Raw genomic sequence first — 56,532 nt, forward strand, 5'->3', positions numbered from 1 at the left:
TTCTTGCCTTCCCGTCCCCTCCCTTCTTTTCCTCTCCCCCCCCCCCCCCCCCCCCACCCGCCCAACCCCCCCCCCCCACCCCCCCCCTCCCCCCCCCCCCCCCCCCCCCCCCCCCCCCCTTCGCTTGTCCTAGAGTGCATGGCATGCCGGTAGGCCCCGGGTCCAGACCCGACCTCTGTCTCCGGCCCCGCGGAGTCCTCCGTGGGGCCGCTTTGACGTTGCTCTTCGCCGGAGTGCTCGCCACCGCCGCGGCCACCGGAGCCCTTCCCCGGCAGGAGCCGGAGGCCAAGGCCGCACAGGCGACTCCCGCCCGCACCACCGTCGACCCCGCCGACCTCTCCCGCGCCGCCGCCGAGGCGATGGCCGACGGCAAGTCCGGCAAGCAGGCCGCCGAGGAGTTCGTCAGCCGCAGCGGCGACCGCTGGGGCGCGGTCTACGACCCGGCGGAGTACGAGGAGTTCGCGCAGGCCCTCGACGGCTCGTACACCGGCGTCGGACTCTCCGCGCGCAAGGCGGGCGCGGGCCGCATCGAGATCAGCCGCGTCCAGGCCGGCGGACCGGCCGCCCGCGCCGGACTGCGCGCCGGCGACCGTCTCGTCACCGTCGACGGGCGCGAGGTCGGCGCCCTCTCCGTCTCCGAGGTCGTCTCGCTGCTGCGCGGCGACGGCGCCGCCCAGGCCGGCTCCACCGTGGCCCTCGGCGTCGAGCGCGGCCGCTCGGCCTGGACCCAGACCCTGACCCGGGCCCGGCTCGCCACCGACGACGTCACCGTGCGACGGCTCGACGACGGAACGGTACTGATCAAGGTGACCGCGTTCACCAAGGGCGCGGGCGAGCGGGTACGGGACGCGGTACGGCACGCGCCGGCCGGCGCCGGGGTCCTCCTGGACCTGCGGGGCAACGCAGGCGGCCTGGTCGCCGAGGCCACGGTCGCCGCCTCCGCCTTCCTCGACGGCGGTCTGGTCGCCACGTACGACGTCGACGGCGAGCAGCGGGCCCTGTACGCGCAGAACGGCGGGGACACCGAGCGGCCCGTGGTGGCGCTGGTCGACGGGGGCACGATGAGCGCCGCCGAGCTGCTCACCGGCGCCCTGCAGGACCGTGGCCGGGCGGTCACCGTCGGCTCACGCACCTTCGGCAAGGGCTCGGTGCAGATGCCGAGCACGCTGCCCGACGGCTCAGTCGCCGAGCTGACCGTCGGCCACTACCGCACTCCCGCCGGGCACGGCGTCGACGGCCTGGGCATCACACCCGACCTCGTCGTCAGCGATACCACGGGCGAGCGGGCCGAGGAGCGGGCGAGAACGGTATTGAGTGGCCTCGGAGGGGGCTCGTAGTGCGAAAATGGCCGCACTATGGCAAAGGGACTCGTGAACGTGCAGGGCAAGCCTGCGAAGAAGAAGGACCAGGACAAGGGTCCTGAGCGCAAGATCATCGCGCAGAACAAGAAGGCGCGCCACGACTACCACATCATCGACACCTACGAGTGCGGTGTGGTGCTCATGGGCACCGAGGTGAAGTCGCTCCGGATGGGCCGGGCGTCGCTGGTCGACGGCTTCGTGCAGATCGACGGGCACGAGGCGTGGCTGCACAACATCCACGTCCCGGAGTACGCCCAGGGCAGCTGGACCAACCACTCGGCGAAGCGGAAGCGCAAGCTGCTGCTGCACCGGGAGGAGATCGACAAGCTGGAGGCGAAGTCCCAGGAGACGGGTCACACGATCGTGCCCCTCTCGCTGTACTTCCTGAAGGGCCGGGTCAAGGTCGAGATCGCGCTGGCCAAGGGCAAGAAGGAGTACGACAAGCGGCAGACGCTGCGGGAGAAGCAGGACACGCGGGAGACGAACCGCGCCATCGCGGCGGCCAAGCGGCGCCAGCGGGCCGCCTAGCCCCGAGCGGGCGGGAATACGCTGGCGACCGCAGGCGTTGGTCACGTAGGATGGGGCATGCACCCCACGGCGGGTGCGATTTTTGAAAAATCAACATGGGGATGATCGGTTTCGACAGCGGATGTCGAAGCAGGGGAAGCGTGTCGAGGAAGCGGCAATGATCTCGTAAACCATATGTCGCAACCAATAATCGCCAACTCCAAGAGCGATAACTCCCGCTTCGCCCTCGCTGCCTAATTTCTAGGTAACGAGTAGAAGCCTCTGTGAGGAGCGTCAGCCCGGGGATGGTCCCGACCCGGATCCTGGCGTCATTCAGGGATCTAAACCTCTAGCCCCGGTCACGGGGGCCTGAGGGAAATCAAACAGTGACTGAGCCCGTCGGAGACTTGTCCGCGTGATCTCCGGGGCTGAGAAACTCGTAGCGGACTGCACACGGAGAAGCCCTGGTTCTGCACCGTTGGACGCGGGTTCGATTCCCGCCATCTCCACCGAGCGTCCGAGGGGGGGTATGCCCCGCCCGGACACCTCATCCCATGTGGGCACAGGCCCGGCAGTCGTCACGACGACCGCCGGGCCTTTGTCATGCCGGGAGCTCAGACGTTGGCCTTGAAGACCTCGATCGTGCAGTGCGGCTTCTGTACGCCGCGCTTGATCCGTGCGTCAGCCGTGATCAGCGGCACTCCCAGCACTTCGGCCAGGGCCACGTAGGTGGCGTCATAGGCCGAGAGGTTGTCGGCGAGCCTGCAAACGCGGGCGGTCAGGGGCCGGGCATCGTGGCGCTCGATGCCGAGGGGTTCGTACGCCTTGAGGTGCCTGTCCAGGTTGCTTCTGCTGAGCTTGGGGGTGCCGCCCCGAGTGCCCTTGGCCAGGCCGAGGAGCGCGCTGAGGAACTCGGTGTCGAGGAGGTTGGGGGCGGCCAGGGAGTCTTCCTGGGCGACGCGATCGCGGATCTTGTGACCGGCCTCGCCGGTGTCGGTGAAGAAGGTCACCAGGGCGGAGCAGTCGATGACGATCAACGGCGACGCTCCCGGCCTGCGTCGATGATGTCGAGGAGTTCGTCATTGTCCAGTTCGACGCTGGCGTAGCGCTCGGCGCGGGCGGCCATCTCGGCGAGCGTCGGCTTTTCGGCTTCGCGGTTTATGAGGCTGAGGAGGTACGCCTGGAGTGACTGACCAGCCTGCGCGGCGCGGACCTTGAGGCGCTTGACCTGGTCTTCAGGTACGTCCCGGATGGTGAGTGCAGTCATGTCTGCACAGTATCAGCAATGCAGTCATTATGCAGATGTCGAACGGCCTGTCCCGGTCGCCGCGCACAGGGCGAGCGCCAGGGCGGCGGCGGCCGTCGGGATCAGGAAGGCGTACGTCGTCGTCGGGGCGTGTTCGGCCGACCAGCCGCCGGCGGCCGAGCCGGCCGCGATGCCGCCGAGGAGGGCGGTCACCGCGAGCGTCATGCCCTCGTTGAGCCGTCCGGCCGGGGTCAGGCGCTGGATCAGGCTCATGCCCGTGATCATCGTCGGGGCGGTCGCCATGCCCGCCACGAGCAGGCCGCCCGCGAGGGCGAGCAGCGAACCGGTCGACGCCCCGAGGAGCGGCAGCGTCATCAGCACGGTCATCGCCGCGAGACAGGTACGCAGCCGGGCCGTGCGCCCCGCGCGGCCGTAGAGGAGACCGGCCGCGCAGGAGCCCGCGGCCTGCAGAGCGAGGACCGGACCGGCGAGGGGGCCGTCGACATGGGCGAGGGTGACGACCTCCATCGCGCCGAAGACGGCGCCCGTGGCCAGGAAGACCCCGAGCAGTGGCGTCATGCCGGGGGCGCGCAGCAGGGAGCCGGGCGCGGTGGCGGAGCGGGGCGCCGCCGGGGGTTCGGTGGAGCGCTGGGCCGCGAAGATCAGGACGCCGGCGAGCAGCAGAACCGCGCCGATCAGGGTGCCGGCCTCCGGGAACAGCGCCGCACAGAGGACGGCAGCGAGCACCGGGCCGATCACGAAACAGAGCTCGTCGACGGCCTGCTCGAAGGCGTTGGCCGTGTGCAGGGCCACGGGGTCGCCCCGGTGGAGGTAGGCCCAGCGGGCGCGGGACATGCCTCCGGTGTTGGGCGTGGTGGCCGTCGCCGCGTACGCCGCGAAGAGGGTCCAGGCCGGTGCCTCGTGGTGGACGCACAGCAGCAGGGCGAGCGAGCCGAGCACGGCCGCGGCGGTCGCGGGGACCGCGATCCGGGCCTGCCCGTACCGGTCGACGAGCCGCGCCGTCCACGGTGCGACGAGGGCCGTGGCCGCGAGCCCGGTGGCGGTCACCGCGCCCGCCAGGGCGTACGAGCCGTACGATCCCGCGATCATGATCACCGCGCTGACGCTGAACATCCCCATGGGCAGCCGCGCGACGAGGTTCCCGAGGGTGAAGGCCCGGGTGCCCGGGGTGGCGAAGAGGCGGACGTAGGGGCCGGAGGGCTTGGTGGTGCGCGGTTCGCGGTAGCGGGGGGCGAGCGTCGGGCCCACGGGGGTCATCACGAGGTCGTGTTGCGGCATGGCAGAAGCCTCGTGGGGGTGGTGGCGAGCGGTCCAACACCTGCTCCATGGCCATTCACGCGCCCGCGTTGTTAAATGCGGGGTGGCCACTTCGTACGACATCGAACCGCGGCTCCTGCGGGCCTTCACCGCCGTCGCCGACGAACTGCACTTCACCCGCGCGGCCGCCCGCCTCTACCTCGCCCAGCAGGCGCTCAGCCGCGACATCCGGCGACTGGAGCGCGAGCTGGGCACGGAGCTGTTCGTACGGACCACCCGGCAGGTCTCCCTCACGGCGGACGGCGAGCGGCTCCTGCCGTACGCGCGACGCGTGCTGGTCGCCTGCGACGAACTCGCCGACGCCTTCCGCGCGTCCACCCGGCCGCTGCTCGTCGACCTCAACGGCGTGGGCTTCGCGCACGGCCGGGTCCTGGAGCGGGCGCGCGAGCTCGCCCCGGAACAGGAGCTGATGGCCCGCTACGAGAGCGGTCTCACCGGGGCCGCGGCGCAGATCCTCGCCGGCCGGCTCGATGTCTCCTTCGGGCGGTACGGGGGACTGGAACCGGCCACGCGGGCGCGGCTCGCCTCGCAGTTCGTACGGTACGAGCCGATGGCGGTGCTGCTGCCCGCGGACCACCCGCTGGCGGATCTGGACGCCGTCCCGCTGGCCGCGCTCGCCGGCGAGAGCGTCTACGCGGGCGCGGGCAACGACCGCACCCTCGAGTGGACCGGCCTGGCCGCCCGCCTCTTCGCGGGGCGGGGCATCGCGGTCGCGCCGCCGGCGCCGATGGTGGTCGGGAAGGAGGAGTTCCGCCGGATCATGGCCAAGCTCCGCATTCCGGCCCTCGGGGTCGTCGACTTCCCGCCGATACCGGGCAGCGTGCTGCGGCCCCTCGTCGACCCCGTGCCGCTCTCCCCGGTGAGCATGGTGTGGCGCAAGGGGCTCCGCCACCCCGGCCTGGACGCGCTGCGCGCGGCGGCGACGGAGATCGGCGAGCGGGAGGGCTGGCTGGAGCGCCCTGAGGGAGCCTGGCTCCCGGAGGGCGAGCCAGGTGTCCCGGCGGGCTGAGCCGGGGCCTGGCGGCCGGCTGAGCCCGGCTCCCTCGCCCCGGCGCTCACACCGGCCCCCCGCGCCGGGTGAGAGCAAGGTTCCGTACGTGTCACTTCCCGCCACCGGCCTGAAACGCCGCCCCCTTAGCGTCTCCGGCAGAGGTCCAGAGCATCTGGACGCTCAGGACCCGACACCGTGGAGGTACGTGATGGGCGGCCGATGGATCGAACGGTGGGAGCCGGAGGACGAGACCTTCTGGCGTGAGACAGGAGAGAAGATCGCCCGGCGCAATCTGCTCTTCTCCGTGCTCTCCGAGCACATCGGCTTCTCCATCTGGAGCCTGTGGTCGGTCATGGTCCTGTTCATGGGACCGCAGTACGGCATCGATCCGGCCGGGAAGTTCTTCCTGATCGCGACCGCCACCTTCGTCGGCGCGCTCATCCGGATCCCCTACACCTTCGCCGTCGCCCGGTTCGGCGGCCGGAACTGGACGATCTTCAGCGCGCTGCTGCTCCTCCTGCCGACCGGCGTCGCCTACGCGGTGATGGAGCCGGGCACCTCGTACAACACGTTCCTGCTGGTGGCCGTGCTCACCGGCGTCGGCGGCGGCAACTTCGCCTCCTCCATGACCAACATCAACGCCTTCTTCCCGCTCCGGAAGAAGGGCTGGGCGCTCGGCCTCAACGCGGGCGGCGGCAACATCGGCGTCCCCGTCGTCCAGCTCATCGGCCTGCTGGTCATCGGCACCGCAGGCGCCCTGCACCCGCGGATCGTCCTCGGCGTCTACATCCCGCTCATCATCGTCGCCGCCGTGTGCTCCGCGCTCTTCATGGACAACCTCGCCCCGGTGAAGAACGACACCGGCGCGGTCAAGGAAGCCGTGGCGGCCAAGCACACCTGGATCATGGCCTTCCTCTACATCGGCACCTTCGGCTCGTTCATCGGCTACAGCTTCGCCTTCGGGCTCGTCCTCCAGACCCAGTTCGGGCGCACCCCGCTCCAGGCCGCCTCGCTCACCTTCATCGGCCCGCTGCTCGGCTCGCTGATCCGGCCCGTCGGCGGCTCGCTCGCCGACAAGTACGGCGGCGCCCGCATCACCCTGTGGAACTTCGCCGGGATGGCCGTCGCGACCGGTGTCGTGATCTACGCCTCGGTCATCGAGTCGCTCGCCGTCTTCCTCGTCGGCTTCATCGCGCTCTTCGTCCTCACGGGGCTCGGCAACGGCTCCACGTACAAGATGATCCCGGCGATCTTCCTCTCCCAGGGCCACCGCAAGGGCCTGTCGGGCGAGGAGGCGGAGTCGTACGGCCGCAGGCTCTCCGGGGCCTCCATGGGCCTGATCGGGGCTGTGGGCGCGCTCGGCGGCCTCGGTATCAACCTGGCCTTCCGGCAGTCCTTCCAGACCGCGGGCACCGGCACCTCGGCCTTCGTCTCCTTCCTGCTCTTCTACGCGGCCTGCATGCTGGTGACCTGGGCGGTATACCTTCGCCGGCCGGCCGTCGTACCGGACACGGCCGAGGGCGCGGAGGGCGCGGAGGTCGCGGGGGAGAAGAAGCCTCAGCTCGGTTACGCCGAGGTGTGACCGGAAATGGTCCGTAACGGCCAGGAAATACCGGCGATCCGAGCCTGTCACGCTTCGGCGTCAGGCTCGGTCGTCATGAACGAGCAAGAGCAGGGGCCCCTCGCCGGGTTCACCGTCGGCGTCACCGCAGCACGGCGCGCGGACGAGCTGGGCGCGCTGCTGCGCCGCCGGGGCGCGGCCGTGGTCCACGGCCCGGCGCTGCGGATCGTGCCGCTCGCGGACGACACGGAGCTGCTCGCCGCGACGAAGGAACTCATCGACCACGCCCCGGACGTCGTCATCGCCACCACGGCGATCGGCTTCCGGGGCTGGGTCGAAGCGGCCGACGGCTGGGGCCACGGGGAGGCCCTCCTCGACTGCCTGCGGGGCGTGGAGCTCCTCGCCCGCGGTCCCAAGGTGAAGGGAGCGGTACGGGCGGCGGGGCTCACCGAGTCGTGGTCGCCGTCCTCGGAGTCCATGGCCGAGGTGCTCGACCGGCTGCTCGCCGAGGGGGTGAACGGGCGCCGGATCGCGCTCCAGCTGCACGGGGAGCCGCTGCCGGGGTTCGTGGAGGCGCTCAAGGCGGCGGGCGCGGAGGTCGTCGGCGTACCGGTCTACCGGTGGATGCCGCCCGAGGACATCGGCCCGCTCGACCGCCTCCTGGACGGGGCCCTGTCCGGCTCGCTCGACGCGGTGACGTTCACCAGCGCCCCGGCCGCCGCGTCCCTGCTGACCCGGGCGGAGGACCGGGGAGTCCTGACCGAACTGCTCGACGCGCTGCGGCACCGCGTGCTCGCGGTGTGCGTGGGGCCGGTGACGGCGCTGCCGCTCCAAGCGCACGGCATCGACACGCTCCAGCCGGAGCGGTTCCGGCTCGGGCCCCTGGTGCAGCTGCTCTGCCAGGAGCTGCCCTCCCGGGCCCGCGCCCTTCCGGTGGCCGGCCACCGCATCGAGATCCGCGGCCACGCGGTCCTGGTGGACGGCTCCCTGCGGCCGGTCCCGCCGGCCGGGATGGCGCTGCTCGCCACGCTGGCCCGGCGCCCGGGCTGGGTCGTCTCCCGGGCCGACCTGCTGCGCGCGCTGCCGGGCGCGGGCCGGGACGAGCACGCGGTGGAGACGGCGATGGCCCGTCTGCGGACGGCACTCGGCACGCCGAAGCTGATCCAGACGGTGGTCAAGCGGGGCTACCGGCTGGCGCTCGACCCGGTGGCCGACACGAAGTACGCGGACGCGTAGGGGGGCGGGTAGAGGCGCGGGACCGCTCCAGGCGCCTCCGGGGCGGGCCCTCGGGGAGCGGGTCCGCTCCCGGTCCCTCGCGGGCGGGGCCCTCGGGGGACGGGACCTCTCCCGTTCCCTCGCGAGGGCAGGCGCGGGGCCGCTCCAGGTCCCTCGCGGGTCGGGCCCCTCCCGGGTTGCCCACGCGGGCGTCTACCGTGGCGGCATGATCCGTATTCGGCCCGCCACCGCCGCCGACGCCGCCGCCCTCGCCGACGCGCTCCTGCGCAACCGGGAGCACATGCGGCCCTGGGAGCCGTACCGGAGTGAGGCGTACTACACGGCCGCGGGGCAGGCCGTGCGGCTCGGGGACGGGGGGCGGCGCTGGGTCGCCGTGGACGGTGAGGCGGTCGTCGCCATGGCCACGCTCTCCGGAATCGCCCTCGGGCCCTTCCGCAGCGCCTCCCTCGGCTACTGGGTCGACGCCCGGTACACCGGGCAGGGCCTCGCCACCCGGCTCGTCGAGGAGGTCTGCCGGGCCGCCCGCGAGGAGCTCGGGCTGCACCGGATCGAGACCGGCACCGTCCTCACCAACCACGCCTCCCAACGCGTCCTCGCCAAGTGCGGGTTCGAGCGGATCGGCACCGCGCCCCGCTACCTGCACATCGACGGCGAATGGCGCGACCACGACCTCTTCCAGCGGATCCTGCACGACGACCCGCCGCCGCACACCCCCTAGCCGGAGCGGGCGTTCGGGAGCACTCTGATGGCATGACCGTACGGTTCGACTCCGGGCGGATCTGCCTGGACCTGGCCGCCCAGCCGCTCGACCACGCCCAAGCGCTGGACTGCTTCCTGCGCAGCACCGGACTCGTCCCGGCCGTCACGCCGCTCCGCGCGCTCGACGCCGCCTGGGTCGTACGCTTCCGCGAACTGCGCGACTGCGTGGGCGAACTGGTGCACGCTCAGCTCGACGGCCGGCGCGCCGGACCCGCCCTGGAGCGGCTCAACGCCCTCGCCGCCGCATCCGCGCCACCCGCGCCCCGCGCCGTACGCACGGAGACGGGCGGGCTCGTACGGGCGTTGGGCGACGAGCCCGACTGCCGCGCGCTGCTCGCCGCCGTCGCCCGGGACGCCGTCGACCTGCTCACCGATCCCACCGCCCGCGCCCTGCTGCGCCGTTGCGAGGGCGACGACTGCCGCCGCTGCTACCTCGACACCTCGCGCGGGCGCCGCCGCCGCTGGTGCTCCAGCGAGGCGTGCGGAAACCGGGAGCGCGTTGCCCGGCATCGGGCAGCCCGGCGCGCGCGGGCCGCCGTCTGAGGAATCCCGGAAAAACCTCGCGCGCCGTTGAGTCGGACGCGCCCCCGCTCCGTACCTCTCCACGTCAACAGGGTCTCGACCGGGAGGTTCAGGGTGCGCAAGGATGCGGCCGTGGCCGATGAACGTCCGCACCGGGCCCGGCATCGCAGCGAGGTGTCCCGCCATCGACCCGACGTCCCCGACGAGGAGTTGATGCGTGCTCTCTACCGCGAACATGCCGGGCCCCTGCTGGCGTACGTACTGCGCCTCGTCGCCGGCGACCGCCAGCGGGCCGAGGACGTCGTGCAGGAGACGCTCATCCGTGCCTGGAAGAACGCCGGTCAGCTCAACCGGGCGACCGGCTCCGTCCGACCTTGGCTGGTGACGGTCGCCCGGCGCATCGTCATCGACGGCCACCGAAGCCGGCAGGCCCGGCCGCAGGAGGTCGATCCGGCACCGCTCGAGGTCCTGCCCGCGGAGGACGAGATCGACAAGGCGCTGTGGCTGATGACGCTCTCTGACGCGCTCGACGATTTGACCCCCGCCCACCGGGAAGTGTTGGTCGAGACCTACTTCAAGGGGCGTACGGTCAACGAGGCGGCCGAGACCCTCGGCATACCCGCCGGGACCGTGCGTTCCCGGGTGTTTTACGCACTGCGTTCCATGAAACTCGCGCTGGAGGAGAGGGGGGTATCGGCATGACACCGCCGCACGACGCTGCGGGTGCGTATGTACTCGGCATCCTGGACGACGTCGACGCCGCCGCCTTCGAGGCGCACCTCGTGGACTGTGACCTCTGCGCCGCGCACGTGGAGGAGTTCGCCGGGATGGAGCCGATGCTCGCCATGCTGGCGGACGCCGACGCCCCGGCCGCTCCCCGCCCGGCCGGGCTCGATCCGTACGCCACCGATCCGTCCGCCACCGATCCGTCCGCCACCGATCCGTACGCCACCGGTCCGTCCGCCACCGATCCGTACGCGGACGAGGCCTTCGACGCCTTCGCGCCGCGGCCGCCCGCCCCGCCCGGCCCGCGCCGCGCCCCGGGCGATTCCGTCGCCCTCCGCGCCGTGGGCAGCGCGCCCGGGCCGGAGCTGCTCGACCGGCTCATCGACGAGGTGGGCGCCAAGCGCGCCGCCCGGCGCCGCCGCACGTTCGCCCTCGTCGCGGCCGCCGCCGTCCTCGTCATCGGCGGTCCCGCCGTCGCCGTCGTCGCCACCTCCGGCGGCGAGAAGGAGAACCGGGCGGTCGAACCCCACCCCACCAGCCCGGCCGAGGACGCCTTCTTCCACCACATGGACGAGAAGATCCAGGCCACCGACCCGACGACCAAGATCAGCGCCACGGTCGGCATGGAGAAGAAGGGCTGGGGCACCCACACCGTCCTGGAGCTCAAGAACGTCAAGGGCCCCCTCAAGTGCCGGCTCGTCGCCGTCTCCAAGAGCGGCGAGGAGGAGACCGTGACCTCCTGGGCCGTGCCGCAGTGGGGGTACGGCATCCCCGGCGCCACGACGGAGAACGCCAAGAACCCGCTGTACGTCCACGGCGGCGCGGCCATGGACCGGGCCGACATCGACCACTTCGAGGTCCGGACCTTCGACGGCGAACGCCTCGTGGAGGTCGAGGCCTGACATTTTGCCCCCTTGTGGCGTACGCTCGACGGCTGCCCAGTGCACGTCAGAAGGGGGCCTCAGTGGCCGCGCAGGAAGCCGTGGAGGCCATGGTCGCCATGGACGCCACCGACACGGTCCGGGACCGTGAGATCGGTGTCGAGCAGGAACATCTGGACCGGGTCTACCACCGCCTCGAGGAGAAGATCCACGAGGCGGAGTTCCTGATGAACGACGCCGCCAAACGCGGCCAGGTCGGCACCCCCGGCGCGCTCGCGGAGCGGGACGCCCAGGTGTTCCGGGCCGGTGTGCACCTCAACCGGCTCAACAACGAGTTCGAGGACTTCCTCTTCGGCCGCATCGACCTGCTGTACGGCAAGGACGGCAAGAAGGGCCCCGACGGCGCGTACACCTCCGTCGAGCCCGCCGAGGACGCCGTACGGCCGGACAACACGGCCGAGATCGGCGAGACCCTCCACATCGGCCGGATCGGCGTCCTCGACTCCGACTACGCGCCGCTCGTCATCGACTGGCGCGCGCCCGCCGCCGCGCCCTTCTACCGCTCCACGCCGGTCGACCCCGGCCGCGTGGTGCGCCGCCGGGTCATCCGCTCCAAGGGCCGCAAGGTCCTCGGCGTCGAGGACGACCTGATGCGCCCCGAGCTGACGGCGACCCTCGACGGGCGCGAGCTGCCGGTGATCGGCGACGGCGCCCTGATGGCCGCGCTCGGCCAGGCTCGCAGCCACACCATGCGCGACATCGTGTCCAGCATCCAGGCCGAGCAGGACCTGGTCATCCGCGCGCCCGCCGCCTCCATCACGTACGTCGAGGGCGGCCCGGGCACCGGAAAGACGGCGGTCGCCCTGCACCGGGCGGCCTACCTGCTCTACCAGGACCGGCGCCGGTACGCGGGCGGCATCCTGATCGTCTCCCCGACGCCGCTGCTCGTCTCGTACACCGAGGGCGTGCTGCCCTCGCTGGGCGAGGAGGGACAGGTCGCCATCCGCGCCCTCGGCTCGCTCGTGGACGGCGTGGAGGCCACCACGTACGACGAACCGGCCGTCGCCCGGATCAAGGGCTCCTCCCGCATGCTCGCCGTCCTGCGCAAGGCGGCCCGGGGGGCCCTGGAGACGCCGGCGCCGGGCGGCTCCGGCCGCAGTGGGCGTGGGCGCGGGAACGCCGACGGGGCGCAGCTCGCCTTCGGCGACGCCGACGCGCACGAGCCCGGCACGGCCCGAGCCGACGGCTCGCCCGCCCCCGTCGGCACCCCCACCCGCCTCCGGGTCGTCGCCTTCGGGCGCCGCCTCGAACTGGAGGCGGAGGAGCTCCAGCGCATCCGGCACAACGTCCTCGGCGGCTCCGCGCCCGTCAACCTGCTGCGCCCGCGCGCCCGCAGGCTGCTGCTCGACGCCCTCTACGCCAAGTCGGGCGCCGCCGGCCGGCACAGCGACCCCGAGCTCGCCGCCGAGCTGCGCTCCTCCTTCGACGAGGACGTCTCCACCGAGGACTCGTTCCTCGCCTTCCTCGACGCCTGGTGGCCCGAGCTCACCCCGCGCCAGGTCCTCGAGGCGATGGCCGACGAGAGGCGCCTCGGCCGCTGGGCCCGGCGCGTCCTCAACCCGGGCGAGGTCCGGCGGCTCGCGCGCTCGCTGCGCCGCGACGGCCTCTCCGTCCACGACGTGGCCCTCCTCGACGAGCTGAACACCCTCCTGGGCGCCCCGGTCAGGCCGCGCAAGAAGCGGGAGTACGACCCGCTGGACCAGCTGACGGGCCTGGAGGAGCTGATGCCCGTACGGGAGGAGACGCAGCGCGAGCGGGCCGAACGGCTCGCGGCGGAGCGCACCGAGTACGCGCACGTCATCGTCGACGAGGCCCAGGACCTGACGCCGATGCAGTGGCGGATGGTCGGGCGGCGCGGCCGGACCGCGACCTGGACGGTCGTCGGCGACCCGGCGCAGTCCTCCTGGTCGACCCCGGACGAGGCCGCCGAGGCCCGCGACGAGGCGCTCGGCAGCCGCCCGCGCCGCCGCTTCGAGCTGACCGTGAACTACCGCAACCCCGCCGAGATCGCCGAGCTGGCCGCCAAGGTGCTCGCCCTCGCCATGCCCGGCAAGGAGTCGCCGCGCGCCGTCCGGTCGACCGGTGTGGAGCCCCGGTTCGTGGCGGTGCCCGGCAAGGCCGATCTGGCCGGAACCGTACGGGCGGAGGCGCTCCGGCTGCTCGAACGGGTGGACGGCACGGTGGGTGTCGTGGTCGCCATGAACCGCCGCGAGCAGGCCGCCGAGTGGCTGGCCGGTCTCGGCGACCGGGTGGTGGCGCTGGGCTCCCTGGAGGCCAAGGGCCTGGAGTACGACGCCACGGTGGTCGTCTCGCCCGCGGAGATCGCGGACGAGTCACCGGCGGGCCTGCGGGTGCTGTACGTGGCGCTGACCCGGGCCACCCAGCAGCTGACGGTGATCTCGGGCGCCCGTGACGTACCGGACGAGGCGGGGGTCCCGGACCTGCTCAGGGACTGACTGCCCGGGGCCGCCCGGGGCCGCTCCCGGGGCTGATTTCCGGTCAACATGCGTCGCAGGAATCACTTACCAGGGTGGTTTGTTAGCCTGTCTATGGCACCGGCTCGATCCAAGCCCCCGGGCCCAACCTTCGTCCCTTAGAGGGACCACTTGCCGCGAGGCGAGCATGGCGGGTCGGTGCCGCCTTGTACGTACATACAGAAGAGGTCCGTGTCACCCCCGGGTGATCACGGGCCTCTTCTGTTTCCCCAGGGCCTCTCGTATGGTGGAAACTACTTTCCGAAAACAAAATGACCGCATTACCTGCTACCCGCTGGTAGGTGCGACGATCGGAGGGCGCCGCCGGGCAACCAGCCGGGCCGGCGTAGCAAAGAAGCCAGGGAAAGCAGAGGAACTCGGTCATGGCAACGGCGCCCAGCGTCTCGTACTCGATGACGGTCCGGCTGGAGGTTCCCGCAAGCGGAACCGCGGTCTCCCAGCTCACCACGGCGGTGGAGTCCCACGGCGGTTCCGTCACCGGCCTCGACGTGACCGCCTCCGGCCACGAGAAGCTCCGGATCGACGTCACCATCGCCGCGAGCTCGACCGCGCACGCCGACGAGATCGTCGAGCAGCTGCGCACCATCGAGGGTGTCGTCCTCGGCAAGGTCTCCGACCGTACGTTCCTGATGCACCTCGGCGGCAAGATCGAGATGGCGTCCAAGCACCCCATCCGCAACCGTGACGACCTCTCCATGATCTACACCCCGGGCGTGGCCCGGGTGTGCATGGCGATCGCCGAGAACCCCGAGGACGCCCGCCGCCTCACCATCAAGCGCAACACCGTCGCAGTCGTGACGGACGGCTCCGCCGTCCTCGGCCTCGGCAACATCGGCCCGATGGCCGCGATGCCGGTCATGGAGGGCAAGGCGGCCCTCTTCAAGCGCTTCGCCGACATCGATGCCTGGCCGATCTGCCTGGACACCCAGGACACCGACGAGATCGTCGCGATCGTCAAGGCGATCGCCCCCGGCTTCGCGGGCATCAACCTCGAGGACATCTCCGCCCCCCGCTGCTTCGAGATCGAGGCCCGGCTGCGCGAGGCCCTCGACATCCCCGTCTTCCACGACGACCAGCACGGCACCGCGATCGTCGTCCTCGCGGCCCTCACCAACGCCCTGCGCGTGGTGGGCAAGGGCATCGGGGACGTACGGGTCGTCATGTCCGGCGCGGGCGCGGCCGGTACGGCGATCCTGAAGCTGCTCATCGCGGCCGGCGTCAAGCACGCCGTCGTCGCCGACATCCACGGTGTGGTGCACGCGGGCCGCGAGGACCTGGTCGAGGCCGCGCCGGGGACCCCGCTGCGCTGGATCGCCGACAACACCAACCCCGAGGGCGTCACCGGCACCCTCAAGCAGGCCGTCGTCGGCGCGGACGTGTTCATCGGCGTCTCGGCCCCCAACCTGCTCGGCGCGGACGACGTCGCCGCCATGGCGAAGGACTCCATCGTGTTCGCGCTCGCGAATCCGGACCCCGAGGTCGACCCGGCGATCGCCCGTCAGACGGCGGCCGTCGTGGCCACCGGCCGCTCGGACTTCCCCAACCAGATCAACAACGTGCTGGTCTTCCCGGGCGTCTTCCGCGGCCTGCTGGACGCTCAGTCCCGCACCGTCAACACGGAGATGATGCTGGCGGCCGCCACGGCGCTCGCCGACGTGGTCACCGACGACGAGCTGAACCCGAACTACATCATCCCGTCGGTCTTCAACGACAAGGTCGCGGGCGCGGTGGCCGGCGCCGTCCGCACGGCGGCGAAGGCGGCCGGCGCGGGTGTCGACAACGGGACGAACGGGCTCTGACGGAGCCTCGGAGGGGCGGCGTGGGGCTCTGAGCGACCCCACGCCCGCCGCACGTCCGGCCCCATGCCCGCCGCACGTCCGCCGCACGAACGGCGCGTCGCGGGTCGCCGTGCCGTAAACCCGCCTTTAGGGTGGCGCTTCGGCTCCAAAGAGTTTCGGCGGAGTCGACGGAACGTCACCACGCCAGTGCCTGTGGCGCTTTTCGTGTGACCCCAGAGGGTGCCGGATTGGCGTTCCCGCCGCTGGTGGGGGCAGGATGCCTATTCGGGCGCGAGGGTCTGTCAGCAGACCCGGGTCCGGGGACTGTCCGAGGGCCCTGGCAGCATCGGCTTCGATCTCACGCCTCACAGGCAAGAAGAACACGGGAGTAACAACATGAACCGCAGTGAGCTGGTGGCCGCCCTGGCCGACCGCGCCGAGGTGACCCGCAAGGACGCCGACGCCGTGCTGGCCGCTCTCGCCGAGACGGTCGGCGAGGTCGTCGCCAAGGGCGACGAGAAGGTCACCATCCCCGGCTTCCTGACCTTCGAGCGCACCCACCGTGCCGCTCGCACCGCTCGTAACCCGCAGACCGGCGACCCGATCAACATCCCGGCCGGTTACAGCGTGAAGGTCTCCGCGGGCTCGAAGCTCAAGGAAGCCGCCAAGGGCAAGTAAGGCGCCGAGGGCCTGGAAACGGGCCTGAAGCGACGAAAGGGCGGCCACCCTGTCAGGGGGTGGCCGCCCTTCTGTTTGCCCGTGTGCGCGCGCTACACGAGCGCGCGCCGCCGGTGCGGGGCTACACGAGCGCGCTGCCCGGGAGCTCGACCTTCGCGCCCAGCTCGACGAGCTTCTCCATGAAGTTCTCGTAGCCGCGGTTGATCAGGTCGATGCCGTGGACCCGGGACGTGCCCTGGGCCGCGAGCGCCGCGATCAGGTACGAGAAGCCGCCGCGGAGGTCCGGGATGACCAGGTCGGCGCCCTGGAGCTTCGTCGGGCCCGACACGACCGCCGAGTGCAGGAAGTTGCGCTGGCCGAAGCGGCAGTCCGAGCCGCCCAGGCACTCGCGGTACAGCTGGATGTGCGCGCCCATCTGGTTCAGCGCGGAGGTGAAGCCGAGCCGCGACTCGTACACCGTCTCGTGGACGATGGAGAGCCCCGCGGCCTGCGTCAGGGCCACCACCAGCGGCTGCTGCCAGTCGGTCTGGAAACCGGGGTGCACGTCCGTCTCCAGGTGGATCGCGTTGAGCGCGCCGCCCGGGTGCCAGAAGCGGATGCCCTCGTCGTCGATCTCGAAGGCGCCACCCACCTTCCGGTACGTGTTGAGGAAGGTCATCATCGACCGCTGCTGCGCGCCGCGTACGTAGATGTTGCCCTCGGTCGCCAGCGCCGCGGACGCCCAGGAGGCCGCCTCCAGACGGTCCGGGAGCGCGCGGTGCGTGTAGCCGTCGAGCTTGTCGACACCGGTGATCCGGATGGTCCGGTCGGTGTCCATGGAGATGATCGCGCCCATCTTCTGCAGTACGCAGATCAGGTCCTCGATCTCCGGCTCCACGGCCGCGTTGGACAGCTCGGTGACACCCTCCGCCAGGACGGCGGTCAGCAGCACCTGCTCGGTCGAGCCGACCGAGGGGTACGGCAGCCGGATCTTCGTACCGCGCAGCCGCTGCGGGGCCTCCAGGTACTGGCCGTCGTCCCGCTTCTCGATCGTCGCGCCGAACTGCCGCAGCACGTCGAAGTGGAAGTCGATCGGCCGGCCGCCGATGTCGCAGCCGCCCAGGCCCGGGATGAAGGCGTGGCCGAGGCGGTGCAGCAGCGGGCCGCAGAAGAGGATCGGGATGCGCGAGGAACCGGCGTGGGCATCGATGTCGGCCACGTTGGCGGACTCGACGTGCGTCGGGTCGAGGACCAGCTCGCCCGGCTCCTCGCCCGGGCGGACCGTCACCCCGTGCAGCTGGAGGAGTCCGCGGACCACACGGACGTCACGGATGTCGGGCACATTGCGCAGCCGGCTCGGCCCGCTGCCGAGGAGAGCGGCGACCATCGCCTTGGGCACGAGGTTCTTCGCGCCGCGGACACGGATCTCGCCCTCCAGCGGGGTTCCGCCGTGGACAAGCAGTACATCGTCTGTGCCGGTCATGAATCTCGCGTTCCGGAGAGGGTCGGGCAGGGGCCAGGGAAAAGGGTAAGGGTCGTTGGCCCCCCGCTTGGAAGCCCGAGGGGCCTTCACAGATGTAATGAATTCGGCACAACACCCTCTGTTCATACGATCTTGCGGAGCGTCACCGTCCGTTTGTGACCGTGAGGGGCTGCCGCGGCCGCTCTGAACTGCGCCGCTCGCCCGTCCGTGCCGACTCCGCTTCTTCGGCCCCCGCGAAGGGCGAAGATGCGGGATCATGTGTCGCATGACCGAGGTGTCCTCGCTCACAGGACGGCTGCTCGTTGCCACCCCCGCCCTGGCCGACCCCAACTTCGACCGCGCGGTGGTGCTCCTCCTCGACCACGACGACGAGGGCTCCCTCGGCGTGGTCCTCAACCGGCCCACGCCCGTCACGGTCGGTGACATCCTCGAGCCCTGGGCCGATCTCGCGGGCGAGCCCGGGGTGGTCTTCCAGGGCGGCCCGGTCTCCCTGGACGCGGCGCTCGGCGTGGCGGTGATCCCCGGCGACGAGGGCCCGCTGGGCTGGCGGCGGGTGTACGGCGCGATCGGCCTGGTCGACCTGGAGACCCCGCCCGAGCTGCTCGGCCCCGCGCTCGGCTCGCTCCGGATCTTCGCCGGCTACGCGGGCTGGGGCCCGGGCCAGCTGGAGTCGGAGCTCGGCGACGGCGCCTGGTACGTGGTCGAGTCCGAACCCGGAGACGTGTCCTCTCCCCGCCCAGAGACCCTGTGGCGCGAGGTCCTGCGCCGCCAGCGGAGCGACCTCGCGATGGTCGCGACGTACCCGGACGACCCTTCGCTCAACTGACCCCTCCGGTCTTCGTTACCCTTGGGTCCCATGAGCACTCTCGAGCCCGAGCGCGGGGCAGGTACGGGAACCCTCGTGGAGCCGACGCCGCAGGTGTCCCACGGTGACGGTGACCACGAGCGCTACGCCCACTACGTCCAGAAGGACAAGATCATGGCGAGCGCCCTCGACGGCACTCCCGTGGTCGCACTGTGCGGGAAGGTCTGGGTTCCGGGGCGCGACCCCAAGAAGTACCCGGTCTGCCCGATGTGCAAGGAGATCTACGACTCCATGGGCTCCGGCGGCGGAGACAAGGACAAGGGCGGCAAGGACAAGTAGCGGCTCCTTGACGTCGGGGACGGCCTCTGGTGTGCGTACTTCGGTACGCGTGCCGGGGGCCGTTCTCGCGTAGCTTTCCCCGCAGGCGGCGCACGGGGCACTGGTGGCAACGGCGCAGATCCGTAAGGAAAGCTGAGGCCAGAGCAGTTGACTGACGTCATGTCCGACAAGGACCTCATCCCGGCGCCCTCGACGGTCGAGGGGCCGTACCGTTGCGCCTTCCGCCTCGACGGTCGTACGTCCCTCACGGCCGGGCCCGGCACCGAGTCCGCCGAGCGCTGGCTGCGCGCCACGCTCGGTGCCGCCTTCGGTCTGCCGCTGCCGCCCGCTCCGGAGGGCACGCCCGGGGCCAGGTCCAACAATGTGACCCTGCGCATCGACGCGACCCTGGGCCCCGAGGCGTACCGGCTCACCGTGCCTGACGACACCAGGGCGGAGATCGTGGGCGGCGATCCGGCCGGGGTCTTCTGGGGCGCCCAGACGCTGCGTCAGCTGCTCGGTCCCGACGCTTTCCGGAAGGCGCCCCGGGACGGCGCGCTCGCGATCGTGACCGCCCAAGTCGTCACCGACGCCCCCCGCTTCCGCTGGCGCGGGCTCATGCTCGACGTGGCGCGGCACTTCGTGCCCAAGGACGACGTCCTGCGCTGTCTCGACCTCCTCGCCGCGCACAAGCTCAACGTCTTCCACTTCCACCTCACCGACGACCAGGGCTGGCGCGTCGAGATCAAGCGCCACCCGCGGCTCACCGAGGTCGGCGCCTGGCGGGCCCGTACCAAGTGGGGGCACCGGGCCTCGCCGTTGTGGAACGAGACGCCGCACGGCGGGTTCTACACCCAGGACGACATCCGCGAGATCGTCGCGTACGCCGCCGAGCGGCACATCACCGTCGTCCCCGAGATCGACATCCCGGGCCACTCGCAGGCCGCCATCGCCGCGTACCCCGAACTCGGCAACACCGACGTCGTCGACACGACCGCCCTCACCGTCTGGGACACCTGGGGCGTCAACCCGAACGTCCTCGCCCCCACCGACGCCACCCTCCGTTTCTACGAGGGCGTGTTCGAGGAGGTCCTGGACCTCTTCCCCTCCACCTTCGTCCACGTCGGCGGCGACGAGTGCCCCAAGGACCAGTGGAAGAAGTCCCCGACGGCCCAGGCCCGCATCAAGGAGCTGGGGCTCGCCGGCGAGGACGAGCTCCAGGCCTGGTTCATCCGCCACTTCGACCGCTGGCTCGCCGACCGGGGCCGCCGCCTCATCGGCTGGGACGAGATCCTGGAGGGCGGCCTCGCGGAAGGCGCCGCCGTCTCCTCCTGGCGGGGGTACGCGGGCGGGATCGCCGCCGCCGAGGCCGGGCACGACGTCGTCATGTGCCCCGAGCAGCAGGTGTATCTGGACCACCGTCAGGCGTCGGGCGAAGACGAGCCGATGCCCATCGGCTACGTACGGACCCTGGAGGACGTCTACCGCTTCGAGCCCGTCCCGCCGGGCCTCGGCACCGAGGCCGCCGCCCACGTCCTGGGCACCCAGGCCAACGTCTGGACCGAGGTCATGGAGAACCGCTCCCGCGTCGACTACCAGGTCTTTCCGCGCCTCGCCGCCTTCGCCGAGGTCGCCTGGTCCGCCCTGCCCGCGCCCGAGGAGCGGGACTTCGCCGGTTTCGAGCGCCGCATGGCCGCCCACTACCGGCGCCTCGACGCCCTCGGCGTCGACTACCGGCCGCCCGCCGGACCACGGCCCTGGCAACAGCGCCCAGGGGTCCTGGGCAGGCCCCTCGAGGGAGCGCCCCCGATCGTGTGAGGCAGGTCGCGCCCCACGTCACCCAAGAGCGGCAAAACGGAAGTTACCGACCCCGGTGGGGCTTCCTGGACGGAACCGTCCTTCGCGGACCCTCGCGTCGGACGGCCCGGAAGATGTGCCAGAGTTGCCACGTCCGGGCTGTGAGCACGTACGGTACGGCCACACAGGCGCGACAGCCGGGGACGAGTCTGGTACGAGTCGGGGACCGCCGGGGACACCGGGAAGGGGCAGCGGGTTGACCACGCACGCACCACAGACGGCGCAGTCCGTCACGCTGCCCGCCTCGCTCGACGAGGCCGTGGCGGCACTCACCGCCATGCCCGCCGCGGTACCGGTCGCGGGCGGTACGGACCTCATGGCCGCCGTCAACAAGGGCCAGCTCAGGCCCGCCGGACTCGTCGGCCTCGGCCGGATCAACGAGCTCCGCGGCTGGCAGTACCAGGACGGTCACGCCCTCCTCGGCGCCGGCCTCACCCACGCCCGGATGGGCCGCCCCGACTTCGCGGCCCTCATCCCCGCCCTCGCCGCCTCCGCGCGCGCCGCGGGACCGCCCCAGATCCGCAACGCGGGCACCCTCGGCGGCAACATCGTCACCGCCGCCCCCACGGGCGACTCCCTGCCCGTCCTGGCGGCCCTGGAGGCCGACCTGGTCGTCATGGGCCCGCTCGGCACACGCGAGATCCCCGTCTCCCACCTGCTGGCGGGCCGCGACCTGCTGGCGCCCGGCGAGCTGGTCGCGTTCGTCCGCGTACCCCTCCTGCACGCCCCCCAGGTCTTCCTCAAGGCCACCGGCCGCACCGGTCCGGCCCGCGCCACCGCCTCCGTCGCGGTCGTCCTCGACCCGGCCAGACGCGGGGTGCGCTGTGCGGTCGGGGCCATCGCGCCGATGCCGCTGCGGCCGCTGGAGGCCGAGCACTGGATCGCGTCGCTGGTCGACTGGGACGGCGACCGGGGTCTCGCGCCGGAGGCGCTGACGGCGTTCGGCGAGTACGTGGCGGCGGCCTGCATCCCGGACCCGCCGGGCGACGAGCAGCTGCCACCGGCCGTACTGCACCTGCGGCGCACGGTCGCCGCGCTGGCTCGACGGGCACTGGGGAGGGCGCTGTCGTGAGCAACGGACACCACGACCAGGGGCAGGGGAGCGGCTGGGAGCCGATCCCGCAGAGCGAGGGGTACGACGGCGACGCCACGGCCTTCGTGCACCTGCCGCCGGAGTTCATGCTCGACGGCGTCCCGCTGGAGGCGCCGGGCCACGGCTACGTACCGCCGATGATCACGCCGCTGACGCCGCTCACCCCCGCCGCGGGGACGGACCCGGCGGCGACGGGGCAGTGGGTGGTGCAGGTACCGACGGCGGCGGACGTGACGCCCGTGGAGCCGCAGGCCGCGGAGGCGCCGGAGCCGCTGGGCGACCCGGACCCGCACGCGACGGGCCAGTGGACGTTCACGGACGCGTCGGCACCCGATCCGAGCGTTTCGCACGATCTGCACGATCTGCACGATCCGCATGCGACCGGCCAGTGGGACTTCACCGGGGCGGCCGAGCCGTCCGACTCCGCGTCGACCGGTCAGTGGAAGATCCCGGTGGTGGCGGAGGGCTCGGATTCGTCGGACGAGTCGGGCGAGTTCACGGCGTCGATGCTGGCGCAGTACGCGAGCAGCGCACCGGCGACCCTGCCGGGGGGCGCGCCGGCGCCGTGGGCGGTCCAGGAGCCGGCGGAGCCGGCCGCGGACGTGGCGGACGGGCCGGGGGAGCAGCCCGGGGAGGCCGCTCCTGAGGCGGTCCCTGGGATCCCCGAGGCCCATGAGGCCCATGAGTTCCCTGAGGCCCCCGAGGCCGGTGAACTCCCCGAGGTGGCCGAAGCGGCTGACGTGGCCGAGGCGGCCCCGGCCCCAGCCGTCTCCACGGGCAGCAGCGCGGACAGCGACGAGCACCCGCACATCTCGTACGCCCTGCGTGTGAACGGTGTCGACCGTCCCGTGACGGACTCCTGGATCGGCGAGTCGCTGCTCTACGTCCTGCGCGAGCGGCTCGGCCTGGCCGGCGCCAAGGACGGCTGCTCGCAGGGCGAGTGCGGCGCGTGCAACGTCCAGGTCGACGGCCGGCTCGTCGCCTCCTGCCTGGTGCCCGCGGCGACGGCGGCCGGCAGTGAGGTGCGTACGGTCGAGGGCCTGGCGACGGACGGCGAACCGTCGGACGTCCAGCGCGCCCTCGCCCGCTGCGGCGCCGTCCAGTGCGGCTTCTGCGTACCGGGGATGGCCATGACCGTGCACGACCTGCTGGAGGGGAACCACGCTCCGACCGAGCTGGAGACCCGCCAGGCCCTCTGCGGCAACCTGTGCCGGTGCTCGGGCTACCGTGGCGTGCTCGACGCCGTACGGGAGGTCGTCGCCGAACGCGAGGCGCACGCGGCCGTGGCCGCGGACCAGGCCGCCGAAGCGCGCATCCCGCACCAGATTCCGCACCCGCACGACGGAGGCATGGCGTGAGCAGCGACGCGACCACCGCCACCCCCGCCCCCACGGCGCTCGACACCCTGGAACCGGAGCCGGCCGCCCACGGCCTGGGCACCTCCCTCCCGTCGGCGGACGCGCGGGCCAAGACCGAGGGCACGTTCCCGTACGCCTCCGACCTGTGGGCCGAGGGCCTGCTGTGGGCGGCGATCCTGCGCTCGCCGCACCCGCACGCCCGGATCGTGTCGATCGACACGACGGCCGCGGCCGAGATGGCCGGCGTACGGGCCGTGGTGACCCATGCCGACGTGCCGGGGGAGGCGACGTACGGCAGGGCTGTCGCCGACCGTCCGGTCTTCGCGGCCGAGCTGGTCCGCCACCACGGCGAGGCGATCGCGGCCGTGGCCGCGGACCACCCGGACACGGCCCGGCTCGCGGCGGCGGCGATCGCCGTCGAGTACGAGGTCATGGAGCCGGTCACGGACCCGGAGAAGGCGTTCGCGGCCGAGGCGCTGCACCCGGACGGGAACCTGATCCGCCACATCCCGCTGCGCTTCGGCGACGCGGAGGCGACGGGCGAGGTGGTGGTCGAGGGCCTGTACCGGATCGGCCGCCAGGACCCGGCGCCTATCGGAGCGGAGGCCGGGCTCGCCGTGCCGCGCCCCGACGGCGGGGTCGAGATCTACACGGCCTCCACCGACCCGCACACCGACCGTGACCTGGCGGCGGCCTGCTTCGGCCTCTCGGCGGACCAGGTCAAGGTGGTCGTGACGGGCGTCCCGGGCGCGACGGGCGACCGTGAGGACCCGGGCTTCCAGATCCCGCTGGGCCTGCTCGCGCTGCGTACCGGCTGCCCGGTCAAGCTCACCGCCACGCGCGAGGAGTCGTTCCTCGGCCACGCGCACCGCCACCCGACGCTGCTGCGCTACCGCCACCACGCGGACGCGGAGGGCCGGTTGGTGAAGGTGGAGGCGCAGATCCTGCTCGACGCCGGTGCCTACGCGGACGCGTCCTCGGAGTCCCTGGCGGCCGCGGTGTCGTTCGCCTGCGGCCCGTACGTCGTTCCGCACGCCTTCATCGAGGGCTGGGCGGTCCGTACGAACAACCCGCCGTCCGGCCATGTGCGGGGCGAGGGCGCGATGCAGGTGTGCGCGGCGTACGAGGCGCAGATGGACAAGCTGGCCGCCCGTCTCGGAGTGGACCCGGCGGAGCTGCGCCTGCGCAACGTGCTCGCGACGGGCGACATCCTGCCGACGGGCCAGACGGTCACGTGCCCGGCTCCGGTGGCCGAACTCCTCTCCGCCGTAAGGGACTTCCCCCTCCCTTCCCTGCCGATGGACACCCCGGAGGACGACTGGCTGCTCCCGGGCGGCCCGGAGGGCGCGGGCGAACCGGGCGCGGTGCGCCGGGGCGTCGGCTACGCGGTGGGCATGGTCCACATGCTCGGCGCGGAGGGCGCGGACGAGGTCTCGACGGCGACGGTGAAGGTCCAGGACGGGGTCGCGACGGTCATCTGCTCGGCGGTGGACACGGGTTCGGGCTTCTCGACCCTCGCCCGCCAGATCGTGCAGGAGACGCTGGGCCTTGAGGAGGTCCACGTCGCCTCGGTGGACACGGACCAGCCGCCGGCGGGCCCGGCGACGCACGGCCGCCATACGTGGGTGTCGGGCGGGGCGGTGGAGCGGGCGGCCAAGATGGTACGGACGCAGCTCCTGCAGCCGCTGGCCCACAAGTTCGGCATGTCGACGGAGCTGCTCCAGATCACGGACGGCAAGATCACGTCGTACGACGGCGTCCTGTCGACCACGGTCACGGAGGCGATGGACGGCAAGGAACTCTGGGCCACGGCCCAGTGCCGCCCCCACCCGACGGAGCCCCTGGACGAGTCGGGCCAGGGCGACGCCTTCGTGGGCCTCGCGTTCTGCGCGATCCGCGCGGTGGTGGACGTGGACATCGAACTGGGCTCGGTCCGCGTGGTGGAGATGGCCGTCGCCCAGGACGTCGGCCGCGTCCTCAACCCGGCCCAGCTGGCCACCCGTATCGAGGCCGGCGTCACCCAGGGCGTCGGCGCGGCCCTCACGGAGAACCTCCGCACGGCCCGCGGCGTCATCCGCCACCCGGACCTGACGGGCTACGCCCTTCCGACGTCCCTGGACGCCCCGGACATTCGCATCGTGAAACTCGTCGAGGAACGCGACGTGGTGGCCCCCTTCGGCGCGAAGGCCGCCAGCGCGGTCCCGGTCGTCACCTCCCCGGCAGCGGTCGCCTCAGCAGTCCGCGCAGCCACAGGCCGCCCGATCAACCGCCTCCCGATCCGCCCGCAGGCGGCGGTGGCTTCCGTCGACGTGTAGATCGTCAACTTGCCGCCGATGCGCTGAGCTTGGTGTTTGCAGATAGCTCTTGCCAATACGTGAATCGCTTCACTAGGTTCGCCGCAGTGTGCCCGTCCGACGGTACGCACGGGGGAGGAACCTTCATGGCGTGGGACGAGTGGGAGCAGAGCAAGAGAGCTGCCGCCGAGCAACAGTCGACCAGGATGCAACTCAATCAGGTGCCTGCGGATCCGGGTGGCTCCGGACCTGGCGATCTCGTCGTGAACCAGGACGACTTGGGCGCCGTTGGGCATGAGGCGTTCATTCTGCACGGGGAGCTGAGCAAGGGGGCGGACCTCGCGGGGACGGGGGCGGGCAAAGACGGTGTTGGGTCGACGGCGCAGGCGGCCTCGGAGCTCTCGAACAACAACTTCGCGCTGGGACCGGCACTCACGACAGCCCTCACCATGTGGGACACCTCCCTGAAGACCCTGCTGCAGGCCTGCGCGCACATCTCCAACCACCTCGACTACAGCAAGGCGCTGCACGCGAACGACGACGCCGAGATCGCGGCTTCGCTGCGGCATCGGGACGGCAGCGCGGAGTCCTGGTCGAAGATCAACGAGTACTTCAAGTAGGCGCGACGAACAGGGGAACGGGGGAACAGTGGTGGGCAGCCTCACTCTCACAGACCTCGTCGAGGTCGATCTCGGCAAGCTGGGCACGGCCGTCGCGGACTGGAAGAGGGCGGCCGACAGCCTCAAGAAGCTGGCGCGCAGCGCCGACGACGGCATGTACGCGAAGTCGGAGCGTGCGCGGTGGAGCGGTGACAACGCGACGGTGACCCGCGACTTCGTACGCAAGACGAAGAAGGAGTTCGCCGACGCGCAGGCTCAGGCCGAGACCACGTACCAACTCCTCGACGACGCCCACACCGAACTCGTCGACATCCAGAAGAAAGTGAAGACCGCAGTCGGCGCGGACGCGGCCAGTCTCGGCTGCAGGATCGAGGACATCAGCGGTGGGGCGGTCCGCTGGTTCTTCCCGCATGTACGGGGCGACACTGACGAGCGCACCCAGGCGCAGCTGGATGCGGCCCAGGCGCTGGCCGACCGTGTGACCTCACTGATCGGGCACGCGGCGGAGATCGACGCCTCGGTGGCGAGGGCGCTCGGCAAGTCGCACGGCAACGACCCGAACAACTTCGGGCACAAGAACTACGACTCGCTCGACGCGGCGCAGGAGGAGCGCGCGAACGAACTCGCGCACAAGAGCCTGGACCTCTACAAGCAGGGCAAGGAACTGTCGGAGGCTGAGCTCAAGGAGCTCAGCACGATCCTCAAGTACAACGCCGACGACCAGCCCTTCGCCACTGCGCTCTATCGCGACCTCGGTCCCGAGGGCGCGCTCAGGTTCCAGGCCCAGATCTCGCTCGACGGCACCGCCGAAGGCGGTACGCAGCTTCAGCTCGCGCGCACGATCCAGGACAGCATGGGGGTTGCCCTCGCCACCGCGCAGCCGAAGCTCGGGGACGAGTACACCCAGGAGCTGATGAAGCTGGGCCGCAGCAATCTGGACCTGGAGATGCTGGGCAACCGTGTCGAGCCCAAGGGCTACCAGGTCCTCGGTACGCTGCTTCGCCATGGCACGTACGAGAAGGACTTTCTCGACAAGGTCGGCAACGACATGATCGCGTACGAGCGGGAGGGTAACGCCTGGTCCCGCGTGGACGGCAGCTACGCGCTCATGAAGGGCTTCGGCCTCAACGCCGACGCGACCGGGGGAGCCGGCTGGGACCCGCTCACCGGGCTGCTCGAGGCGTACGGCCGCAACCCCGACGCCTCCACCGCCTTCCTGCAGGCGAGCGTCGCGGGGCCCGGCGAGAGCATGACCAACCTCGACTATCTGATGGGCATGGGCTCGGACGGCAAGGGCGAGGGCGCCCGCACGTGGATCCCCGACGCGACCTCACCGATCACCGCGGGTGAGGACAAGGTGTTCGGCAAGGACGCGCTGGGGCACGCGCTGGAGGCGGCGACGACGGGGATGCCGTTCGATCACGGGCCGATGTCCCCGCACCCGGAGCACACCCCGGAGCGCCAGGCCATCATGGAGAAGGTGATCAACTCGCTGGCCGCCGACCCCAAGCTGATGGACGACAAGATGGCCGACAGCATGGGACGCATGGCTGGCGAGTACATGCCCGAGATCAACAACACGCTGCGGCAGGGCGACACGTTCGCGGACCTTTACGGTCATCCGCAGGGCTTCGACACCATGGCGACCGTCGAGTTCCTGGACGTGCTGGGCAGGAATCCGGAGTCGTACGCCGAGGCGGCCCTCGGGGCGGAGAACTATTCGGCGTCCTTGATGAACGAAGTCGTGAAGCACCCGGACAAGTTCACCGGCACTCCGGCGGAGAACCTTCAGAACATCGCCTTCGGCACGGGCTCCATCGAGGGCATCCTGGGCGGCGCGCGGCACGACGAGATCGTCACCGGCGGGCAGTTGAGCGACAAGGAGTACAACGAACAACTGCAGAAGCGTGCCGACATGTTCAACCTGGGCTTCAGCGCGACGGTCGGTGCGGTGACCGACCAAGTCCCCGTGGCGGGGGAGATCATCAGTGGCGTCACCGAGATGGTGGTCGGAGAGATGGTCGAGGGAGCCGAGCGGAACACGGCGGCGGAGACGGCGGACGAGGCGGGGAAAGCGTCGTTCGAGGCCGAGCGGAACGCCACCGAGCAGGCGCGTAACGGCCTGTCCGTGGCAGGCATTCCGGCCGGTGCCAACGAGGTCGATCTACGCAGGAGCGTGGAAGAGCAGTCGAAGCTGGGCTTTGGCTACGGCGACGACCTGCAGAGACGCGCAAAAGACTTCTACAAGCGCAACCCTCCGGAGTAGGTGAAGCATGTCGGTGACGGGTCTGTCAGTGAGGGGCAAGGTCCTTTCCCTTGTGGCGGTGCTGGTGGTCGCCGCCGCGGGGCTCGGAGTATGGCTCTGGGCCGGCGACGACAACGGGGAGGCCAAGCCGCTGAGCGCGCCGGCCAAGCCATGTTGGGACGGGACGCCCAGTCGGGAGTCGATGCAGAAGCTGCTTGGGCCAGGGAAACAGCTGTTCGTTCATAAGTCCCCGTACAAGGTGATCGAGGATCACTCCCTCACCTACTGCTCCTACGATGCCCAGGGCGACGACGGCGTGGAGTCCTTGCTCTCGGTGAACCTCAGTTGGCGCGAGGCGCTGCCCAAGCCGCCCGAACCTCTGGCCGCCGGCGCTCGCCCTGACGAGAAGGTGACGGCGTTCGACGCCGGGGTGCGTGCCTACTACCTGCGGTCCACGAACCGGCTCTTCTTTCAGTGTGATCTGAACCTGCCGAAGGGCACTCCGGAGTACATCCTGAACGACAAGTACGTGATGGTGGACGTCATGGCATACCCGATGGACTCCGCCCACCTCAATGCGAAGCAGGCCCGCGAAATCGGCCTCGACCTGCTGCTAGAAGTCGCCAACAAGGTCGCGGACGAGGCGGGTTGCACCAATGACACCAACCTGCCGACGTCCGCCCCGCAGGTCGGCGACGCGAACTGGCCCGGCTACCCGTAGGGGGGTGCCGGGGGCGACTCGGTCTCAGTCCGTGGTTGGCCGGCCCGGTCGGCCGAGCAGGGACAGGGTGAGGATCGAGGTGCGGGTGATCAGGGCGGCGAGGAGGATCGTCGCGAGGCCGTCCACCTCGAGGGGGAGCATCTTGCCGCCCAGCCAGGACAGCAGCCACCAGATCAGGGCGTCCTGGACGAAGCCCGCCGCCGCGAAGGCCAGCAAGGCCGGGGCGGGGACGCGCTCGGAGGGGCCTATGTGGATCAGCTGTGTGAGGACGGCGACCACCAGGCCCCCGATCGCGATGGAGAGGCCCACGTCCGCGGCCTCCTTGCCCAGCGTGACGCCCGGCAGCAGCGCGCCCGAGAGGGCAACTCCGGCGACGGCGCCCAGCCTGCGTCTCATGCCTGTATCAGTCATGGGCGGACTCTGGCACAGGCGATGCGATCGTGTGAAGATCCTATGGAGGCCGTGATCGGATTCGAACCGACGTAACTCGCTTTGCAGGCGAGCCCCTCAACCACTCGGGCACACGGCCGTGTTGTGCATGAGTACGACCGTAGGGCGGGGCGGGGGAGGGGCTCAAGGAATCCGGGCGGGCCGCAATGCGACTGCCATACGGCGTTCACAAGGGGCCGCGGTCGTACGACCAGGGGACCAGGCCGGACCCGACTCCGGACAGGGGCCATCTGGTGCTACGCCTCTTACGCTGGGGCCATGAGCGCCCTCGAACCCCGCGACGCCGACGTCGCGCCGAACACCACCGTCGCCGCCCCCGCGGGCGGCGCCTCCGTGCTCGACCGGGAGCACCGGGCGCTCAGCATCGGCATCGTCTCCGTCGTCCTGCTCATCGCCTTCGAGGCGACCGCCGTCGGCACCGCCATGCCCGTCGCGGCGCGCGAGCTGAACGGGATCCCGCTGTACGCCTTCGCCTTCTCCGCGTACTTCACCACCAGCCTCTTCGCCATGGTCCTCTCCGGGCAGTGGTCCGACCGCGGCGGGCCCCTCGCCCCGCTCACCGCCGGCATCAGCGCCTTCGCCGCCGGGCTGCTGCTCTCCGGGACCGCCGGCACGATGTGGCTGTTCATCCTCGGGCGGGCCGTGCAGGGGCTGGGTGGAGGGCTGGTGATCGTCGCGTTGTACGTGGTGGTGAGCCGGGCGTACTCCGAGACCCTGCGGCCCGCGATCATGGCCGCGTTCGCGGCGAGTTGGGTCGTCCCGTCCGTCGTCGGGCCGCTCGCCTCCGGGACGATCACCGAACATCTGGGCTGGCGCTGGGTCTTCGTGGGGATCCCCGTTCTCGTCGTCTTCCCGCTCGCACTCGCTCTGCCCGCCATACGCCGTACCGCCTCCGGGCCCGCCGACCCCGCCGCGCCCCTCCCTCCGTACGACCGGCGGCGCATCCGGCTCGCGCTCGGCATCTCGGCGGGCGCGGGGCTGCTCCAGTACGCCGGGCAGGAGCTGCGCTGGCTCTCCCTGCTGCCGGCCGTGGCCGGCGCGGCGCTGCTCGTGCCCGCCGCGCTCGGGCTGCTGCCGCGCGGGACGTACCGGGCGGCGCGGGGCCTGCCGTCCGTGGTGCTGCTGCGGGGTGTCGCGGCGGGGTCCTTCATCGCCGCCGAGTCCTTCGTGCCGCTCATGCTCGTCACCCAGCGCGGGCTGAGCCCCACGCTCGCGGGTCTGTCGCTCGCGGTCGGCGGCGCGACGTGGGCGCTCGGCTCCTGGATCCAGTCCCGACCGTGGACGGAGCCGTACCGCGAACGGCTTGTCGTGCTCGGGATGCTGCTCGTCGCTGCGGCGATCGCGACCGCGCCGACCGTCCTGATCCCCTGGGTGCCCGCCTGGACGGTCGCCCTCGCCTGGGCGTGGGGCTGTCTGGGCATGGGCCTGGTGATCGCCTCGACGAGCGTGCTGCTGCTCAAGCTCTCGGCCCCGGAGGAGGCGGGCGCGAACTCGGCGGCCCTGCAGATCTCGGACGCACTCTCGAACGTGCTGCTCCTCGCGGCGGGCGGCGCGGCGTTCGCGGCGCTGGGCGGCGGGACGGTGGGCCACGCGACCGCCTCCGCCTCGGCGTCGCATCCGGTCGCCTTCGCGGCGGTCTTCCTGCCGATGGCGGGGGTGGCCTTGGTGGGGGCGTGGGTCGCGACCCGTTTGAGGGGGCCTCAGCCAAAACCGGTCGCTCAGGCGGGCACGCGGCCCTAGGGGCGATGTTCGGCGAGAGCGCGTACACCGACCCGTACGAGAGAGCCGCCGCGCTCCTGCACGCCCTCGCCACCAACCACCCCTTCGTCGACAGGAACAAGCGCGCGGCCTGGCTCTCGGCCGCCGCGTACCTCGGGGTCAACGGAGTCGATCTCGCCGACGCGGACCACGACGAGGCATACGACCTGGTCATCGACGTGGCCAGTGGCGAGTGCGCGGACATTCCCGGCATCGCGCGCCGGTTGCGGGAGTTGTGAGGACCGTCTCACGGCGCCCCGTCACGGCCTCGTCCGTCCCGTCCCCCGGCGACCGCACCGGTAGGGTGGCCCGGTTGTCATACCTGGACGAGCGTCGAACCGGAGACCGTGACTACCACCGCCACCTCCTCCCATCACCTCTCTCCCGCCTTCCCCGGCCGGGCCCCCTGGGGTACCGCGAACAAGCTGCGCGCCTGGCAGCAGGGCGCCATGGAGAAGTACATCCAGGAGCAGCCCCGCGACTTCCTCGCGGTCGCGACGCCCGGCGCCGGAAAGACCACCTTCGCGCTGACCCTCGCGTCCTGGCTGCTGCATCACCACGTCGTGCAGCAGGTCACGGTCGTCGCCCCCACCGAGCACCTGAAGAAGCAGTGGGCCGCCGCCGCCGCGCGGATAGGGATCAAGCTCGACCCCGACTACAGCGCCGGGCCGCTCAGCAAGGAGTACCACGGCGTCGCCATCACGTACGCCGGTGTCGGCGTGCGCCCCATGCTCCACCGCAACCGCTGCGAGCAGCGCAAGACCCTCGTCATCCTCGACGAGATCCACCACGCCGGTGACTCCAAGTCCTGGGGCGAGGCCTGCCTGGAGGCCTTCGACCCGGCGACCCGGCGCCTCGCCCTGACCGGTACGCCCTTCCGGTCGGACACCAACCCCATCCCCTTCGTCACGTACGAAGAAGGGAACGACGGGATCCGGCGGTCGTCGGCGGACTATACGTACGGATACGGCAACGCCCTCGGCGACGGCGTCGTGCGACCCGTCATCTTCCTCTCCTACAGCGGCAACATGCGCTGGCGCACCAAGGCCGGTGACGAGATCGCCGCCCGGCTCGGCGAGCCCATGACCAAGGACGCCATCTCCCAGGCCTGGCGCACCGCCCTCGACCCGCGCGGCGACTGGATGCCGAACGTCCTGCGCGCCGCCGACCAGCGCCTCACCGAGGTCCGGAAGGGCATCCCCGACGCCGGCGGGCTCGTCATCGCCTCCGACCAGGACTCCGCCCGCGCCTACGCCAAGCTCATCCGCGAGATCACCGGCACCAAGGCCACCGTCGTCCTCTCCGACGAGGCCGCCGCCTCCAAGCGGATCGACGAGTTCAGCGAGAACAACGACCGCTGGATGGTCGCCGTCCGCATGGTGTCCGAGGGCGTCGACGTGCCCCGCCTCGCCGTGGGTGTCTACGCGACGACGATTTCGACTCCCCTCTTCTTCGCGCAGGCCGTCGGACGTTTCGTACGTTCGCGCAGGCGCGGCGAGACCGCGTCCGTGTTCCTTCCCACGATTCCGAATCTCCTCGGCTTCGCCACCGAGATGGAGGTCGAGCGCGACCACGTCCTCGACAAGCCCAAGAAGGACGGCGAGGAGGACCCGTACGCCGAGTCCGAGAAGGAGCTGGCGGAGGCCGAGAAGCAGCAGGACGAGGACACCGGCGAGCAGGACATGCTGCCCTTCGAGGCGCTGGAGTCCGACGCCGTCTTCGACCGCGTGCTCTACGACGGTGCCGAGTTCGGCATGCAGGCCCACCCGGGCAGCGAGGAGGAGCAGGACTACCTCGGCATCCCCGGGCTCCTCGAACCCGACCAGGTGCAGCTGCTCCTCCAGAAGCGGCAGGCCCGGCAGATCGCGCACAGCCGCAAGAAGCCCGACACCGAGGCCGATCTGCTGGAGCTGCCCGCCGAGCGGCGGCCTGTCGTTTCGCACAAGGAGCTGCTTGAGCTGAGGAAGCAGCTCAACACGATGGTCGGCGCGTACGTCCACCAGAGCGGCAAGCCGCACGGCGTCATCCACACCGAGCTGCGGCGGGTGTGCGGCGGGCCGCCGAGCGCGGAGGCGACGGCGGGGCAGATCCGGGAGCGGATCAAGAAGGTTCAGGAGTGGGCCACGCGGATGCGGTGAGTCCGGATGCGCTGAGTTCTGGGTGCGGTGAGTCCGGAAGCCCGTGGGCCCGTACGTGAGTGTGCGTACGGGCCCGCTCCGTTCCCGCACGTTTGTGGCACACGACAAAGCCGGTCTTGTCCCTCGATGTCATGCGACCGGCCGACTTACATCTCGAACCGGCCGTATCCGGTCGCTCGCGCCCGGATTCTGGACGAGGTCTTCCGCTGAGCGGAGTGGCTCGCTAATGTCCCCGCAATGCAAACGCCCCGTGGCAGCGCCGCCGCGGAGCGCAGCCGGTGCGCATGGCCTGCCGGCGGCCTCTGACGTGCGTCGCCGCGGGACCGGCGCCGCTGCTCTCGTTTGAAGGTCCGCCGTCACTCACTCCGAAGGAGAGGGCGTCGTGACCGCGGAAACCTCCCAGACGCTCGACCGGGGCCTCAGGGTCCTCAAGTTGCTCGCCGACACCGACCACGGCCTGACCGTCACCGAGTTGTCCAACCGACTCGGTGTCAACAGGACCGTCGTCTACCGTCTGCTCGCCACACTCGAACAGCACGCGCTCGTACGACGAGACCTGGGCGGTCGCGCCCGGGTGGGCCTCGGCGTGCTGCGGCTGGGCCGCCAGGTCCATCCGCTGGTACGGGAGGCTGCGCTGCCCGCGCTGCGCTCGCTCGCCGAGGACATAGGGGCGACCGCCCATCTGACCCTCGTCGACGGGGCGGAAGCGCTGGCGGTCGCCGTCGTCGAACCGACCTGGACCGACTACCACGTGGCCTACCGGGCCGGGTTCCGGCACCCGCTGGACCGGGGCGCGGCGGGCCGCGCGATCCTCGCGGCCCGGCAGGGCAGCCTGACCGAGCCCGGCTTCACGCTGACCCACGGCGAGCTGGAGGCGGGCGCGAGCGGCGCGGCGGCCCCGCTGGTCGGCGTCACGGGCCTGGAGGGCAGCGTGGGCGTCGTGATGCTCGCGGACGCGGTTCCGGAACGGGTGGGGCCGAGGGTGGTCGACGCGGCCCGGGAGGTCGCGGACGCGTTGCGCTAGGGCGCGCGGCAACCCACTTCACCCCCGTGTGGGCAATCGTCCCGCTGGGGCGGGACGGGTGGGCACACGGGACGGCGCCCTTGCGGGTGCGTTCCGCTCATGGGCCCGACCCGCACCCCGAGGCCGTTGCGCTGTACAGGGCCCTGGGGTGGGCGTAGGGGCACGGGGCGGAGGCGCCCGCAAGGGCGCCGTCCGTTGTGCCCACCCGTTCCGCCCCAGCGGAACGTATGCCCACAACGGGGGGGGCGGGGGCCCGGCGCGTGGGTTCAGGCGCTGCCCACCAGCAGGGACCCCAGGGCCGTTCTGCGGTGTTCCACCGACCTTCCCGCCCGTGCCGTCGTGATCAGGCCCGCCCCCCGTAGTGCCGACGCGTGTGCCGAGGCCGTCGCGTTGCTGATGCCGAGGCGGCGGGCCAGTGATGTCGTCGTGTGGGGGGTCGTGAGGGCGCGGAGGAGTTCGAGGCGGGTGCGGCCCAGGACCGCCGCCAGGGACTCGTCCGTGCCGGGCGCCGCGTCCGGTGTGAGCGGCAGGCCCGGGCCCGCCGCGTACGTCACGGCCACCGGCCGGTCCGGGAGATCCTGGACCAGCGGGTGGCCCGTCCAGTGGAAGCTCGGCAGCAGGACCAGGCCGCGTCCGTCGAGCGTGATGTCCCGCTCGACCGGCGAGGCGGGAGTCGCCCACTCCCAGACGCCGTCCCGCAGCCGCGTGCCAGGGACCAGGGCCGGCAGGGCCGCGCCGACGCCGTGTTCGGCGACCGTCAGAGCCTGCCGGGTGAACTCCGCCCGGTGCAGGTCCCGTACGAGCGGCCACACCGGCGCCAGGACGCTCTCGAACGCCGCCCGCTGCGCGCGCCGCAGCACGCGCCGCGCCCCCGCGTCGCCCCGGTGGAGCTCGCGGATCCAGAGCGGGGACGGCCGCCCCGCGTAGACCCGCTCCAGCTCCGACCGCACCAGCTCCGGCCGCGCCGCCTCCACCAGGTCGAGGCCCTCGGCCAGGGTCTCGCCGAGCACGTCGAGGAAGAGCGGCGGATCGCCCGCCGGTACGAGATCCCCGAGCGGCGCCACGGCCTCCGGCAGCGAGCGCAGCACCCGCCGTCGCCAGCGTCCGAAGAGCAGTTCGTCGCCGCCGCGGAACATCATCATGAAGGCCGCGTTCAGCTCCTGCACCGGCGCCGGCCGGGCGGCGAACCGCACCCGGGCGAAGTCCTCCGCCGTGAAACGGATCCGGATCACCGCACAAGCCTTTCGGTCATGGCCTCAACCTTCGCCCGAGGCCCGCACCCTGCACCAGCCTGTCCGCCATGAACCCCATGAACCGACGGACCGTCACCAAAGCCGGTCTGCTCGCCGCCGCCCTGGCGCTCGCCCCCACGACCGCCGCCCGGGCGGTCGCATCCGCCGCGCTCCGGCTGCCCGCGCCCACCGGCCCGTACAAGATCGGCGCCACCGTCCTCCACCTCGTCGACCCCTCCCGTAACGACCCCTGGGCGCCCGCGATCGGCGTACGGGAGGTCATGGTCACCGTCCTCCACCCGGCCCGTACCGTCCGCGGATATCCGCGCGCCCCGCAACTGACCCCGGCCGCCGCGGAACGCTTCACCGAACTCGCCCCTTGGATCCGTCCCGGCCTGCCCGCCGCCGGCGTCGACTGGGCGGCCACGCTCACCCACACCCACCTCGGCGCCCCCGTCGCACCCGGCCGCCGGCCCGTACTCCTCTACAGCCCCGGCGGCGGCGACGCCCGCACCATGGGCACCTCGCTCGCCGAGGAACTGGCCGGCCACGGCTGGGTCGTCGTCACCGTCGACCACCCGGGCGACGCGAGCGAGGTGGACTTCCCCACCGAGCGGCCGGGGCGCGACAAGGTGCGCCCCACCGTCTTCCTCGGGCCGCCCGACGCCGAGCAGCTCCGCACCATGATCGACACCCGGCTCGCGGACATCCGGTTCGTCCTCGACCGGCTCGAAGCCCTGGAGGGGCCCCTCGGCCGCGCCATGGACCTCGGGCGGGTCGGGATCTACGGGCACTCGGCCGGTGGCACGACCGCCGCGCAGAGCCTGTACGACGACCGGCGCATCGCCGCCGCCGTGAACATGGAGGGCTACCTGGACCGGGTGGACGGCGAGCTCTTCCCGGTGGCCCGGGACGGTGTCGACCGGCCGCTGCTCCTGCTCGGCACCGACGGCTTCCGCGACGCCCGGCTCGACCGCTCCTGGGGCGCGCTGCTCGCCCACCCCGGGGGCCGCGTCCGCCGGCGGGAGCTCGACGACGCCGATCACTGGGTCTTCACCGACTACGCCTCCCTCGTGCCGCAGCTGCATGCCGCCGGCCTGATGACCACCGCCGACCGGGTCGGCATGGTCGGCGCGATCGATCCGAAGGCGGCCGTGCGTGCGGTGCGTCACCAGGTCCGGTCGTTCTTCGGCCGTCGGCTGCCGGTGGTGGGTGCCCAGTAGATTGGGGGCGTGCTCACCAGTCTCACGCGCAACCGTGCGCTCGCGCTCTGCGCCCTGCCCGTCGCCGCGCTCTTCGCCGTCGTCGGGCTCGCGCCGTTGCCGTACGCCATCGCCTCGCCCGGCAGGACGGCCGACGTGCTCGGCGCCGTCGACGGGCGCCCGGTGATCACGATCAGCGGGGCACCCGTCCACGAGACGGAGGGCAAGCTGCTGATGACCACCATCGTGGCCACCGGGCCCAGCGTGGACAACGACTTCGCCGACCTCGCCGACGCCTGGTTCCGTACCGACCAGGCCGTGCTGCCGCGCGACTCCGTCTACCCTCCCGGCAAGTCGGACGTCGAGGTGGAGAAGCACAACCTCGGGCAGATGAAGGAGTCGCAGGACGCCGCCACCCTGGCCGCGCTCGGCTATCTGAAGCTCGACCCGAAGGACGTGAAGGTCACGCTCCACCTCGCCGACATCGGCGGGCCGAGCGCCGGGTTCCTGTTCTCCCTCGGGATCGTCGACAAGCTCGACGACGGCGGCGACGGCGACGGCGGCGCGGACGGCGACCTCACCGGCGGCCGGACCATCGCCGGTACGGGCACGATCGACCCGAACGGCACGGTCGGCGCCGTCGGCGGGGTCTCGCTGAAGACCCAGGCCGCCGCGCGGGACGGGGCGACCGTCTTCCTCGTGCCGAAGGCGGAGTGCTCCGACGCGCAGGCGGAGCTGCCGAAAGGGATGCGGCTGATCCCCGTCTCGACCCTCAGCGACGCGGTGTCCTCGCTCCGGGCGCTGGAGCAGGGCCAGGAAGCGAAGGTCCCGAGCTGCTGACACTCCGGGCCGCGGTGTCCATCTCGCGCCAGGACGGGAAGACCATCGGGGCGAGCGTGGCCAGGACATAGATCCCGCCCAGCGTGAGCAGCGCCGTCACCAGACCGGACCGCTCGACGAGTTGCCCGGCGGCGAGGCCCCCGAGCGGGGTCGCCAGGAGCACCCCGGCCGTGGTCACACCCAAGACCCGGCTGCGCAGTCCGTCCGGGACCACTTCGTACATCACCGTGGTCAGGATCGGGTTGAGCACGCCTGCCCCGAACCCGCCCGCCGCCATGGTCACGAGCAGCGGCAGCGTGGTGTCGGTGAGCGCGGCCACGGCGTACGGCGGCGGGCCGCAGAGCACGAAGCCGGCTATGAGGACGGCCCGGCGCGGGAAGCGGTGGCCGACCGCCCCGTACGCCAGCGCTCCAAGGAGTGCGCAGCCGCCGAAGACGGCGACGAGCAGGCCGAGGGCGGCAGGACCGCCGAGGGTCTCCCGGGCGTGGACGGGCAGCAGGACCGAACTCCAGGCCAAGCCGAGGCCGTTGGTGACCATCACCATCAGGACGACGCCGAGCAGCAGCCGGGAGCGGAGCACGAAGGCGTATCCCTCGCGCAGTTCCGCGCGGTAGCCGGTCAGCGAGAAGGGTGCCGGGTCCCGCCGGGGCGCGGCGGCGGGCACGCCCCGCAGACCGGCGAGGACCAGCAGGGCGGAAAGGCCGAAGGTGGCGGCGTCCAGGAGCAGGACGGTGTCCGCGCCTATGACGGCGATGAGGACGCCCGCCAGGGCGGCGCCGGTCATCCGGGCGCCTCGGAAGACGGCGTCGGAGAGGCTCGCGGCGCGGGAGAGCGGGGTCCCGGCGTGGCGGGCGAGGTCGGGGATCAGGACGGAGCGGGCGGTCTCGCCCGGGGCGTGGAAGAGACCGGTCACGGCCATCAGCGCGCACAGCATCCAGAACTCGAGCAGGCCGGCGCGGTGCAGGAGCGGAATCGCGGCCAGCGCGAGGGCGCAGACGAGGTCGGAGGCGACGCTGATCCGGCGGCGCCCGACCCGGTCGATGACCGGGCCGCCGACGAGCGCGGAGACGACGACGGGGACGGCCGCGCAGAACGCGACCAGGCCCGCCTTGCCGGGGCTGCCCGTGGTGTCGAGGGCGAACCACGGGACGCCGATCAGGGTCAGCGCGTTGCCGGTGATGGAGATGGCGTTGGCGGCCAGGACGGTGGCCAGTGGAGCACGTCCCCCCGGCGTGCTCATGCGGCGAGCGGGTGCGGTCGGGCGGTGGCGGGGACGGCGAGGCGCAGCCCTAACGCGACGAGTGTCCAGCCGACTTGGGCGCGGACGGAGGCGCGGACGGACGAGGTGCGGGGGAGTGCTTCGGCAGCGGCGCGGTGGAGTTCGGCGGCCTGGAGGTGGTGGAGCTGAAGGTGGATGTCGGCGTGCATGGCGGCAGGGGTCCCTTCAGGAGAGCTTCTGCGGGAAGGCATGCAGATGGACGCGGACGCGTTCGGTGTCGGCCGGGGTGGCCGCCGCGTAGCTGTTGATCAACTCGTGGATCTTGCCGCCGAGTTCGCGTAGCTGCTCGGGGGTGATGTGGAGGGTGAAGTCGCTCATGTCGGAGGCCCCGACCCAGGACTCGTCCCAGTCGTCGCGGGTCGCGATCCAGGTGGAGAGCTCCTGGCTGTGGATGGTCGCGATCTCGTGCATGTACACGTTGATGGCGCCGCGGGTCTCGGGGTCGCTGTGCTGGTAGAGCGACTCGTCGAAGGCCGTGCCGTGCTGGGAGGCCTTCCACCAGCGCTCCCGGCCCTTGCCCCGCTCCGGATCGTCCTCGACGAAGCCGTGCGCGGCGAGCTGGCGCAGGTGGTAGCTGGTGGCCCCGCTGGACTCGCCGAAACGCTCGGCGAGCTGGGAGGCCGTGGCGGGGCCGTACCGGCGCAGCGCCTGGAGCAGACGGATGCGCAGGGGGTGGGCGAGGCCCCGCAGTGAGTGCGGGTCGAGGGTGCGCTGGATGCGCTCCTCGAGGGGGGTCTTGGGGAAGCTCTTCTGTGGCTCGGGTTCGGACATGGCTCAAGCGTAGAGTTCCAAAGAACCTGTTGCAAGACTCTCTTTGCAACTAGTTCTTTGGAACTCCGGCCGGCCCATCCTCCGCCGCCTGCTCCACCAGCGGGATGATCCGCAGTGGCACCGGGTTCTCCATCACGATCGCCGTCGACGCCCGCACGATGCCCTCGAAGCCGACGACCCGGTCGATCACCCGCTGGAGGTCCGCGTTGGAGCGGGCAACCAGGCGGCAGAGCATGTCGCCGTGCCCGGTGGTCGTGTGCAGTTCGAGCACCTCGGGCACGGTCGCCAGATGGCCCCGTACGTCCGCGCCCATGCCCTGCTTGATCTCCAGGGTCGCGAACGCGGTCACCGGATAGCCCAGCGCCGCCGGGTCGACCTGCGGGCCGAACCCGCGGATCACCCCCTGCGCCTGGAGGCGGTCCAGGCGCGCCTGCACCGTCCCGCGCGCCACGCCCAGCCGGCGCGAGGCCTCCAGGACCCCGATCCGGGGCTCCTGTGCGAGCAGCACGATGAGCCGGCCGTCCAGATGATCGATCGCCATGGCGACCTCCCCATGGTCATCCTGTACAAGTATCCCGTCCATACTGACCGGTCGCTGTGCATATTGCCCAGTCCTGAGGCGAACTATTGCGCAGCTTGCCGATCGGCGGGACTCTGCCGTCATGACTGAGACCATCGATCACACCCCTTCCACGGCGCGGCAGGCCGATCCCTTCCCCGTGAAGGGAATGGACGCGGTCGTCTTCGCCGTCGGCAACGCCAAGCAGGCCGCGCACTACTACTCCACGGCCTTCGGCATGAAGCTCGTCGCGTACTCCGGACCGGAGAACGGCAGCCGCGAGACCGCCAGTTACGTCCTGACGAACGGCGCCGCCCGCTTCGTGTTCACCTCCGTCATCAAGGCCTCCACCGACTGGGGCCGCTTCCTCGCCGAGCACGTCGCCGAGCACGGCGACGGCGTAGTCGACCTGGCGATCGAGGTGCCCGACGCGCGCGCCGCGTACGCCTACGCCGTCGAGCACGGCGCCACCGGCATCGCCGAGCCGTACGAGCTGAAGGACGAGAACGGCACCGTCGTCCTCGCCGCCATCAAGACGTACGGCCAGACCCGCCACACCCTCGTCGACCGCTCCGGCTACGACGGCCCCTACCTGCCGGGCTTCGTCGCCGCCGACCCGATCGTCGAGCCGCCGGCCAAGCGCACCTTCCAGGCCATCGACCACTGCGTCGGCAACGTCGAGCTCGGCATGATGAACGAGTGGGTGGCCTTCTACAACAAGGTCATGGGCTTCACGAACATGAAGGAGTTCGTGGGCGACGACATCGCGACCGAGTACTCGGCGCTCATGTCGAAGGTCGTCGCCGACGGCACCAAGAAGGTCAAGTTCCCGATCAACGAGCCGGCGATCGCGAAGAAGAAGTCGCAGATCGACGAGTACCTGGAGTTCTACGGCGGGCCGGGTGTCCAGCACATCGCGCTGGCCACGAACGACATCGTCGCCACCGTCCGCACCATGCGCGCGGCCGGTGTCCAGTTCCTCTCCGTCCCGGACTCGTACTACGACACCCTCGGCGAGTGGGCCGGCGAGACGCGCGTGCCCGTCGAGACCCTGCGCGAGCTGAAGATCCTCGTCGACCGCGACGAGGACGGCTACCTGCTGCAGATCTTCACCAAGCCGGTCCAGGACCGCCCGACCGTCTTCTTCGAGATGATCGAGCGTCACGGCTCCATGGGCTTCGGCAAGGGCAACTTCAAGGCCCTCTTCGAAGCGATCGAGCGCGAGCAGGCCAAGCGCGGCAACCTGTAGCACCCGGCCGTACCCCGAGCGAGCGCCGGGCAGTGCTCCGGCGCCCGCGGGGGTGGCGCCGGAGCACGCCCCCTTCCCCCCGCCCCGTTGTGGGCATTCGTTCCGCTGGGGCGGAACGGGTGGGCACAACGGACGGCGCCCTTGCCGGGCCCAGGCTCCCGGTGCGTACGGTGCCCACGGGTGCGGCGCCGTTGTCGGGTTGTGCCCACCCGTCCCGCCCAGCGGGACGATTGCCCACAACCCCGGGGCGGGGGCGGGTTGCCTGGCTAACTCGGCTGCGGCAGGTTCGCCGGCTCCGCCGGCGCCGGCGGTTCCGGGCGTAGTTCCTTCGGGAGTTCGTCCGGGGGGTCGCCCAGTGCCGCCAGCGCCTCCTGGGCCATCGGGGCGAGGAGCGGGGAGAAGTCCGGGTTGGTCCGCAGCGCCTCCGCCAGGTGGCGGCGGGCCGGGCCGTGCTCCTCCAACGCCCGCTCGATCTCCCCCCGGTGGTACGAGAAGAGCGCGCTGCGCAGCCCCTCGTCCGTCGCCCTCCTCGCGTACTCCAACGCCTCCTTCGGCTCCCCGGACCGGAACAGCGCCCACCCCAGCGCGTCCGCCACCTGCACCGACCGGTGCCCGCGCGCCCACTCCGCCGTCAGCCGCCGCACCGCCGCGGCCGGGTCGCCGTGGTCCGCCTCGAACAGGCCCAGGACGGCCTCCGCGCCGACCCAGGTCCGCGTCCGCAGCAGCTCGTACTGGGCCTGCGCGTCCCCGTCCAGGCCCAGCGACTCGTAGAACTCGCCCGCCTCCAGGACGTACTCCGGCCGCGGCAGCCGCGCGAGCGCCGCCCGGTAGTCGAGCAGCCCCTCGTCCGTGCGGCCCAGCGCCGCCAGCGCCCGCGCCCGCCCCGCCAGCGACGGACCGTGATCCCGTACGAGACCCAGCGCCGTCCCGTACTGCGCCACCGCCTCCGCCGGCTCGCCCCGCTCCCACGCCAGATCCCCGAGCCGCGCGAACGCCGCCGCCCTGTCCGCTGCGGTCTCCGCCCGCGCCACCGCGTCGTTCGCCGCCGCCGCCGCGTCCTCGCGCCAGCCCCGGTTGCGGTACATCTGCGCCGCCCGCGCACTCACCGCCGCGCCCGAGTGCAGCTCCTCCAGGGAAGCCATCGCCTTCTGGGCGGACGTGTAGTCGCCGAGCCCGTTGTACGCGTCGATCAGCAGCGGGTACACCGGCCAGCGCTTCGGGTCCTCCTTGCGGACCGCCTCGCCCCACGACCGCGCCGTCCGCCAGTCGCCCCGCGCGTTGGCCAGGGCGCCGAGCCCCAGCTGCGCGTCGAGGTTCCCGCGCGCGGCCGGCCGTACCTCGAGCGAGCGCTTCAGGGCGCGTTCGGCCCGCGGGTAGTACGCCGGGTCGCCGAGCCGCGTACCCCGCTCCGTGTACGCCGCCCCCAGCACCGCCCAGGACGCCTCGTCGGCCGGATGGTCCTTCAGCCACTTCTCGCGGTCGCCGATCAGGGCGGCCAGGTCGGGCAGCGAAGCCTGCGCACCCGCGTTCGCCGCGATCACCGCCCGCTCGGCCGGACCGGGGGCGGACCGGGCGCCGCCGCCGAACAGACCCGGTGCGAGATCGGGGGCGTACAGCAGCGCCGTCGCCGCGAGCACCGCACCCACCCCCGCCGCCAGGACCGACCTCGACACGTTCTCCGTCTTCATGCCGCTCACTGTGCGCCCCTCCGCGCCTGTACGAAGAGCACACGAAGAGCCGGGACCGGCGGGTTCACACCGATGGCCCCGGGTGCCAGGCTGAACGCATGGACGATCTTCTGACGCGGCTCCACGCGGACCTGCGCGCGGGTCTGCCCGCCGAGGCGCTGATCACCGACCCGGACGTCACCGCCTCCTACACCCACGACATGGCGAGCTTCTGCCCCTCCGGCACCCCCGCGGCCGTCGTGCTCCCGCGCACCGTCGAGCAGGTCCAGCACGTCATGCGCACCGCGACCGCGCTGCGCGTCCCGGTCGTCCCGCAGGGCGCGCGCACCGGCCTGTCGGGAGGCGCCAACGCCTCAGAGGACTGCATCGTGCTCTCCCTGGTCCGGATGGACCGGATCCTGGAGATCAACCCGGTCGACCGGATCGCCGTCGTCGAACCGGGCGTCGTCAACGCCGTCCTCTCCCGCGCCGTCGGCGAACACGGCCTCTATTACCCGCCGGACCCCTCCAGCTGGGAGACGTGCACCATCGGCGGCAACATCGGCACCGCGTCCGGCGGCCTGTGCTGCGTGAAGTACGGGGTGACGGCGGAGTACGTCCTCGGCCTGGACGTCGTGCTCGCCGACGGGCGGCTGCTCTCCACCGGCCGGCGTACCGCCAAGGGCGTCGCCGGATATGACCTGACCCGGCTCTTCGTCGGCTCGGAAGGCAGTCTCGGCATCATCGTCGGCGCGACCCTCGCGCTCCGCCCGCAACCGCCCCAGCAGCTCGCGCTCGCCGCCGAGTTCCCCTCTTCGGCGGCGGCATGTGAGGCAGTCTGCGCGATCATGGAGCGCGGCCATACGCCCTCTCTCCTTGAGCTGATGGACGGCACCACCATCCGCGCCGTCAACAAGCTGGCGAACATGGGGCTGCCCAACACCACCGAGGCGCTGCTCCTGTGTGCCTTCGACACCCCGGACCCGGCCGCCGATCTGGCCGCCGTCGGGGCGCTGTGCGCGGCGGCCGGGGCCACCGAGGTCGTACCCGCCGAGGACGTCGCCGAGTCCGAACTCCTCCTCCAGGCGCGCCGGCTGTCCCTGACCGCCCTGGAGACGATCAAGTCCGCGACGATGATCGACGACGTCTGCGTGCCGCGCACGAAGCTGGCCGCGATGCTCGACGGCACGGTCGCCATCGCCGAGAAGTACGACCTGACCATCGGTGTCTGCGCGCACGCGGGCGACGGCAACACCCATCCCGTCGTCTGCTTCGACCATGCGGACGAGGACGAGTCGCGGCGGGCGCGGGAGTCCTTCGACGAGATCATGGCGCTCGGCCTCGAGCTGGGCGGCACGATCACGGGCGAGCACGGCGTGGGCGTACTGAAGAAGGAGTGGCTGGCGCGGGAGTTGGGGCCGGTGGGGGTGGAGATGCAGCGGGGCATCAAGCGGACCTTCGACCCGCTGGGCATCCTGAACCCCGGAAAGCTCTTCTGAGGGACCGGCGTTCACGCCTCGCCGTCCTGCGACTCGTCCGACGGCCACGGGTCGCGCAGCCAGAGGTCGTCGCCCACCACGGTGGTGGCGAGCAGTTCGGCGAGGCCGTCGTCGATGCCGAGCTGCTCGGACTCGGTGCCCGGCGGGACGGCGCGCAGGGTCCGCTCCAGCCAGGCAGACACCTGCGCGGAGGGCGCTTCGAGCAGCGCGTCGCCGTCGGGGGAGGAGAGCGCCATCAGGACGACGTTGCGCCCGTCGACCTTTGTGGGCCAGATACGGACGTCCCCATGGCCGCACGGCCGGAAGACGCCCTCGACGAGCAGCTCGCGCGCGAAGGTCCAGTTGACCGGGCACTCCGAGCCGACGTGGAAGGTGATGTGCACGGCGTACGGGTCGGTGGTGCGGTAGGCGAGCCGGGCCGGGACGGGGATGGAGCGCTCGGGGGAGAGCACCAGCTTCAGCTCCAGCTCGCGCTCGACCACGGTGTTCTCGGTGTTCTGCATGGCGTGACGTCCTCTCCGGTACGGGGCCCCGGGTGGGCCCGCACAGGGAGAGAGCGCGGTGGCGGCCGGCCATTACGCGACTTCGCGGAAGTTTTTTCCGGGAGATTTTCCGGCGGTCTTCGCGGCGGCCTTCGCAGGTCTTCGGGGCGGGATCCTCGGCCTGAGCGTGACGGTGAGTGGCAGGTTCTGTAGGTATGTCGCTCGAAGGCGGGTTTCTCGCGGCCTCTTTGTTCCCGGGGCGGCGTTCTTCGTTACTGTCTCTCCCTGAGACAAGCATCGTCACGGAACGGAGTCGGGGCAGTGGCTACTCCTCCTGGAGCCGGCGGGGAGGTACCGCAGGCCGGGTACTACCCGGACCCGTCCATTCCCGGATACATCCGGTACTGGAACGGGGGAGCCTGGGTGCCCGGGACGAGCCGGCCCGCGCCCAAGGACGGAGAGGTTCCGCCGGCCGCACCGGCCTCGGCGATGCCCGCCGGGCCGGCCCTGGCTCCGAACCCCTCGCCCGCGCCCGTGGTCTCCTCGCCGGCCCCCGTGCCCGCCGTGGAGGAGACGGGACCGGTCTTCTTCGACGAGGAGCCGGCCGCCGGTACGAGTCCCGAGCCTGAGCCCGAGCCTCGACCCGAACCCCAGCCCGAGCCCGCCTCGGCGTGGCAGGCGGACGTCTCGCGCCAGACCGGCTTCGGTGGCGACCGGGATCGGAAGGTCTCCTGGGGCGCGCCGGAGCCGGGGCAGGACCCCCGCGTGGCCGCCGCCCGGACCCCGAACCCCGAGCCGAACCCCCAGCCGAAGCCCTCCGGGGCCCAGGCCCGGCTGGGCGGGATGCCCGTGACCCCGGCGCCGGCCGCCGACCCGACGGGCGGTGCGCTGCCCGGCGTACGGCAGGCGAAGCCGGAGGCGTCGGCGCAGGCTCCCGTGCCGGAGGGCACGATGACGATCCGCGCCCTCCCGCCGCAGGGCGCGGCGAACGCCCAGAGCGCCCAGAGCGCCCAGAGCGCCCATAGCGCCCAGGGGCCCCAGGGCCCCCAGGCCCTCAGGGCCTCGCAGCCCGGCGGGCAGGCCCCGCGCGCGCCCCTCCCGCACGTGCCCGGCCAGGCCCAGGCCCAGGCCCAGGCCGCAGCGCCCGCGGCCCCCGCGCCCAGCCCCACCCCCACCCCCGCCCCCGTCACCACCGGCCCCGGCGGCGGCGCTCCCTCCTGGCCCCAGCAGGTCCACCAGCTCGCGCAGTCCCCGGCCGCCGCTCCACAGCAGGCCGGGGCCGAGCAGCCGGTCGTCCCCTGGAAGCCGCCGGTCGAGGACCTGTTCCTTCAGGCGGCCCGTGCCCAGGCCGCCGCCCGCCCCGCCGGTCTGGCCAAGCGGCTCGTCGCCCGGCTCGTCGACACCCTCGTCCTCGGCGCGCTCGTCGGCGGGGCGTCCTTCCCCTTCGTCACGAAGGCGCTCGACCACATCGACGCCAAGATCGAGGCGGCCAAGCAGTCCGGTGTCACGGTCCAGGTCTGGCTCCTGGACGGCACCACCTCCGTCAACTTCGGGATCGCGCTCGCCGCCCTCCTGGTCCTCGGCGTGCTGTACGAGGCGCTGCCCACGGCCAAGTGGGGCCGCACGCTCGGGAAGAAGCTCTGCGGTCTCCAGGTGCGGGACATCGAGGCGCACGAGCCGCCGACGTTCGGCGCGGCCCTGCGCCGCTGGCTCGTCTACAGCGTCCTGGGGCTGCTGGTCCTCGGCGTCCTCAACGTCCTGTGGTGCCTCTTCGACCGCCCCTGGCGCCAGTGCTGGCACGACAAGGCGGCGCACACCTTCGTGGCCGGTTAGCCACCGCCGTTCGGGGGCCCCGTACGGCGGTCCCCCGAACGGGCGGCGATTCCTTGCGGGGCCCTGCCTCGCGGGATGCACTGCCCCCATGAGCAACGACCAGCCGACGCCCGGCCAGCCGCCCGAGGACGATCCGTTCCTCAAGAAGCCGCAGGAGCCCACGCCGCCGTCGGCGGGCTCGCCGCCTGGCGGGCAACAGCAGCCCCCCGAAGAACCGCCCCCCGGCGGCCCTCCCCCCGAAGGACCGCCCCCCGAAGGACCCCCGCCCGGTGGCCCTCCCCCCGGCGGCCCGCCGCCCGGTTCGCCGTACGACAACGTCCCCCCACCGCCCCCGCCGTACGGCTCCCAGCCCTACGGCGGCGGAGGCGGTTACGGCGGTACGGATCCGCTGGCCGGGATGCCGCCGCTCGCCGACTCCGGCAAGCGCATCCTCGCGAGGATCATCGACTGGCTGATCGTCGCCGTGCCGCTCGCCATCATCGGCATCCCGTTCAACGTCTACGACCGGGCGACCGAGAGCGACGACTTCGGCGACACGATCAACGCGACCAGCACCGGCACCGGTCTCGTCTTCCAGCTCATCACCATCGTCGCGTACATCGGCTACGACACCGTGATGGTGACCAAGGGCGGCGGCCAGACGCTGGGCAAGAAGTGGATGAAGCTGCGGGTCGCGATGCTCAACGACGGCTCCACACCGCCGATGAACGCCTCGCTGATCCGCGCCGTCGTGCTGTGGCTGCCCGCGCTGATCTGCTGCGCCTGCCTGTGGCCGCTGCTCCTGCTCATCCTGATCCTGGTCGACAAGCCCTACAAGCAGGGCCTGCACGACAAGGCCGCCAAGACCGTGGTGGTCTCGATCCCTCAGCAGTAGCTACGAGTTCGAACCGATCCGGGTATCGGCCCCCGCACCCACGCGGACGGCCGGTACCCGGATCTCGTCCGTCTGGGGGAGGGGCGCCGGCACCGGGTCGGGTGCCTTGCGGTGCGCCGGCATCGTCACCGTGACGAGCAGCCCGAGGAGCAGCCCGGCGGTGCTGATCACGACGATCCCCAGCGCGGTCGTCGTGCGGGACAGCAGCAGCAGGGCGACGGTCGAGAAGACGACGGTGGCCGAACCATAGGCGAGTTGTGCGGCGTTCGGACGCGGCATGACGGGTACCGTCCCTCGATGCATCGGCAGGTCGCACTCCCGAGCGACTCTATGACGGTGGATGCCCGAGCGGAACGGGTAGTAAGCGTGACCTAACCCACGGTGCGGATGCACGGGGGGCGCATGGAGTCACCGTCTCCGTCAACGACCCCCTGTGATGCGCCTGGTGGCTGTGCCGTCGACGTCCGGATATCGGAAATCGACTCCTGCATAGTGCAGTTGGTCTGTGCAAGTCAAGGTCTGTCTTTTCTCGCGTAACTCCGGTCGAATGTCGTCACTTGTGACGCGCGACCCCGCCCGCGGACACCCCACCCTCGGTCCGCGCGGTCGAGGGCGCCGGGGAGGAACACATCAAGTGACCAACAGACGACGGGCGATCAGAGCGTCCGCAGTCGTCGTGGCGCTCGCGGCCACTGCCGCGACCGCCTCGACTTTCGCCACCGCATGGGCCGAGGACCGAGGCCCGGCGGCGCCTGCCGGCATCGAGCGGCAGGACCCCGCTCCGGGTGCCGACGTGGACAAGCTCGCGGTCGACCACGACCTCGACGGTCCGTACAGCAAGCAGCAGGAGCAGCAGCGCAAGGCCGCCATGGAGCAGGTGCTCAACGGCGACGCCGCGATCGAGCGCCGCGGGGGCTCCCAGGTCGTCAAGCTCGACAGCAAGAAGTACGTCGAGCTCGCCCGGGAGAAGACCGACAAGATCTTCACGATCCTCGTCGAGTTCGGCGACAAGGTCGACAACACGACCCTTGTGGACCGCGCCGACGACGACACCACCGAGCCGAAGCCGAAGTTCGGCGGCGAGCCCGGTCCGCTGCACAACCGGATAGCCGAGCCGGACCGTTCGAAGGACAACTCGACGGCCTGGCAGAAGGACTACAACCAGCAGCACTTCCAGGACCTGTACTTCGGTACCGGCAAGGACGCCGAGGGACAGCCCAAGCAGTCCCTGAAGACCTACTACGAGAAGACCTCCTCCGGCCGCTACTCGGTCGAGGGCGGCGTCTCGGACTGGGTCAAGGTCGAGTACAACGAGGCCCGTTACGGCTCGAACTACTGCGGTCAGACCAACTGCGCCAACGTTTGGGACGCGGTCCGCGACGGCGTCACCGCCTTCGTCGCCGACCAGAAGGCCAAGGGCCGCACCGACGCCCAGATCAAGGCCGACATGGCCGAGTACGACAAGTGGGACCGCTACGACTTCGACGCCGACGGCAACTTCAACGAGGCCGACGGCTACATCGACCACTTCCAGATCGTCCACGCGGGCGAGGACGAGTCGGCGGGCGGCGGCGACCAGGCCACCGACGCCCTGTGGGCCCACCGCTGGTACGCGTACGGCACCAACGCGGGCAAGACCGGCCCGGCGGACAACAAGGCCGGCGGCACGCAGATCGGTGACACCGGCATCTGGGTCGGCGACTACACGATGCAGCCGGAGAACGGCGGCCTCGGCGTCTTCGCGCACGAGTACGGCCACGACCTCGGTCTGCCCGACCACTACGACACCTCGGGCAACAAGGGCGCCGAGAACTCGACCGGGTTCTGGTCCCTGATGTCCTCCGGCTCGTGGCTCGGCCGGGGCAAGGACTCGATCGGCGATCTGCCCGGCGACATGAACGCCTGGGACAAGCTCCAGCTCGGCTGGCTGAACTACGCCAAGGTGAGCAACGAGCAGCGCGGCACCAACACCACCCACAAGCTGGGCGTGGCCGCGTACAACACGAAGAACCCCCAGGCGCTTGTCGTCGAGCTGCCGAAGAAGAAGGTCACCACCGAGGTCGTGAAGCCCGCCGAGGGCGCCACGCAGTGGTGGAGCAACATGGGTGACGACCTCAAGAACACCCTGACCCGCTCCGTCGACCTGACGGGCAAGTCGACCGCCTCCCTGGAGCTCCAGGGCTGGTACGACATCGAGCTGGACTACGACTACCTCTACACCGAGGTGTCGACGGACGGCGGCGCCAACTGGACGGCCCTGGACGGCACCGCCGACGGCAAGGCCCTCCCGCGCGACGCGAGCGGCGCCCCGGCGCTGACCGACGTCTCGGGCGCGCACAAGAAGCTCGTCTATCCGCTGGACGCCTACGCGGGCAAGAAGTTCGACCTCCGCTTCCGCTACCAGACGGACGGCGGCGCGGGCGGCAAGGGCTTCACGGCCGACGCCATCACGCTGACCGCCGACGGTGCCGCCGTCTTCTCGGACAACGCCGAGAACGGTGACAACGGCTGGGTCGCGAAGGGCTTCTCGCGGGTCGGCGCCAACTTCACCAAGGAGTACGAGCAGTACTACCTCGCGGAGAACCGCCAGTACGTCTCGTACGACGCGACCCTCAAGGTCGGCCCGTACAACTTCGGTTTCACGGGTGACAAGGCGAGCTGGGTCGAGCACTACCCGTACCAGAACGGTCTGCTCATCTGGCTGTGGGACACCTCGCAGAAGGACAACAACACGTCGGTCCACCCGGGCCAGGGCCTCGTCCTTCCGATCGACGCGCACCCGAGCCCGCTGAAGTGGCGCGACGGCACCCTGCTGCGCAACCGCATCCAGGCGTACGACTCGCCGTTCGGCCTCGCCCACACGGACGGCTTCCAGCTGCACAAGGCGGACGTCGCGACGTGGATCCCGCAGCAGGCCGGCAACCCGGTCTTCGACGACCGCAAGGGCACGTACTGGTTCGAGGAGACGGCGCGAGCCGGTGTCCGTGTAACTGACACCAACACCAAGATCACGGTCGTCAAGGAGCCGAGGAACGGCCAGACGATCACCGTCCAGGTGGGTCCGTCCACGAAGTAACCGGCATCGCCGCAGGTCAGAGCGCAATCGGCCGTCGCCCTCTAGCGGGCGGCGGCCGATCGTGTTTAGGTGCGTCTGACGGATCTCTTATTGACAGCGAGCTCACGGGGGAGTGGTTTCGGCATGCCCGGTGGAGGGTTTTGCAAGCTGCCGGGTGGCAGTGTGGTGGTCGCGATAGGGCTGCCGAGCCCGGCCGGCGACGGGGCCACGGTCCGCTTCCTCGTCCACGCCGCGAACCGCGCCCGCGCCCTGACCCGGCTGCGGAACCTCGGTCTGCGAGCGGTCTACCTCCGCGGCAATGCGGAACCGCCGACCCCGGACGAGATCACCGCCGTCCTCCACCACCCGGACGGCCTCCTGTGGCGCACGGCGCCGCACGAGCTGTGGCACCCCGTACGGGCCCTGCCGAGGCCGGCCGCCTAGGCCGCGGGCGACCGGCCCCCCAGTGGGTCAGTGGAAGAGCAGTGAAGCGTCGCCCGCGGCGGTGGTGACCGAGCCCGGGCAGAGGAAGCTGCCGGAGGTCTTCGTGGCGGTGAACGCCTGATTCACGTACTTACGGGTGGTTCCGTCGCGGTTCAACAGGACGTTCGTCGCCTTGTAGCGGCAGGAGATGCCGCTCTGCTGTCCCGTGATGTCGATGACGTCGGCCGTCGCACGGCCGGCCGCGTCGTCGAAGGTGACCGTGGGGTTGTTGTTGAGGGTGGCGGTGATGCTTCCGCTGCAGGTCAGGTTGCCGCCCGGCTTGTTGATCGTGTTGCGGTCGATGGTCAGCGTGCTGGGCGGGTTGGCGCTGGTCCGGGCGTTGGTCCAGGTGCAGGTGTTGCCCGCGACCACGATCACGCCGTCGACCAGTTGCTCGGCGGTGGGGGCTGACGCGGTCGCCGCCGTAGACGCGCCGGCGGTGGCCGCGACGATCAGGGCGGTGACGCACGCGAGTTTCGATGACTTCCTCATGACGCTCCTTTGTGCCACGTCCTTGTGGGGGTGAGCGAGAAGGAAGGTCCCACAGGGATGTTGAAGTGTCAGGTCCCTGTCAACTTCTTGGCCGGATAGCGCTCCTCGGAGAGAGCGCCCGGATCCGGACCTGGACTCCGGACCTAGACCACGACCGGCTTGCCCGTGAGCTCCACCCCGGCCCCGCGCAGCTCCTCAAGGGCCCGCTCGGTCGTCTCCTTCGCGACGCCCGCCGTGAGGTCCAGGAGGACGTGCGTACGGAACCCCTCCCGGGCCGCGTCCAGCGCCGTCGCCCGTACGCAGTGGTCCGTCGCGATGCCCACGACGTCCACCTCGTCGACGTCGTGCGCCCGCAGCCAGTCGGCGAGCATGACCCCGTTCTCGTCACGCCCCTCGAAGCCGCTGTACGCCGCCTCGTACGCCCCCTTGTCGAACACCGCGTCGATCGCCCCGGAGGCGACCGCAGGGGCGAAGTTCGGGTGGAAGCCCACGCCCTCCGTGCCGGCGACACAGTGCACCGGCCAGGAGGTCACGTAGTCCGGCGCGTCGGAGAAGTGGTCGCCCGGGGCGACATGGTGGTCGCGGGTGGCGACCACGTGCCGGTACGCGGCGCCCGCCGCCTCGCCGACCAGGTCGGTGATGGCGGCGGCGACATCCGCTCCCCCCGCCACCGCGAGGCTGCCGCCCTCGCAGAAGTCGTTCTGAACGTCCACGACGATCAATGCGCGGTGCATGGCGGGTGTCCTTCGGTGGGCGGGTGACGGGAACGGAGGGTGTCGGAAGGGGGATGGCTTCGAGCCTAGAGACTTCCCCCCGGCTTCGGGAGGGGGCCTCGCAGGGTGTTACACGTACTCCGTCGGCAGCACCGGCTCACCCCGCGACAGCTGGATGGCCGACATCGGCAGCCCGGCCCGCGCCGCGATGTGCCGCGACCTGGCCGCCTCAAGGGGCTCGCGGGCCACCACGTCGCCGCCTTTCACCAGCTCGACCAGGAGCTGGCGGTCGACGAGCTCGGCCGGGACCGGGCCGGTGCCGACGACCTCCGCCTCCGCGACGCCGTCCGCGTCCACCCGCCGTGCCGCCCACTTGCGGCCGCCGACCGAGGCCTTGCCGCCGAGCGACTTTTTCGCCACCGCCGTCAGCGGCGCCTTCGGATCGGCCGACTGGGCGCGGGCGACCAGCTTGTAGACCATCGAGCACGTCGGGTGCCCGCTGCCGGTGACCAGCTGCGTGCCCACCCCGTACGCGTCGACCGGCGCCGCCGCGAGCGAGGCGATGGCGTACTCGTCCAGGTCCGAGGTGACCACGATCTTGGTGTTCTTCGCGCCCAGCTCGTCGAGCTGCGCCCGGACCCGGTGCGCCACGAGCAGCAGGTCCCCGGAGTCGATCCGTACGGCTCCGAGCTCCGTTCCCGCCACCTCGACGGCGGTACGGACGGCCTCGGCCACGTCGTAGGTGTCGACGAGCAGCGTCGTACCGCGGCCCAGCGTCTCCACCTGGGCCCGGAACGCGTCCCGCTCGCTGTCGTGCAGCAGGGTGAAGGCGTGCGCGGAGGTGCCGACGGTCGGGATGCCGTAGCGGAAACCGGCCGCGAGGTCCGAGGTGGCCCCGAAGCCGCCGACGTAGGCCGCCCGCGCGGAGGCGACGGCGGCCAGCTCGTGGGTGCGCCGGGCACCCATCTCGATCAGCCGCCGCCCGCCGGCCGCGGCCGACATCCGGGAGGCCGCCGCCGCGATCGCCGAGTCGTGGTTGAGGATCGAGAGGATCACGGTCTCCAGGAGCACGCACTCGGCGAAGGAGCCCTCGACCCGCAGGATCGGGGAGCCGGGGAAGTACACCTCGCCCTCGGGGTAGCCCCAGATGTCGCCCGAGAAGCGGTAGGCGGCCAGCCACTGGAGCGTCGGCTCGTCGACGATGCCCTGCTCGCGCAGGAAGCCGAGGACGCCCGCGTCGAAGCGGAAGTTCTCGACGGCGTCGAGGACCCGTCCGACACCGGCCACCACACCGTAGCGCCGCCCCTCGGGCAGGCGACGGGTGAAGACCTCGAAGACGGAGCGCCGGTCGGCGGTGCCGGCCCTGAGGGCCGCCTGGAGCATGGTCAGCTCGTACTGGTCGGTGAAGAGCGCGGTCGACGGCACGTCCACCGGGAGCCCAAGGTCCGCAGCGTTCATGTCAGGGATGCTACCGCAGAAATCGTCAGAGTGACGATTTCTATTCGCGCGGGCGGCGCGCGGGGCTGACCCGTTTGTGCGACGGCCCTCCCGAGGTGGCAGCATGGGGTAAGTGAGCGTCGCGCCTATTGAGATCGAACGCACGGAATCGGCCGAAGAGACCTTCGCCGTCGCGGAGCCGGACGTGCCGTGGGTGACCCTCGTGCACAACGATCCGGTCAATCTGATGAGCTATGTGACCTACGTCTTCCAGGCGTACTTCGGTTACTCCAAGGACAAGGCGCACAAGCTGATGCTCGACGTGCACAACAAGGGCCGCGCGGTCGTCTCCAGCGGCACCCGCGAGGAGATGGAGCGGGACGTGCAGGCGATGCACGGCTACGGGCTGTGGGCGACCCTCTCCCAGGACCGCGGCTGATGGCCGGACAGTTCGAGGCCCTGCCCGGCGGCGGCGCCGCCGTCGCCCTCGACGAGGTCGAGATCTCCATCCTGCGCTCCCTCGCCGTACAGCTCATGGAGCTGATCGGGCCGGGCGACGAGCCCGTGGAGGGCGAGGACCCGTTGGCCGCGCTCTTCGCCGAGGGCCCGAGCGAGGCCCCGAAGGACCCCGCGCTCAAGCGGCTCTTCCCCGACGCGTACGCGGACGACGACGAGGAGCTGCGGGCGGCGGCGGCCGACTTCCGCCGCTACACCGAGAACGACCTGCGCGCCCGTAAGCGGCAGGACGCCCTCGCGGTGATCCACAGCCTCGACGCGCTCACCTCGACCGGCGAGGGCGGGGCGGTCCTCAAGCTGACCGCCGACGAGTCCCGCGGCTGGCTCGGCGCGCTCAACGACCTCCGGCTGACGATCGGGACCCGTCTGGAGGTCACCGACGAGGACGAGACCGGGGACCTGTACCGGCTGCCGGACACCGATCCGCGCAAGCCGATGGTGATGGCGTACCTCTGGCTGGGTGCGCTCCAGGAGTCCCTCGTCGAGACGCTGATGCCCGGCGCTTGAGTGCTGGTTGAGTGCTGCTCGGCTGCCGTTCGCTCAGCGGACACTCAAATCCGGATAACGAATACGTCACCAAAGTGTTCGTACTGGTCCTCTTGAGTGGCTTTTGTCCCCTTTTTCATGTGGCGTGCGCCACATCACCTCTCCTCGATCACTGTTTCCCCCGTGATAAATCTTCACGACCGCCGGGGACGCCATCCCTGTTCCCGGTGGCGCTGTGGCCGGCTGACCGCCGGTAGCACTCCATACACATCCGGGGGGATCAGCATGGAGAAAGGCGCATCACCATGACCTCAGTGCAGGTCGACAAGCAGCACGACGGCAATGAGGCCGCGGACTCCGCCGACGGCGAGGGGTACCACCGGGCACTCGGCGCCCGCCAGATCCAGATGATCGCGATCGGCGGCGCCATCGGCACCGGACTCTTCCTCGGCGCGGGCAAGGGCATCTCCAAGGCGGGACCCAGCCTGATCCTCGCGTACGCGATCGCGGGCCTCGTCATCTTCTTCATCATGCGGGCGCTCGGCGAGCTCCTCATGTACCGGCCCGTCTCCGGCTCCTTCTCGGAGTACGCGCGCGAGTTCATCGGCCCCTTCGCGGGCTTCGTGACCGGCTGGACGTACTGGCTCTTCTGGGTCGTCACCGGCATCACCGAGGTGACCGCGGCGTCCGAGTACATGCAGTACTGGACCAAGAACGCGGACGGCTGGCTCGATCAGCCGCAATGGGTGTTCGCCCTGATCTTCACGGTCGTCCTGTTCCTCGCGAACCTGATCTCGGTCAAGCTCTTCGGCGAGCTCGAGTTCTGGTTCTCCATGGTCAAGGTCACCGCGATCGTCGGCATGATCCTCATCTGCGCCGGCATCCTCACCATCGGCTTCTCCGACGCCGGCGACACCGCGTCGATGACCCTGCTGTGGTCCGAGGGCGGCTTCTTCCCCAAGGGCATCGGCTCCACCCTGATGACCCTGCAGATGGTCATGTTCGCCTTCCTCGCCGTCGAGCTGGTCGGTGTGACGGCGGGCGAGTCCAAGGACCCGAAGACCGTCCTGCCCAAGGCCATCAACACGGTGCCGTGGCGCATCGCCGTCTTCTACGTCGGCGCGCTGATCATGATCCTGTCGGTCGTCCCGTGGACCCACTTCCAGCCGGGCGTCTCCCCGTTCGTCGCGGCCTTCGAGAAGATGGGCCTCGGCGTCGGCGCCGCGATTGTGAACTTCGTCGTCCTGACCGCCGCGCTCTCCTCCTGCAACTCGGGCATGTACTCCACCGGCCGCATGCTGCGCGACCTCGCGCTCAACGGCCAGGGCCCGAAGTTCTTCACCAAGCTCACCAAGAACGGCCTGCCGCTCGTCGGCACCTCGTTCTCCGCCGGGCTGATGATGGTCGGCGTCTGGATCAACTACCAGTGGCCCGGCGACGCGTTCAACTACGTCGTCTCCTTCGCCACCATCTCCGGCATGTGGGCCTGGATCATGATCCTGGTCTGCCAGGTCCGCTTCCGCCTCAAGGCCGACCGCGGCGAGCTGCCCCAGTCGTCCTTCAAGGCACCGGGCGGCATCT

At 71.4% G+C, this 56,532-nt stretch carries 52 protein-coding genes, 1 tRNA gene and 1 other RNA gene (1 of these 54 only partly in view); 37 read left to right on the plus strand and 17 right to left on the minus strand.

The genetic code is table 11. From position 1 onward, the window contains the following. Positions 1–143: 143 nt before the first annotated feature. From ACZ4VI_RS28065 to ssrA, 3 genes are all read left to right on the plus strand, one after another. Positions 144–1,337 carry a S41 family peptidase gene (locus ACZ4VI_RS28065; protein WP_468003640.1) on the plus strand — a complete coding sequence of 398 codons (1,194 nt, stop codon included), beginning with the start codon at positions 144–146 and terminating at the stop codon, positions 1,335–1,337. 18 nt (positions 1,338–1,355) lie between these two features. Next, the gene (gene smpB, locus ACZ4VI_RS28070) at positions 1,356–1,889 is read left to right on the plus strand and encodes an SsrA-binding protein SmpB (RefSeq protein WP_468003642.1); all 534 of its coding nucleotides are present in this window, start codon (positions 1,356–1,358) and stop codon (positions 1,887–1,889) included. Between the two features lie 97 nt (positions 1,890–1,986). Continuing rightward, positions 1,987–2,380: a transfer-messenger RNA gene (gene ssrA, locus ACZ4VI_RS28075) on the plus strand. Positions 2,381–2,482: 102 nt separating this feature from the next. On the opposite strand, the gene ACZ4VI_RS28080 is transcribed toward ssrA, so the two are convergent. From ACZ4VI_RS28080 to ACZ4VI_RS28090, 3 genes are read right to left on the minus strand one after another with little or no spacing between them, the layout of a single operon-like run. Beyond that, entirely contained in the window at positions 2,483–2,905 is a 423-nt protein-coding gene (locus tag ACZ4VI_RS28080) for a type II toxin-antitoxin system VapC family toxin (protein ID WP_468003643.1), read from the minus strand. Beyond that, positions 2,902–3,135, minus strand: coding sequence for a FitA-like ribbon-helix-helix domain-containing protein (locus ACZ4VI_RS28085; protein WP_468003645.1), 234 nt, complete (start codon positions 3,133–3,135; stop codon positions 2,902–2,904). Before ACZ4VI_RS28085 ends, ACZ4VI_RS28080 begins: the two co-directional genes overlap by 4 nt. 27 nt (positions 3,136–3,162) lie before the next feature. Continuing rightward, complete coding sequence (locus ACZ4VI_RS28090) at positions 3,163–4,392, minus strand: MFS transporter (RefSeq protein WP_468003940.1); 1,230 nt, start codon at positions 4,390–4,392, stop codon at positions 3,163–3,165. Between the two features lie 103 nt (positions 4,393–4,495). Between ACZ4VI_RS28090 and ACZ4VI_RS28095 the strand changes: the two genes are divergently transcribed. The 10 genes from ACZ4VI_RS28095 to ACZ4VI_RS28140 all read left to right on the plus strand — a co-directional run bounded on the left by ACZ4VI_RS28095 (position 4,496) and on the right by ACZ4VI_RS28140 (position 16,139). Beyond that, positions 4,496–5,461: a LysR family transcriptional regulator gene (locus tag ACZ4VI_RS28095; protein WP_468003647.1), complete on the plus strand. Its 966-nt coding sequence runs from the start codon at positions 4,496–4,498 to the stop codon at positions 5,459–5,461. A gap of 190 nt (positions 5,462–5,651) precedes the next feature. After that, entirely contained in the window at positions 5,652–7,025 is a 1,374-nt protein-coding gene (locus ACZ4VI_RS28100) for a nitrate/nitrite transporter (protein ID WP_468003649.1), read from the plus strand. 75 nt (positions 7,026–7,100) lie between these two features. Continuing rightward, the gene (locus tag ACZ4VI_RS28105; protein ID WP_468003651.1) at positions 7,101–8,240 is read left to right on the plus strand and encodes a uroporphyrinogen-III synthase; all 1,140 of its coding nucleotides are present in this window, start codon (positions 7,101–7,103) and stop codon (positions 8,238–8,240) included. A 205-nt stretch (positions 8,241–8,445) separates the two neighbouring features. Then, positions 8,446–8,958, plus strand: coding sequence for a GNAT family N-acetyltransferase (locus ACZ4VI_RS28110; protein WP_468003653.1), 513 nt, complete (start codon positions 8,446–8,448; stop codon positions 8,956–8,958). A 32-nt stretch (positions 8,959–8,990) separates the two neighbouring features. Further along, complete coding sequence (locus tag ACZ4VI_RS28115; protein ID WP_468003655.1) at positions 8,991–9,542, plus strand: CGNR zinc finger domain-containing protein; 552 nt, start codon at positions 8,991–8,993, stop codon at positions 9,540–9,542. Positions 9,543–9,635: 93 nt separating this feature from the next. Further along, positions 9,636–10,223, plus strand: a complete 588-nt coding sequence (locus ACZ4VI_RS28120) for a sigma-70 family RNA polymerase sigma factor (RefSeq protein WP_468003657.1) — start codon at positions 9,636–9,638, stop codon at positions 10,221–10,223. Beyond that, positions 10,220–11,149, plus strand: a complete 930-nt coding sequence (locus tag ACZ4VI_RS28125) for an anti-sigma factor family protein (protein ID WP_468003659.1) — start codon at positions 10,220–10,222, stop codon at positions 11,147–11,149. Before ACZ4VI_RS28120 ends, ACZ4VI_RS28125 begins: the two co-directional genes overlap by 4 nt. 89 nt (positions 11,150–11,238) lie before the next feature. Continuing rightward, positions 11,239–13,644 carry a HelD family protein gene (locus ACZ4VI_RS28130; RefSeq protein ID WP_468003941.1) on the plus strand — a complete coding sequence of 802 codons (2,406 nt, stop codon included), beginning with the start codon at positions 11,239–11,241 and terminating at the stop codon, positions 13,642–13,644. Positions 13,645–14,045: 401 nt separating this feature from the next. After that, a complete protein-coding gene (locus ACZ4VI_RS28135; protein WP_468003661.1) occupies positions 14,046–15,482 on the plus strand; it encodes an NAD-dependent malic enzyme in 1,437 nt (478 codons plus the stop codon). 375 nt (positions 15,483–15,857) lie between these two features. Further along, positions 15,858–16,139, plus strand: coding sequence for an HU family DNA-binding protein (locus tag ACZ4VI_RS28140; RefSeq protein ID WP_017237029.1), 282 nt, complete (start codon positions 15,858–15,860; stop codon positions 16,137–16,139). 121 nt (positions 16,140–16,260) lie between these two features. On the opposite strand, the gene murA is transcribed toward ACZ4VI_RS28140, so the two are convergent. Further along, positions 16,261–17,601 (minus strand): UDP-N-acetylglucosamine 1-carboxyvinyltransferase, encoded by a 1,341-nt coding sequence (gene murA, locus ACZ4VI_RS28145; protein WP_468003663.1) that lies wholly within the window; start codon positions 17,599–17,601, stop codon positions 16,261–16,263. 265 nt (positions 17,602–17,866) lie between these two features. Between murA and ACZ4VI_RS28150 the strand changes: the two genes are divergently transcribed. From ACZ4VI_RS28150 to ACZ4VI_RS28190, 9 genes are all read left to right on the plus strand, one after another. Continuing rightward, on the plus strand, positions 17,867–18,427 hold the full coding sequence (locus ACZ4VI_RS28150; protein ID WP_468003665.1) for a YqgE/AlgH family protein: 561 nt from the start codon (positions 17,867–17,869) through the stop codon (positions 18,425–18,427). Between the two features lie 30 nt (positions 18,428–18,457). Further along, a complete protein-coding gene (locus tag ACZ4VI_RS28155) occupies positions 18,458–18,745 on the plus strand; it encodes a DUF3039 domain-containing protein (protein ID WP_137989065.1) in 288 nt (95 codons plus the stop codon). Positions 18,746–18,904: 159 nt separating this feature from the next. Beyond that, positions 18,905–20,542, plus strand: a complete 1,638-nt coding sequence (locus ACZ4VI_RS28160) for a beta-N-acetylhexosaminidase (protein ID WP_468003667.1) — start codon at positions 18,905–18,907, stop codon at positions 20,540–20,542. A 235-nt stretch (positions 20,543–20,777) separates the two neighbouring features. Next, positions 20,778–21,653, plus strand: coding sequence for an FAD binding domain-containing protein (locus ACZ4VI_RS28165; RefSeq protein WP_468003669.1), 876 nt, complete (start codon positions 20,778–20,780; stop codon positions 21,651–21,653). Further along, the gene (locus ACZ4VI_RS28170; RefSeq protein WP_468003671.1) at positions 21,650–23,032 is read left to right on the plus strand and encodes a (2Fe-2S)-binding protein; all 1,383 of its coding nucleotides are present in this window, start codon (positions 21,650–21,652) and stop codon (positions 23,030–23,032) included. Before ACZ4VI_RS28165 ends, ACZ4VI_RS28170 begins: the two co-directional genes overlap by 4 nt. Then, positions 23,029–25,347, plus strand: coding sequence for a xanthine dehydrogenase family protein molybdopterin-binding subunit (locus tag ACZ4VI_RS28175; protein ID WP_468003673.1), 2,319 nt, complete (start codon positions 23,029–23,031; stop codon positions 25,345–25,347). The genes ACZ4VI_RS28170 and ACZ4VI_RS28175 overlap by 4 nt, the downstream gene beginning before the upstream one ends. Positions 25,348–25,589: 242 nt before the next feature. Then, complete coding sequence (locus tag ACZ4VI_RS28180; protein WP_468003675.1) at positions 25,590–25,946, plus strand: hypothetical protein; 357 nt, start codon at positions 25,590–25,592, stop codon at positions 25,944–25,946. Between the two features lie 31 nt (positions 25,947–25,977). Then, positions 25,978–28,212 carry a hypothetical protein gene (locus tag ACZ4VI_RS28185; RefSeq protein ID WP_468003677.1) on the plus strand — a complete coding sequence of 745 codons (2,235 nt, stop codon included), beginning with the start codon at positions 25,978–25,980 and terminating at the stop codon, positions 28,210–28,212. Between the two features lie 7 nt (positions 28,213–28,219). Next, entirely contained in the window at positions 28,220–28,912 is a 693-nt protein-coding gene (locus tag ACZ4VI_RS28190) for a hypothetical protein (RefSeq protein WP_468003678.1), read from the plus strand. Between the two features lie 24 nt (positions 28,913–28,936). Here ACZ4VI_RS28190 and ACZ4VI_RS28195 read toward each other — a convergent pair whose 3' ends face one another. Together ACZ4VI_RS28195 and ACZ4VI_RS28200 are read right to left on the minus strand one after the other, a co-directional pair. Next, a complete protein-coding gene (locus ACZ4VI_RS28195; protein WP_468003680.1) occupies positions 28,937–29,308 on the minus strand; it encodes a hypothetical protein in 372 nt (123 codons plus the stop codon). A gap of 58 nt (positions 29,309–29,366) precedes the next feature. Beyond that, positions 29,367–29,441: transfer RNA gene (locus ACZ4VI_RS28200), tRNA-Cys, on the minus strand. A gap of 179 nt (positions 29,442–29,620) precedes the next feature. Here ACZ4VI_RS28200 and ACZ4VI_RS28205 point away from each other — a divergent pair. From ACZ4VI_RS28205 to ACZ4VI_RS28220, 4 genes are all read left to right on the plus strand, one after another. Further along, positions 29,621–31,102: an MFS transporter gene (locus ACZ4VI_RS28205; RefSeq protein WP_468003681.1), complete on the plus strand. Its 1,482-nt coding sequence runs from the start codon at positions 29,621–29,623 to the stop codon at positions 31,100–31,102. A 5-nt stretch (positions 31,103–31,107) separates the two neighbouring features. Next, complete coding sequence (locus tag ACZ4VI_RS28210; RefSeq protein WP_468003683.1) at positions 31,108–31,359, plus strand: type II toxin-antitoxin system death-on-curing family toxin; 252 nt, start codon at positions 31,108–31,110, stop codon at positions 31,357–31,359. A gap of 108 nt (positions 31,360–31,467) precedes the next feature. Next, a complete protein-coding gene (locus ACZ4VI_RS28215) occupies positions 31,468–33,258 on the plus strand; it encodes a DEAD/DEAH box helicase (protein ID WP_468003685.1) in 1,791 nt (596 codons plus the stop codon). Positions 33,259–33,640: 382 nt separating this feature from the next. Beyond that, entirely contained in the window at positions 33,641–34,282 is a 642-nt protein-coding gene (locus ACZ4VI_RS28220; RefSeq protein ID WP_468003687.1) for an IclR family transcriptional regulator, read from the plus strand. Positions 34,283–34,548: 266 nt separating this feature from the next. Here the strand turns inward: ACZ4VI_RS28220 and ACZ4VI_RS28225 are convergent, their stop codons facing one another. Beyond that, positions 34,549–35,514, minus strand: coding sequence for an ArsR/SmtB family transcription factor (locus tag ACZ4VI_RS28225; RefSeq protein ID WP_468003689.1), 966 nt, complete (start codon positions 35,512–35,514; stop codon positions 34,549–34,551). Positions 35,515–35,591: 77 nt separating this feature from the next. Here ACZ4VI_RS28225 and ACZ4VI_RS28230 point away from each other — a divergent pair, with 77 nt between their 5' ends. Together ACZ4VI_RS28230 and ACZ4VI_RS28235 are read left to right on the plus strand one after the other, a co-directional pair. Continuing rightward, positions 35,592–36,737, plus strand: coding sequence for an alpha/beta hydrolase family protein (locus ACZ4VI_RS28230; protein ID WP_468003943.1), 1,146 nt, complete (start codon positions 35,592–35,594; stop codon positions 36,735–36,737). Positions 36,738–36,746: 9 nt separating this feature from the next. After that, a complete protein-coding gene (locus ACZ4VI_RS28235; protein WP_468003691.1) occupies positions 36,747–37,556 on the plus strand; it encodes a S16 family serine protease in 810 nt (269 codons plus the stop codon). Here ACZ4VI_RS28235 and ACZ4VI_RS28240 read toward each other — a convergent pair. Genes ACZ4VI_RS28240 through ACZ4VI_RS28255 form a run of 4 tightly spaced genes read right to left on the minus strand, consistent with a single transcriptional unit; the run spans position 37,489 to position 40,147 of the window. Further along, positions 37,489–38,796, minus strand: coding sequence for an MFS transporter (locus tag ACZ4VI_RS28240; protein WP_468003693.1), 1,308 nt, complete (start codon positions 38,794–38,796; stop codon positions 37,489–37,491). The genes ACZ4VI_RS28235 and ACZ4VI_RS28240 overlap by 68 nt on opposite strands. Next, complete coding sequence (locus tag ACZ4VI_RS28245; protein ID WP_468003695.1) at positions 38,793–38,984, minus strand: hypothetical protein; 192 nt, start codon at positions 38,982–38,984, stop codon at positions 38,793–38,795. Before ACZ4VI_RS28245 ends, ACZ4VI_RS28240 begins: the two co-directional genes overlap by 4 nt. A gap of 16 nt (positions 38,985–39,000) precedes the next feature. Further along, positions 39,001–39,606 (minus strand): helix-turn-helix domain-containing protein, encoded by a 606-nt coding sequence (locus tag ACZ4VI_RS28250; protein WP_468003697.1) that lies wholly within the window; start codon positions 39,604–39,606, stop codon positions 39,001–39,003. Positions 39,607–39,655: 49 nt separating this feature from the next. Then, positions 39,656–40,147: an Lrp/AsnC family transcriptional regulator gene (locus ACZ4VI_RS28255; RefSeq protein WP_468003698.1), complete on the minus strand. Its 492-nt coding sequence runs from the start codon at positions 40,145–40,147 to the stop codon at positions 39,656–39,658. 121 nt (positions 40,148–40,268) lie between these two features. Here ACZ4VI_RS28255 and hppD point away from each other — a divergent pair, with 121 nt between their 5' ends. Then, complete coding sequence (gene hppD / locus ACZ4VI_RS28260) at positions 40,269–41,414, plus strand: 4-hydroxyphenylpyruvate dioxygenase (protein WP_468003700.1); 1,146 nt, start codon at positions 40,269–40,271, stop codon at positions 41,412–41,414. A gap of 266 nt (positions 41,415–41,680) precedes the next feature. On the opposite strand, the gene ACZ4VI_RS28265 is transcribed toward hppD, so the two are convergent. Further along, the gene (locus ACZ4VI_RS28265) at positions 41,681–43,102 is read right to left on the minus strand and encodes a tetratricopeptide repeat protein (RefSeq protein WP_468003702.1); all 1,422 of its coding nucleotides are present in this window, start codon (positions 43,100–43,102) and stop codon (positions 41,681–41,683) included. 98 nt (positions 43,103–43,200) lie between these two features. On the opposite strand from ACZ4VI_RS28265, the gene ACZ4VI_RS28270 reads away from it, so the two are divergent. Then, positions 43,201–44,580 (plus strand): FAD-binding oxidoreductase, encoded by a 1,380-nt coding sequence (locus ACZ4VI_RS28270; RefSeq protein ID WP_468003704.1) that lies wholly within the window; start codon positions 43,201–43,203, stop codon positions 44,578–44,580. A gap of 11 nt (positions 44,581–44,591) precedes the next feature. On the opposite strand, the gene ACZ4VI_RS28275 is transcribed toward ACZ4VI_RS28270, so the two are convergent. Continuing rightward, the gene (locus tag ACZ4VI_RS28275; RefSeq protein ID WP_468003706.1) at positions 44,592–45,083 is read right to left on the minus strand and encodes an SsgA family sporulation/cell division regulator; all 492 of its coding nucleotides are present in this window, start codon (positions 45,081–45,083) and stop codon (positions 44,592–44,594) included. 300 nt (positions 45,084–45,383) lie between these two features. Here ACZ4VI_RS28275 and ACZ4VI_RS28280 point away from each other — a divergent pair, with 300 nt between their 5' ends. Further along, positions 45,384–46,895: an RDD family protein gene (locus ACZ4VI_RS28280; protein WP_468003707.1), complete on the plus strand. Its 1,512-nt coding sequence runs from the start codon at positions 45,384–45,386 to the stop codon at positions 46,893–46,895. Positions 46,896–46,983: 88 nt separating this feature from the next. Continuing rightward, positions 46,984–47,769 (plus strand): RDD family protein, encoded by a 786-nt coding sequence (locus tag ACZ4VI_RS28285; RefSeq protein ID WP_468003709.1) that lies wholly within the window; start codon positions 46,984–46,986, stop codon positions 47,767–47,769. On the opposite strand, the gene ACZ4VI_RS28290 is transcribed toward ACZ4VI_RS28285, so the two are convergent. After that, positions 47,770–48,048, minus strand: coding sequence for a hypothetical protein (locus tag ACZ4VI_RS28290; RefSeq protein WP_468003711.1), 279 nt, complete (start codon positions 48,046–48,048; stop codon positions 47,770–47,772). Between the two features lie 355 nt (positions 48,049–48,403). Here ACZ4VI_RS28290 and ACZ4VI_RS28295 point away from each other — a divergent pair, with 355 nt between their 5' ends. Next, positions 48,404–50,845, plus strand: a complete 2,442-nt coding sequence (locus ACZ4VI_RS28295) for an immune inhibitor A domain-containing protein (RefSeq protein WP_468003712.1) — start codon at positions 48,404–48,406, stop codon at positions 50,843–50,845. A gap of 123 nt (positions 50,846–50,968) precedes the next feature. Then, complete coding sequence (locus tag ACZ4VI_RS28300; protein ID WP_468003714.1) at positions 50,969–51,268, plus strand: hypothetical protein; 300 nt, start codon at positions 50,969–50,971, stop codon at positions 51,266–51,268. 27 nt (positions 51,269–51,295) lie between these two features. Here ACZ4VI_RS28300 and ACZ4VI_RS28305 read toward each other — a convergent pair whose 3' ends face one another. The 3 genes from ACZ4VI_RS28305 to ACZ4VI_RS28315 form a co-directional block, all read right to left on the minus strand. Then, positions 51,296–51,799 carry a hypothetical protein gene (locus tag ACZ4VI_RS28305; RefSeq protein ID WP_468003716.1) on the minus strand — a complete coding sequence of 168 codons (504 nt, stop codon included), beginning with the start codon at positions 51,797–51,799 and terminating at the stop codon, positions 51,296–51,298. A 143-nt stretch (positions 51,800–51,942) separates the two neighbouring features. Next, a complete protein-coding gene (locus ACZ4VI_RS28310; RefSeq protein ID WP_468003718.1) occupies positions 51,943–52,533 on the minus strand; it encodes an isochorismatase family protein in 591 nt (196 codons plus the stop codon). A gap of 108 nt (positions 52,534–52,641) precedes the next feature. Next, positions 52,642–53,970, minus strand: coding sequence for a nicotinate phosphoribosyltransferase (locus ACZ4VI_RS28315; protein ID WP_468003720.1), 1,329 nt, complete (start codon positions 53,968–53,970; stop codon positions 52,642–52,644). Between the two features lie 112 nt (positions 53,971–54,082). On the opposite strand from ACZ4VI_RS28315, the gene clpS reads away from it, so the two are divergent. From clpS to ACZ4VI_RS28330, 3 genes are all read left to right on the plus strand, one after another. Further along, positions 54,083–54,388, plus strand: a complete 306-nt coding sequence (gene clpS / locus ACZ4VI_RS28320; protein WP_468003722.1) for an ATP-dependent Clp protease adapter ClpS — start codon at positions 54,083–54,085, stop codon at positions 54,386–54,388. Beyond that, on the plus strand, positions 54,388–54,972 hold the full coding sequence (locus tag ACZ4VI_RS28325; protein ID WP_468003724.1) for a DUF2017 domain-containing protein: 585 nt from the start codon (positions 54,388–54,390) through the stop codon (positions 54,970–54,972). Before clpS ends, ACZ4VI_RS28325 begins: the two co-directional genes overlap by 1 nt. Before the next feature lie 284 nt (positions 54,973–55,256). Further along, positions 55,257–56,532, plus strand: the 5' portion of a protein-coding gene (locus tag ACZ4VI_RS28330; RefSeq protein ID WP_468003726.1) for an amino acid permease. Its footprint extends 176 nt past the window's final position; the window shows 1,276 of its 1,452 coding nt (coding positions 1–1,276); its start codon is at positions 55,257–55,259; its stop codon lies beyond the right edge, outside the window.

This window comes from Streptomyces sp. NPDC029169 (genome assembly GCF_055563935.1).

Coding starts and splice junctions, on each gene's coding strand:
- ACZ4VI_RS28065 (WP_468003640.1), top strand. CDS start 144: ATGCCGGTAGGCCCCGGGTCCAGACCCGACCTCTGTCTCCGGCCCCGC.
- smpB (WP_468003642.1), top strand. CDS start 1,356: ATGGCAAAGGGACTCGTGAACGTGCAGGGCAAGCCTGCGAAGAAGAAG.
- ACZ4VI_RS28085 (WP_468003645.1), bottom strand. CDS start 3,135: ATGACTGCACTCACCATCCGGGACGTACCTGAAGACCAGGTCAAGCGC.
- ACZ4VI_RS28090 (WP_468003940.1), bottom strand. CDS start 4,392: ATGACCCCCGTGGGCCCGACGCTCGCCCCCCGCTACCGCGAACCGCGC.
- ACZ4VI_RS28100 (WP_468003649.1), top strand. CDS start 5,652: ATGGGCGGCCGATGGATCGAACGGTGGGAGCCGGAGGACGAGACCTTC.
- ACZ4VI_RS28105 (WP_468003651.1), top strand. CDS start 7,101: ATGAACGAGCAAGAGCAGGGGCCCCTCGCCGGGTTCACCGTCGGCGTC.
- ACZ4VI_RS28110 (WP_468003653.1), top strand. CDS start 8,446: ATGATCCGTATTCGGCCCGCCACCGCCGCCGACGCCGCCGCCCTCGCC.
- ACZ4VI_RS28115 (WP_468003655.1), top strand. CDS start 8,991: ATGACCGTACGGTTCGACTCCGGGCGGATCTGCCTGGACCTGGCCGCC.
- ACZ4VI_RS28125 (WP_468003659.1), top strand. CDS start 10,220: ATGACACCGCCGCACGACGCTGCGGGTGCGTATGTACTCGGCATCCTG.
- ACZ4VI_RS28130 (WP_468003941.1), top strand. CDS start 11,239: ATGGTCGCCATGGACGCCACCGACACGGTCCGGGACCGTGAGATCGGT.
- ACZ4VI_RS28135 (WP_468003661.1), top strand. CDS start 14,046: ATGGCAACGGCGCCCAGCGTCTCGTACTCGATGACGGTCCGGCTGGAG.
- ACZ4VI_RS28140 (WP_017237029.1), top strand. CDS start 15,858: ATGAACCGCAGTGAGCTGGTGGCCGCCCTGGCCGACCGCGCCGAGGTG.
- murA (WP_468003663.1), bottom strand. CDS start 17,601: ATGACCGGCACAGACGATGTACTGCTTGTCCACGGCGGAACCCCGCTG.
- ACZ4VI_RS28150 (WP_468003665.1), top strand. CDS start 17,867: ATGACCGAGGTGTCCTCGCTCACAGGACGGCTGCTCGTTGCCACCCCC.
- ACZ4VI_RS28155 (WP_137989065.1), top strand. CDS start 18,458: ATGAGCACTCTCGAGCCCGAGCGCGGGGCAGGTACGGGAACCCTCGTG.
- ACZ4VI_RS28160 (WP_468003667.1), top strand. CDS start 18,905: ATGTCCGACAAGGACCTCATCCCGGCGCCCTCGACGGTCGAGGGGCCG.
- ACZ4VI_RS28190 (WP_468003678.1), top strand. CDS start 28,220: ATGTCGGTGACGGGTCTGTCAGTGAGGGGCAAGGTCCTTTCCCTTGTG.
- ACZ4VI_RS28195 (WP_468003680.1), bottom strand. CDS start 29,308: ATGAGACGCAGGCTGGGCGCCGTCGCCGGAGTTGCCCTCTCGGGCGCG.
- ACZ4VI_RS28205 (WP_468003681.1), top strand. CDS start 29,621: ATGAGCGCCCTCGAACCCCGCGACGCCGACGTCGCGCCGAACACCACC.
- ACZ4VI_RS28210 (WP_468003683.1), top strand. CDS start 31,108: ATGTTCGGCGAGAGCGCGTACACCGACCCGTACGAGAGAGCCGCCGCG.
- ACZ4VI_RS28230 (WP_468003943.1), top strand. CDS start 35,592: ATGAACCGACGGACCGTCACCAAAGCCGGTCTGCTCGCCGCCGCCCTG.
- ACZ4VI_RS28240 (WP_468003693.1), bottom strand. CDS start 38,796: ATGAGCACGCCGGGGGGACGTGCTCCACTGGCCACCGTCCTGGCCGCC.
- ACZ4VI_RS28245 (WP_468003695.1), bottom strand. CDS start 38,984: ATGCACGCCGACATCCACCTTCAGCTCCACCACCTCCAGGCCGCCGAA.
- ACZ4VI_RS28250 (WP_468003697.1), bottom strand. CDS start 39,606: ATGTCCGAACCCGAGCCACAGAAGAGCTTCCCCAAGACCCCCCTCGAG.
- ACZ4VI_RS28255 (WP_468003698.1), bottom strand. CDS start 40,147: ATGGCGATCGATCATCTGGACGGCCGGCTCATCGTGCTGCTCGCACAG.
- hppD (WP_468003700.1), top strand. CDS start 40,269: ATGACTGAGACCATCGATCACACCCCTTCCACGGCGCGGCAGGCCGAT.
- ACZ4VI_RS28265 (WP_468003702.1), bottom strand. CDS start 43,102: ATGAAGACGGAGAACGTGTCGAGGTCGGTCCTGGCGGCGGGGGTGGGT.
- ACZ4VI_RS28270 (WP_468003704.1), top strand. CDS start 43,201: ATGGACGATCTTCTGACGCGGCTCCACGCGGACCTGCGCGCGGGTCTG.
- ACZ4VI_RS28275 (WP_468003706.1), bottom strand. CDS start 45,083: ATGCAGAACACCGAGAACACCGTGGTCGAGCGCGAGCTGGAGCTGAAG.
- ACZ4VI_RS28285 (WP_468003709.1), top strand. CDS start 46,984: ATGAGCAACGACCAGCCGACGCCCGGCCAGCCGCCCGAGGACGATCCG.
- ACZ4VI_RS28290 (WP_468003711.1), bottom strand. CDS start 48,048: ATGCCGCGTCCGAACGCCGCACAACTCGCCTATGGTTCGGCCACCGTC.
- ACZ4VI_RS28300 (WP_468003714.1), top strand. CDS start 50,969: ATGCCCGGTGGAGGGTTTTGCAAGCTGCCGGGTGGCAGTGTGGTGGTC.
- ACZ4VI_RS28305 (WP_468003716.1), bottom strand. CDS start 51,799: ATGAGGAAGTCATCGAAACTCGCGTGCGTCACCGCCCTGATCGTCGCG.
- ACZ4VI_RS28310 (WP_468003718.1), bottom strand. CDS start 52,533: ATGCACCGCGCATTGATCGTCGTGGACGTTCAGAACGACTTCTGCGAG.
- ACZ4VI_RS28315 (WP_468003720.1), bottom strand. CDS start 53,970: ATGAACGCTGCGGACCTTGGGCTCCCGGTGGACGTGCCGTCGACCGCG.
- ACZ4VI_RS28325 (WP_468003724.1), top strand. CDS start 54,388: ATGGCCGGACAGTTCGAGGCCCTGCCCGGCGGCGGCGCCGCCGTCGCC.